The organism is Profundibacter sp., from assembly GCF_965277155.1.
Lineage (GTDB): Bacteria > Pseudomonadota > Alphaproteobacteria > Rhodobacterales > Rhodobacteraceae > Profundibacter.
This window is the reverse complement of the sequence record NZ_CBDIBV010000004.1, coordinates 340726-397478: the sequence shown is the minus strand read 5'-3', so window position 1 is coordinate 397478 and position 56753 is coordinate 340726. Positions and strand designations below refer to the sequence as shown.

The window sequence follows — 56753 nt, the reverse complement described above, 5'->3', positions numbered from 1 at the left end:
CCAACCGCCAACGCCTGAATAAACCGCGACGTATTGCTTGCCGCCATGCTCGAACGTCATCACGTTGCCGATGATGCCGGACGGGGTTTTGAATTTGTACAGTTCTTCGCCCGTGTTGGCATCAACCGCTTTCAGATAACCTTCAAGCGTGCCATAGAACACCACATCGCCTGCTGTTGCCAGCGCACCGGACCAGACCGAGAACTGCTCGGGCAGGGACCATTTGATGGTGCCGGTTTTACCGTCCCATGCGATGAAATTGCCCATGTTGGTTTCGCCTTCGGGCGGGTACATCGACAGGGTCGCGCCGACATAGGGCTGACCTGCTGTATAGGCGACATGGAAAGGCTCATAATCCATGCAGACGTGGTTTGTCGGCACATAGAACAGCTCGGTCTTGGGCGAATAGGCCGCTGGTTGCTGGTCTTTTGATCCCAGCGCCGCCGGACAAATCCCGACCGAGTTCACATCCTCGCCATTGGTTTCCGTTGACATCGCAGGCACCACAGCCGGACGGCCATATGTGTCCGAGTTCGGATCCATATCAACACCGGTTGTCCAGTTGACCGCAGGGTCAAACAGTTCGGCCACCAACAGCTCACCTGTGACACGGTCCAGCGTATAGCCGAAACCGTTGCGATCAAAGTGGGTCAGCACCTTGCGCATTTCACCGCCGATTTCCTGATCCGTCAGGATCATTTCGTTGATGCCGTCATAATCCCACTGGTCATGCGGGGTCATTTGATAGAACCACTTGGCAATGCCGGTATCGGCATCCCGCGCCATGATGGTCATCGACCAGCGGTTATCGCCTGGACGTTGCCCCGGATTCCATGTCGACGGATTACCCGAGCCATAATAGATCAGGTTCAATTCGGGATCATAGGAATACCAGCCCCAGGTTGCCCCGCCACCGATTTTCCATTGATCACCTTCCCATGTGTTCAGGCCAGAATCCGTGCCGATTGGTTTGCCCAGATGGGTGGTTTTTTCGGGATCAACCAGAATATCCTCGTCTGGTCCCATCGAATAGGCACGCCAGATGCGTGAGCCATCTGCAATGCTATAGGCGGTCACAGACCCGCGCACACCAAATTCACCACCCGATATGCCGACAATCAGCTTATCCTTGACCGGCATAACTGTGGCCGTGTTGGTTTCGCCTTTGCTGGGATCACCGTTTTTCACAGACCATACAACTTCGCCGCTGTTGGCATCCAGTGCCACAACGGTGGTATCCGCCTGATGCAGGAAGATTTTCCCATCGGCATAGGCTAGGCCGCGATTAACCGTATCACAACACATCACCGGAATGACGTTGGGGTCCTGCTTGGGTTCGTATTTCCAAAGGATTTTACCATCGTTGTTCAGGTCTAGCGCATAAACGATATTGGGGAATGGCGAATGCACATACATCACATCGCCAATCACCAAAGGCGAGCCTTCGTGCCCGCGCAGAACGCCGGTCGAGAACGTCCATGCCACCTGCATGTCACCCACGTTACCAGCATTGATCTGATCCAGTTGCGAATAGCGCGTGTTGGCATAGTCGCCGGTTTGGATCGCCCATTGCGCCGGGTTTCCGGTGGCCTCCAATACAGATTCATTGGCGCTTGCCGTCAGGCTGCCGGATAGCAGCAATAACGCAGCGCCCGTAAGAAATCGTTTCATTCTTTCCTCCTTGTTCATCCAGATCCGGTTCCCGCTGCTGTCGTTTGATGCTGGATTACACCCCGGTTTCCCTATTGTCCGCGAACGTATGAACACGCCCGTTCAGCAGCCGGATTTTCTATTCAGACCCTTATTAAGAAGGAGGCTCCGCTTTTGGGCAACTGGGCCTTAGTCGTAATTATGCAAGATTTTGAATGTATTTTTTGCTGTAAAAACAACAAAACAGGGCGCGTGCCCTGTCCTGTTTTTCTAACCTGCCCAGAATGTGAACAGCGGTTATCTACCCCGCCCGATCCGCGTGCCAGTCGACATGATCCGCTGCGAAGGTCGAGACGAAGTAATAGCTGTGATCATAACCCGGCTGCATCCGCATAACAGACGTGGTGCGGGTTTCGGCCAGTGCTGCCGCAAGACTTTCGGGTTTAAGCAGTTCCAGAAACTGGTCACTGTCGCCCTGATCTATCAGGATGTCCCTCTCCCACCCTTTGGAACGCAGCAGAACCGTTGCATCATGCGCCTGCCATTGCGCTTCATCATCCCCCAGATAGGCCGCCAGTTGCACCCTGCCCCAATCGGACGCCGTGGGGTTGGCGATGGGTGCAAAAGCCGAAACCGAGGTGAATTTATCGGGGTTGTTCAGCGCCAGAGTCAGCGCACCATGGCCGCCCATCGAATGGCCGGTAATGCCGTGACTGTCGGTCATCGGAAACTCTGCCATCACCAGGTTGCGCAATTCTGTCAGCACATAATCATACATCTGGAAATGCGCGGCCCAAGGCGCCTGTGTCGCGTTCACATAGAACCCGGCGCCCTGCCCCAGCGCGTAATCCTCGTCATCCGCAACACCTTCGCCACGCGGGCTGGTATCGGGATAGATCACCGCCATCCCCCGCCGCGCCGCATGTTCCTGCAGTGCTGCCTTGGTCATCGCGTTTTCGTGGGTGCAGGTCAGGCCGGACAGATACCACAGCACCGGCACGGGGCCGGATTTGGCTTGCGGGGGCAGATAGACGGCAAAGGTCATATCGCAGTTACAGACCTTGGACGTGTGGCTATAGACGCCTTGGGTGCCGCCGAAACAGGCGTTTTCCGAGATGGTTTCCATTAGTAAATCACCACGCCACGGATGCTTTCGCCCGAATGCATCAGGTCGAACCCCTTGTTGATGTCCTCAAGTCCCATCGTGTGGGTGATCATCGGGTCGATCTCGATCTTGCCGTCCATGTACCAGTCCACGATTTTTGGCACATCCGTGCGCCCGCGCGCGCCACCAAAGGCCGTGCCGCGCCATGAACGACCCGTAACCAGTTGGAAGGGCCGCGTTGAAATCTCGGCGCCCGCTGGCGCAACGCCGATGATGATGCTTTCGCCCCACCCCTTGTGCGCAGCTTCCAGTGCTGTGCGCATCACGCCGACATTGCCGGTGGCATCAAAGGTGTAATCCGCCCCGCCGCCTGTCAGTTCGACCAGATGCTCCACAAGATCGCCTTTCACATCGGATGGGTTGACGAAATCGGTCATACCGAAATGCCGCCCCATTTGTGATTTGCTGTCGTTCTGGTCCACACCCACGATTTGATCGGCACCGGCCAGCCGCAAGCCCTGCAATACATTCAAACCGATACCGCCCAGACCGAACACAATCGCCTTGCTGCCGATTTCCACCTTGGCGGTGTTGATCACTGCGCCGATGCCTGTGGTCACGCCGCAGCCGATGTAACAAACCTTGTCAAACGGCGCGTCCTTGCGGATTTTGGCCAGTGCAATTTCCGGCAAAACCGTGTGATTGGCAAAGGTGGAGCAGCCCATGTAATGCAGGATCGGTGTGCCATCCAGCATGGAAAACCGGCTGGTCCCGTCGGGCATCAATCCCTGCCCCTGCGTGCTGCGGATTGACTGGCACAGGTTGGTCTTGGGGTTCAGACAGTATTCGCACTCGCGACATTCGGGCGTATAAAGCGGGATCACATGGTCACCGGGCGCAACACTTGTCACCCCTTCGCCGACTTCCAGCACGACGCCAGCGCCCTCATGTCCCAGAATGGCCGGAAACAGCCCCTCGGGATCGGCTCCCGAGCGGGTGAATTCATCGGTATGGCACAGGCCGGTTGCCTTGATTTCCACCAGAACCTCGCCAGCCTTTGGCCCTTCAAGGTTCACTTCCATCACTTCCAGCGGTTTGCCCGCCTCAAGTGCCACAGCTGCGCGTGTCCGCATGATCAATACTCCCGTTATATTGTGTTACCCTAATCAAAATGCAGCCCCCTTGGCCACTGTTTTCAGGGTGGCCTTCAGAAATCTGTATAGCGCCGCAGGGCAGTGTATTTGGATTAGACCTTAGTCCCGATGCTACAGTTTTCGATAGGTGAAATCCGGCGCTTGCTCGGCCATTTCCGCCGCCAGAATATCGGTGATCCGCCCATGGTCCGGCGAGCGGGTGCAAACCGGATCAACCGCACCGGCATCCCCTGCCAGCAACAGCGCCTGACAGCGGCACCCACCAAAATCAATCTCTTTACGCTCGCAACTGGTGCAAGGTTCGGGCATCCAGTCGGTGCCGCGATAGGCGTTGAAGGCGACACTGTCATACCAGATGTCGCGCAAAGGGGTTTGGCGGATATTGTCAAACTGCAGATGCGGGATGGATTGGGCCACATGACAGGGCAAAACCGTACCATCAGGCGTGATGTTCAACCCCGTGCTGCCCCAGCCACCCATGCAGGCCTTGGGGAAATCGGCATAGTAGTCCGGCGGCACGAAATCAAACGCCAGCACGCCGCGCAAACGCGCCTGCGCCTCGGCTACCTGCTGTTTCACCTTTTCGGTCTGCTGTCGTGTCGGCATCAGGGCCGCTCGGTTTTTCAAGGCCCAGCCGTGAAATTGCACGCAAGCGACCTCGAGCCGTCGCGCGCCCAGTTCCAGCGCCATTTCAATCGTGCGTTCCAGATCGTCCATATTGTGCCGGTGCATCACCGCGTTCAGGGTCAGCGGGATGCCACGTTTGGCAATCTCGGCGGCCACCTGCATCTTGCGATCAAACCCGCCCTTGTAGCCACCAATCCGGTCAGCCAGATCAGCATTGGTGCCTTGCAGCGACAGCTGGATGTGTTCCAGCCCCACCTGTTCCAGTTCATCCATCCGGCGCGGTGTCAGGCCGATGCCCGAGGTTACCAGATTGGTATACAGCCCCGCCTTTACGGCCCCTTCAACCAGTTCCACCAGATCGCGGCGCGAAGCCGGTTCGCCACCCGAGATATGCAACTGCAACACCCCGATATCAGCAGCCTGCCGGAATACGTCGATCCATTCACCTGTGTTCAACTCACCCTCTTTGCCCGACAAGGCCAAGGGGTTGGAACAATAGGGGCAGGACAATGGGCAGCGGTGGGTTAGTTCGGCCAGCATGGCCAGTGGTGGCGACACCATGCCGGTGCTTTGCACCGGTTCGGGCTGTTCGATGGGTGATGGTTTATTCATGGTGTAACCCCCAGATACATCCGCGCCCGCAAGCCCCCCAGAAACTGCTGAACATCGGTTTCGATCTGTTCTGCCGGTGCTTTAAAAGTCTTGGCCAGATCGGCAATGATTTCGCCAAACCGTCGCTTGCCATCAATCCGCGACAGGATCGCAACCCCGATGTCATCCAGCAGGATCGCCTTTTCCGGTGCCAGCAGGACCACCCCGCCGCGCACGCGGTCCTTGTGCATCCGCACTCCGCGCGGCAGGTAGGGGCGATCTGTGTCGCTCAACTCCAGCCTCATGCCGCCCCCTCGCCCCGTTTCCAGCCGCCCGGCGGTATCCGGCCCGGTTCGACATAGGCCGAATGCAGCGCGTCCAGTTGTGCCCACAGAAGATCGGTTTTGAACATCAGCGCCTCGGCGGCCATGTTCTCTTTTTCCGGCGTGTCCGCATGGTCCAGCACCCAGGCCAGCCCATAGGCCACATCCTTTGGTGCCTCTTTCAGGCGATGGCGGAAATAGGACAACGCGCGATCATCGGCAAAATCATAATGCGCCAACAGCCCTTCGATGCGTTCGGCATGGATTTTCGGGGCAAACAGTTCGGTCAGGGACGAGGCCACGGCCTGTAACAACGGCTTGTCCCGCACATAGCGAACATAGGCATCCACGGCGAACCGTGTGGCAGGCAGAACCCCTTTGCACGAGGCCACATAATCGGGGTCCAGCCCCACCGCCTCGGCCAGTTTCAACCAGCGGCGCAGACCACCGCCATCATTGACGCCGCCATCATGATCCTCGATCCGTGAACGCCAGTTGCGGCGCATGTCAGGATCATCACAGCGCGACATAAAGGCCGCGTCCTTTAGCGGAATACTGCATTGATAATAATAGCGGTTGATCACCCAGGCCTGCACCTGATCCTGCGTGCAGCCGCCGGAATGCAGCAGATGGTGAAACGGGTGTTTATCGTGATAGCGCTCAACGCCGATGGCCCGCAAGCGGGCCTCAAGCGCGTCACGGCGGCTTATCGTTTTATTCATAGGTCTACCTCCATCCCGTCACGGGTGATTTCCCAACCCGCCGCGAGGGCCTCGGCCCGTTCCGGACTGGCCGGATCAAGCACCGGATTGGTGTTGTTGATATGGATAAACAGCTTGCGCGGGCGAGCCAGACCCGAAAGGCGCGCAATCGTGCCCTCCGGTCCGCTGATCGACATATGCCCCATGCGCTGACCGGTTTTCTGGCCGGTGCCGCTGCGGATCATTTCATCATCACGCCAAAGCGTGCCGTCAAAGAACAGAAAATCGGCATCCGCCAAACGCCCCAGCAACGCGTCATCCACCACGGCGCAACCGGGAATGTAATAGGCCACCTTTCGCCCGTCGTTCAGACGCACACCGACGGTCTGTTCCCCCACCAGATCGGTCTGCACGCTGTCACCTTCCAGAAACAACGGCACCTTGCCCGGCACCGCAAACAGACAGGCTTGCAGCCCGTCATGCAGTTCGAAACCGGCCTCGAGCGCCACGATCTGGCGTTTGACCAGTTCGGACGAAACCGCATCAAACACGGGGTTCTGCGCCAGAATGTCCAACAGCTCGCGGGTGGCAAATATCGTAAAAGGGGTTTGTTCGCGCAGGCTTAACAATCCGGTGATATGGTCGATATCACCATTGGTCAGCAAAACCGACCGCAAGGGGCTACCGCGCAAACCTTGCGGATGCAGGGCCACGCTGGCCTGCATCTGGGCGCGGATATCGGGCGAGGCATTCAGGATACTCCACTGCCCATCCGCCCCCGATACCGCCAGCGAGGATTGGGTGGCAGCAGGGATTTCACCCGCCCGTGCGGCACGGCAATTGGGGCAGCCGCAGTTCCACTGGGGCAGCCCACCACCGGCAGCCGAACCAAGAACAAGAAACTTCATGTCACGATCCGCCTGCGGGAATTATTTGCATCAGTTGATGCTCAAAACAGGTCGGGTTCGCCTCCGCGATCCCCGTCCTCGGATGGGGAATACATATTGATCTCCATGCCGCAGTTCACTTCTTTCAGTACAGGTGCAGTCCAGGCCATGTCGTCCTCCATTTGGCAAATAGCAGTGCGTCACAGTCTAGCGACAGTGCCTTGCCACCCATATTGCCCATTGGTCGTAAGGCAGGAACGGGCCTGCAATGCTAAACATACGGCTATGCACCCGTTGGGTGACCGTAGGAAATAGTATGTTCAAAAAGGCAGCCATGTTCAAATCCCTGTTTGCTCTGACTCTTTGCACCACCCTGCCCTATGCAGCGATGGCAGCAACGTTTGATGATCCGGATTGGCCCTGTATACAGCGAAAAGTGCCGGATATTTCGGTGGCGCAGATGTGGGCAGGCCCCGAGATTACAGATGCGGTTCTGGAGCTTGAGAAAGACAGCCAGATCACACAGCTTGCGGCGCGATTGGCCTTGCGACGTGTGTCATTGGATGAAGCCGAACAGCTGATCACGGATTATGCAGCAGGCCTTGAAGAAAAGCGCAACGATATGCTGACCGCGCTATTTGCCAAAACCTTTGCCCATATTTCGGCCGAGCGTAAATCCGTAATGTCTGGGATTAGTCGTTATGCCCACAAACAGGCAGGGTTATCCGGCCAGATTGAACAAAGGCGCGAAACACTTGCCGCACTACAGGCCAAAACACCCCCCGATTTAGACAGGCAGGAAGAATTGCAAGACAATCTGGCATGGGATGAGCGCATCTTTAATGAACGCCGGCAATCGTTAACCTATGTTTGTGAAACGCCAACCATTCTGGAACAACGTATCTTTGCCATTGCCCGCGCGATCCAGTCGCATCTGGTTCCTTGATCTATTCCCACTCCAGTTCAGTATAAGCGGCCGTGGCATTGCGGGCGTTGAATTCGTCGAACAACAGCCATTTGTCGCGCTGGCTTTCGCCAACATGGGTGATGGCCACGCTCAGGCTTTCACCCCGTTTGATTGCAGCGCGGGTTTCTTGCGCGACGGCGGATAAATAGCCGTAAACAGCATCCATGCCTTCGGGCCACGGCAGGCTGACCGGTCCATGGCCGGGCACCATGCGCGCCGCTTTGAAATCCCGCATTTCATCCAGAACGGCCAGCCATCCGGTGATTGATCCATCCAGTGCCGGTGTGTGTTCAGCAAACACCAAATCCCCCATCCACAGGGTGCCCGTCAGATCATCGAACAGGCGTAAATCATTGTCGGTATGGGCCGTGGGCGTCTGGGTTAGATGCAGGATGCGTCCGCCCAGATCAATTTCCATGAGGCCGGTTTTGATACTATCCGCTGCGATTACGTTTGAAAGGATCATCCGTTGTGCCCCGATCAAGCTGCCGTAATTCGCATCATAGGTCATGGCGCGACTGGCCAAGGCGGCGGGCAGGTTTTCATGCGCCACGATATGTGCCCCCATATCCAGAAACAGCGACGCCCCTGTCGTGTGGTCCGGATGCATATGCGTTAACACCAGATATTTCACCGGCAGATTGCTAACCTGACGAATTGCCGCCAACAACCGTTCTGCCACATCGCGCGATCCGCCCGCGTCGATCACCGCAATCGCATCCTGCCCCACCACAAAGCCGATGTTCGCCAGATCACCAGCATTTTGCGGCGTTGGTATTTCATTCAAACCCTTATGCATCCAGATTCCATCGGCAATTTCAATCACAGGCAGCGGAGCAATATCAGGGGATTTGCAATCACGATTTACGATCGTCAAATCGTGGTGTTGCTTCTGCCAAACCTCTATCCGCACACCTGCCGTAGCCTCGCATTCAATCTGATTGACCACAGCCACCTGTGGCAACAAATGAGTTGCACAAATCGCCGGATCAGTGGTTAGACATACCGTCAAAACAAGCTCGATCATTGCGCATCACCTTTTGCCATATATCCGCTGTCTCGAAGTATAGGTGCAGCCGCAATTCAGCGGTTTCACCATATCGTGACCATTTTTCAGGGGTAAACGCAGCAATTTCCCCTGAAAAGCGGACCAATGTCCAATTTACAGACCCGTCAATATGTGCCTGCATTGAATCAACGCGACAGAAATTCCGACCCACCAAGGAGACGCAGATGAAAAGATTGCTGTTAGGCGCAACTATGGCCGCGCTAATGTCCACGGGCGCAATTGCGGGCGAGGCGGTGAAAAATCCGCTGGTCAACGGTGAAACATGGACTGATCTGAAATATGATGTGGTCGAGGACATGCCGCTGATCCAGAGTGACGAGTTGTTCACACTGGACGCCCCGTTTCGCGCTTTTGACGCGGCAACAGTGCCAGTGCACATTACCCAGTCCGAAGGGTCAGAGGCGCGGATTGAAAAACTGATCCTTGTAGTGGATGAAAACCCATCGCCCGTCGTAGCGGAATTCATCTTTGGTGAAAACATGGGCGCGCTGGATTTCGAAACCCGGCTGCGGGTCAATTCCTATTCCAACGTGCGGGCCATCGGCATTACAGAAGGCGGTGATGCTTATATGACGGGACGTTATGTCAAGGCATCAGGCGGCTGTTCGGCGCCTGCCAGCAAGGATGCCGCCGCCGCGCTGGCCTCGCTTGGGAAAATGAAAATTCGCCAGTTCGACAATATGGACCAGCCCGCGCAATCCAGCGCCGATCAGACCGGCCAGCGCCGCATAGCGCAGATCATGATCAAACACCCCAACTATTCCGGCCTGTCGCGCGACCAGATCACCCATCTGTTTGTGATGGCGCGCTTCATTGATGTGCTCGAGGTCTATCAGGGCGATGATCTGTTGTTCAAAATGGAAGCCGGTATCTCGATCAGTGAAGATCCCTCGTTCCGCTTTACCTATACCGACAACGGTTCGGACACCTTGCGCATCTATGCCGAGGATACCGAAGGTGAAGTGTTTGAGCAGACCTTCCCAAAAAACAAAATCGCGATGTAACCTAGAAACAGCGCATTTCGGCTTCGGCCTGTGCGCGGCGCAAATCCCGAACGGCGCCCTTTGATATTTCGGTGCTGCGAAACAGCGTGGTTTTCTCGCCGCTAGTTTGCAGCATCCGCAACACGGTTTCGGCGCTGACGTAATCGTCATAGGGCAGGATCGAGGCGATAACGTCTATGGAGCAGGAACAGCGCCGCAGAACATCGCGGGTTTCGCCATTCACCGCCATGCAGGCGAACACATAGTCGGCCCGGGCCTCGGTCGGGTAATCGTTCAGCAACAACAGATTGTCCGCCTGTGCGCCCCCCGCAAGCATTGCCCATATCCAGACTGCATACCGCACCCGTCTATTCCTGATCCATTAGGGATGAATAGCGCATGGTTTCCCGATAGAGGCTTTTGCCGTCAATCATCGGTGTGGATGCCGAAAACAGCGCAAATCCCCCCGGCACATCATCAGACACAACGAACGTCAGGGTCAGCATGGCGAAATCCCCCATTTTGGCTGCATTTTTATCGTGCTGGAACGGCTGAAAGGCAATTTGCGTTGCTGGCATTGTTTCACCACCGATGGAAATTGTTGTTGGCATTACCTGCCCGCCCGAACGCAAGGATTCCTTGATCCGGTTGCGCAGATAGAACGGACTGCCACCTGTAATCTGTGCCATCGAGCGCAGGAAGGATTCCAGAAACGCCATCACCAGCGGATTGCCCCCATCCACCGGAAACGGTGTTCGGTTTCGCAAGATACCGTTATCGCGCATTTCCAGAATGGCCTCGTTCCCGCCGGTATCTGCCGCCACAACAGTTAGCGAAACCGAACCGTTTACAATCAGGTGCAGCCCGCTGTCCTTGGGGCCAAGGCGCATATGATCATAGGTGACGATTTTTTGCTGCGGGATGTTGTCCAGCACACCGGTTGAAAACACCAGATCTGTGGCGCTGTCCGCCCGCCCCTGAATTGGCAACATTAATAACAGGGAAAAGACAAGCGCCAGAAATGGATAGCGAACAATCATATGGACCCTTTCAACAGCATATCCCCTATCGTCCTACCGTAATGATGTGCGTGGCGGTATCGGCAAAAGGTCTACCCTGCCCTTTACTGAATACCCCAGCGCACAAGCGAGCGAAGCGCTTGCAATTCAACAGGTTTGGTCAATATCTCGGTTCCCATCTTGCGGGCGTTCTGTTTCAGTTTATTGCTGCGGTCAGCCGTAACCAGTATGCTGGGAATGTTCTGCCCAACGGATTGCCGCAGACTTCTGATGGCGGTTAAACCGGTATCTTTGCCGTCAAGGTGGTAATCCGCGATGATGATATCCGGCGGCACCCCCAGTTCATCAACCAGAAACAACAATTCCTGCGTGGATTTGGCCGGAATAACGCTGATCCCCCATCGCTCCAGCGTGCCTGTCATGGCATGTAAAACATTCAGATGGGAACCTCTAAAAATCCCCCAAAATCCGGCCTGACGGGGTAGAATCGTCATCAGGATGAAAATGATTCGACCGACGGGGTTTTGTCATGGGTCAGATGGGATTTTTTGATCTTTCCAGCCGATACGCGGGACTGGACAAATCTGGTGATCCGCTGGTGTTGCTCAACGACATGGTGCCGTTCGAGGATTACCGGGACGAGCTGAAGGCCATATGGCGCACGCCGCCCGAACAGCGCAAATCCAACGCTGGCCGCCCGCCTTGGGATGAGGTGCTGATATTCAAGACGATGGTTTTGCAGCAGCTCTACAACCTCTCTGACGATCAGATCGAGTATCAGATCCGCGACCGCCTGTCGTTCATGCGGTTTCTCGGCCTTGGCATTGAAGACAGCGTACCTGACGCCAAGACCATCTGGGCCTACCGTGAAAGGCTGGCCGGGGCCGGGAAGATGAAGGAGCTGTTTGACAAGTTCGATGCCTTTCTGCGCGAAAAGGGCTATCTGGCGATGGGCGGGCAGATTGTTGATGCGAGCATCGTTCCGGCGCCGCGCCAGCACAACAAAAGGGACGAGAACGAGAAAATCAAGGCGGGCGAAACGCCTGAAGAGTGGGAGGAAAAACCCCACAAGAAGCGCCAGAAGGACGTGGATGCGCGCTGGACGAAGAAGCACGGCAAGAGCTATTACGGCTACAAGAACCACATCAATGTCGACCGGCGGCACAAATTCATCCGCGCTTATGATGTCACCGATGCCGCCGTGCATGACAGCCAGGCGCTTGCCGGTCTGATTGATGCGAGCAACACCTCATCGGACCTGTGGGCCGACAGCGCCTATCGCTCGCAAAAGATCGAAAGCGAGCTGGAAGAGCGGGGGCTTCACAGCCATATCCATCACAAGGGCAGGCGCGGCAAGCCGCTTGGCGAGCGCCAGCAAAAGGCCAACCGGAGGCGCTCGAAAGTGCGGGTCCGGGTCGAGCATGTATTCGCTTTTCAGGAGCGCTCCATGGGCGGCAAGCTGATCCGCTCCATCGGCCTGAAGCGGGCGCGATTTCGCATCGGGATGATGAACCTGGTCTACAACATGAAGCGCTTCGTCCAGTTCGAATGCGGCCTGGCGGCGCCGGGATAAGGGTTCATGGGGTGAGGTGTGCCTGAAATACCCAAAACCGGCTTGAAACCGGTGAAAATGGGTTTATGATCCGAAGCAATCAGGCGGGACAGGCGAAAAACCGTCCACCCCGCCGCGAAGAAGGCGAAAACGGGAATTTACAGAGGTTCCCAGATCATTTTCGACCAGCACGGCCAGAACATTTGCTTCCAGCCCCTCAACAACCTTGGGTTCGCTCTTATAAGAGCTGACTTGCGCTACGGCCTGTTGCGAGCATTCCACCTTGACCGAAAACAAAGACCCCTGACCGGGTTTTGAGTCCAGCAGCAAATTATGGTTCAGTTGGCGACATGCCCTTTCCACAAATGACAATCCAAGTCCCATACCCTGATCCGCGCCATCATTGGCCAACCGCAGGAATTCCTCGAAAACCCTGTTTTGATCCTTTTGGGCAATCCCGATGCCGGTGTCGATAACCTGAATTTCCACATGATCACCACGTCTTCGACACCCAAGAAGGACCTTGCCGGTGGTGGTGTATTTCACCGCATTGGACAAAAGGTTCTGGATTATTCGATGCAGATACCTTTGATCACTGATCACCGTAATAGTGGACGCAACAACATGCAGTTCCAGACCTTTCTTGGCCGCGATTTGTTCGTATTCGGCCTGTAACGGCTCCAGCACTGCGCTGATCGGAAACCGGGTAATGGTAAATTCGGCGCCCTTGGCGTCCAGCCGCGACAGATCAAGAAGCGCGTCCAGAATAGATTCGACCGAGTTGAAGGACTGGCTCAGGTGCTCGGCAATATCGATTTGCGCGCCTTCAAGGGCCGTTTCTGTCAGACTGGCCAAAAACAATTTAGCTGCATTCAAGGGTTGCAACAAGTCGTGGCTGGCCGCCGCCAGAAAACGGGTTTTGGACAGGTTTGCGGCTTCTGCTTCTTCCTTGGCTTCGCGCAATTCCTGCTCGGTTTGCTTTTGAACACGCGTTTTTCGCAACAGCTCTTTGTTGGCCTCCATTAGTTCTGATGTGCGTTCCCTGACGTTTTGCTCCAGGGTTTCCTTGGCCTCGGACAGGGCTTTTGTGGCATGGCGTTCGGTTGTTACGTCGGTAAAACTGACCACAAAACCACCATCCGGCAGTTTGCGAAAACTTGCATCAATGATCGTTCCATCAAAGCGGTGTAATTCAAGTTGTAATTTCCCATCGGTGATTTTGTCCCCCATCCATGGCAAAAACTCCTGCCTTAACAGATGGTTATTCATGATTTTGTTCTTCTCAAGATAATCAAGAATTGTTTTTAAGGGGGTTCCGTTTTGGCTCATGTGGAACGGTAACGACAACAAATCGCCAAAGCCGCTGTTGCTAGCTACCAACAAGTGTTTTGCATCAAAGGTGCACACGCCCTGACTCATGTGATCAATCGTGGCACGGGCAAGGCGGGCCTGTTCATCCAGCACCTTCTTGCCCTGACTGCGTTGTTCGTGAACCATTTTGGTGATGTCGGTATGCAGGATTGCGACCCGGTTTTTTGGCATTTTACGGTCAGAAACCTGTATCCACTGATCATCGGGCAGCCTTAGAATAAATGTCGCTTGCTGGCGTCCGTGCTGGGCCAGGCGAAACCGTAGCCAGTCTTCGCTGCTCTGGTCTTCGGCGCGGTACAGGAAAACACTTTTGGAAACGATCCGGGCGTAATCTTCGAATATCATTTCATCCACAATCTGGTCGGACACATCTGGCAAAAGATTCTTGAAACGGTCATTACAGATCACCAGCCTGTCATCCGCAAACAGGGCAAATCCCTCGTTCATAACCTCCAGGGCATCCAGCAGAATTTGACGGGACCGCTCGGCCTCTTTTAGGGCGGCCGCCAGATCGCCGTGTGTCAACTCAAGTTGTTCAAGTGTTTCTTGCAGGGCAACCGTGCGGGCCTGAACTTCGGTTTCCAGATTGATTGCAGTCTGGAACATCGTATAGGGCGTGCCGCCTTTTTCGTTGTTTTGCTCAACACGCCACATCAAGGCCTTTACAACTTTTTGCAGCTTTTCAACCTGGATATCGGGGGGATCATTCGGGTTAATCATACGCTTTCCCCGGAACCGGGCGGGAAAAAGGCGACCCCGACAAAGGTCTGGTTCACATGCATTCCGTTATGCTGTTCGCCATAGGTGCTAAAGCCGATGACATTGTTTTTAGCCAGCAACCGCGAGATTTCGTCCTTCTTTCCGCTTGTCACGATTTCGATTTTTCGCAAGATGCAATCAAAGCCCAGGATCAGCGCCGGCTTGCCCATTTCTTGCTCCAGGCTATTGAATTCTTTCTCCATCTCGCCAACGATATCCAAAGCCTCGCCAATGGTCATGACAATGCCAATATCAATGGCAGACAGAAATTTCAGACTGTTTTCGTCCACAACCGATTGTATCGCCCGAACATGATAGCGCCCGCCGGCCTTGACCAATGTGGGATGCGCGGCGAACAGAAACGGGCCGAGTTTTTCTTTTGGGGCCCCTATAATACGGGCGTATTCCTCTGCCGCCTTTTCACCGTTTATCTCGATGACAATCCTTTCGGCGGGAATGGCCTTTGTGACCACCATCTGTTCGGCCGAAGGAACAAAATGGTCAAAGCTAATTTCCCTGAATTGGTAATCCGTATGAATAAGCATCAACAACGCCGCATTGCTGCTGAATGCCCCGTCCTGATATACAAATGTTTCCTTGAAACACATTCCGTCGCCCGCAGAACCCCCAAATAACGGTATCGGGGCCAACCCCGCATCCAGCCCCGCAACTAGCACATCTTCTTGCAGGGACATACCGTCAGCGATCAGCAACGCAAGCGTGTTCCACCCGTTGGGGCACGGGGTTTCATCAACAAGTGTGGTCGCGATTTCCGAGCATTTGGAAACACCGTTCCCTGGCACATTCGCAATCAACCGGCTTTGCATCCTGAAGTGTTTTGCCGAAAAGGAAACAGCCGTGATCGAGCCTTCGGCATAGCCGCTTGGCGTCAACTCGCCAGCTGTTGTGCAACCGACAATGGCCGTATTCGGGAAAGCGCAGGAAAAGGCTTGGGTCAGCTTGGTCTGGTCATACTCGGGCGAGGTGTAAAAGATCACAAATGCGGTGTCCGGTTGCCAGATCAGACTCTGGATTTCCTCGATAGCCCGCATCGGGTCGGATATCGAACTGGCTCCAAATCTGATTGCATCACCGGCTAGGTCGCGCGCCTTATTTTGTCGAACAGAACCTTCCAATCGCCCCCCTAGGTTAAAGATTCTTCCGCCAAATCAATTATGGCGACCATTGTGTTATTTAATCAAGGTGGAAAAATCCGCCTCTTTTGCAAGCAAAGCAGCCTGTGTTCGGCTATGAACCCCGAGCTTTCGCAGAATTGCGGTTATATGTGCCTTTACAGTGGTTTCCGCGATCGAGAGATCATAGGCGATCTGCTTATTAAGCTTGCCTTCACAGATCAGTTTCAGAATTGTTACCTGCTGTGGCGTCAGGCTCGCCAGTTTTTCGACCGTGCGCTCCACCTCTTCGGTGACACTCGGTTCACCGACAGAACGGTTATAATCTTCGGGTAAATATGTCTCGCCATTCCAGATTTTTCGAAACGCATCTGCCAGATCGTTACGCGGGGCATCTTTGCGGATAAACCCGGCAGCTCCGGCGGTAATGACGGCGGTGATCACTCGGGAATCACCCAATGCCGATACGATAACAATCGGGATTTTCGGCACCATTGCCCGCAATTTCAGCAAGCCTTCTACACCGGACACATCTGGCAGGTTCAAATCCAGAACAATTGCATCGGCACGGAACCCTGTCTTAAGAAAATCCAGGCCTTTGGTTATTGAATTGGCAGTTTCTATTCGTTTCAGTTCCAGCACATCCCGAAGGGTCATGGCCAATGCTTCGCAAAACAAAGGGTGGTCATCAATTACAAGGACCGAATGTATATTCAGCGGTTTTTGCCCGGTTTCACTTTGATCTGCCATACCCTTTTCAGGCTCCTGTTCATTACGCATCCACCCAAAACCAAGCTGGTAACATGAGCAGGGAACTTGCGATTCCCTCCATGGTTTTTTGCGCATTGCAAAGGCGGATTTCCCGACATTAGCACGCAAAATCCCATAATGCCTATGCAGACCTTAGAACTAGGGCCCTCCTAACAGTAAGGCACCAATCATGCCCCCAACTTCATTAGTAGATTGCCTACGCAGGTAGCGCACCAGTCGCTTTGGCGATATGGGTGGCAATCGCATCCATCAATGGCGGCGAGAGCGCATCATACGGCTCGATCCCCAACGCGCGAATCCGTGCGCGGATCCCGTCCATCCGGGACGGATCAACCCCGCCTTCGATGACCGACGAAACAAAAGCCGCAAATTCGGGGGCTGACCATCCACGATCATCCGACAATTCGGTATGGATGAAATCCAGACCATAGAACGGATGGTCCTTGTTCTCGATCCGCCCGTACATATGCACCCCGCATTCCTTGCAGGCATGCCGCTGGATCGCCGCACTTTCGTCAATAATCTCAAGCTTGTCGGCATTTTCGATAACCTCGACCGCGTTCCGGTCGACCACTGCCACCTGCGAAAAGATCGCCCCTTCAGGTTTCCAGCATTTGGTGCAGCCACAGGCATGATTGTGGGCCGTTTGGGCAGAAACTCTCACCTTCACCGGGTTGCTGGTGCAATGACAGGTCAGCACCCCGCCGTTAAAATCCGATGCCCCCGCCTGTATACCATGATCTAGTGCCGGGTGGATTTTTACTTCGCCCCCCGAGCCCGAACCTTCAGTTGGTGGCGCATAGGTCGCCCCTGAACCTCCTGAAAATATCTCAAACAGTTTCATATCATACTCCTCTGATTGACAGATGCGCTCATCCGCATTTTGCGCATGGAGTAACTATAAGAAAATTGTTCAACCCTCACAGAGAGACAAAAGAACTACACCGAAGCCGGTGATAATATCTGTCACACAATATAACATGACACGGACTTTGCCTCCTGAATTCCGACTAAACATCTGATATTAAATAATGGGGCTGACCCAGATAACTACTTCAAGTAACGCTTAACCCATTGTCTTAGCTGCAATAACTGAGCTGAAGGGTCACTGTTGTTGAAACGCCACTCGCATTCCTTCAAATATAGCCCAAATTGGGCCTTGGGGACACCGTTAAATCGGCGCATGTGGCGCTTGGCTTGGTTCCAGAAATTCTCGATGCCATTGATGTGGTTGTGACGGTCTGCAAAGAGCTTGGAATGGTTGATGCGAAAGTGGTGGAAGTCTGACACATCCAGCACATTATAACCGCGCCAACAATCGGAATAGACGATGGAATCCGGCACGACTTTGCGCTCTATGATCGGGATCAGAGTGGCGGATTTGGCGTCCGGGATGATCTTGGTGTAAACCTTCCCACCCCTTTTTAATATACCAAAAACGGGAATTTTACCTGCCGCACCACGCCCGCGTTTACCTTTGCGTTTGCCGCCAAAGTAGCTTTCGTCCACTTCTATTTCTCCGCCGAACATAGCTTGGCTTTCCGCCTCCAGCTCATAGGCGATTATCTCGCGCAGGCGTAGAAAATAAAACGCTGCGGTCTTGCGGTTTACACCACACAAACTGGCTGCTGTTCGTGCTGTCGATCCCGAAACAAAATGCTCCGTAAGACGGTCTTGCTTGTAGTGGCTCAGGCGACTCTTTCTCATGCTTCCCATCATAACCTCTTTTTAGGTTATCTGGGTCAGCCCCTAAATAATACATAACTCAAATTTCGACACCAAGTTGGCGCTTTTCGACAACCAATTTGTCGCTTTTCCGAGTGTACTTTATTCAGATTGCTAAAGGTGCAGCAGTGCCATGCCCCATAACGGATCAAACTAACGAAATGAAAAATTTGGGTTGTGTCTCGAAAGTGGTGGAAATTGATTTCAGGCACCTCCGAGCGGGTTGAGTTATGCGCCGGTCAGGCGGCTTGGTCAAGGGTTGCGTCGGCGACGGGCTGAGCGAGCGTTTCCCAGCCATCGACCTTTCGCATGACGATCTGCCCCGAGGCCATCAGAGCCCAAAGCAGCATCGGCACGGTCTCGGCGCCTGGCAGCACGGTCTGGGTCTTGATGCGGCGGCGGAATTCCTCGTTCAGGCGTTCGATCGCATTTGTCGTTCTGGCCGATTTCCACTGGCTGTGAATCGGCGTGCAAAACTGACCCACTTGGGTGGGTTATGAGCGAGTAAAATTGACCCACCTGTTTCGTTAACATCCGCGCAAAATTGTGCGGAGGAAAGAGCAGGTGATATTGATGGAAAGCGTATCGAAGATCCGGCGCTGGGTGCTGGTTGAAGGGCGCAGCATCCGGTCTGTGGCGCGGGCGACGGGACTGTCGCGGAACACGATCAAGAAGTATTTGAAGGACGAGAATCCGCCGAGCTACCAGCGCCATGCGCCGCCAGTTCGGCACAAACTGTGCAATGGGTTTGATCTTCGGCTGCAGGAACTGTTTGATCAGGACTCGAGGCGACCACGCCGGGAGCGGCGGACGGCCCAGAAGCTATACGAGCAGCTTGTGGCAGAGGGCTATACCGGGTCCTATTCGCCGGTTCAGCGTTTTGTTCGTGAGTTGAAGCGCGCCGGGGCCTGTTCGGGAGATGCGTTTATCCCGCTGCATTTTGCGGCGGGTGACGCGCTGCAATTTGACTGGAGCGAAGAACGGGTCGTACTGGGTGGTGTCGAGCAGAAGGTGAAGGTCGCTCATTTCCGCCTGTGTCACAGCCGCAAGCCTTTCGTGATTGCCTATCCCGGTGAAGCCCAGGAGATGGTGCTGGATGCTTTCGTGCAGGCGCTGTCCTTTTACGGAGGCGTTCCGCGCAGGGTGATCATCGACAACCCCAAGACCATGGTGACCTACGTTTCGCGCTCGAAGGAGCGGATATTCCATCCCCGGTTCCTGGCCTTGATGAACCACTATGTGATGGAGCCGGTGGCCTGCACGCCCGCTGCGGGCTGGGAGAAGGGACAGGTCGAGAACCAGGTCCAGTTCTTGCGGGGCCGGTTGTTCGTTCCCGAACCGGCCTTTGATGATCTCGAGGCGCTGAACGCGTGGCTGCGTCTGCGTTGCGAAGATCTGGCAGAGCGTCCCCATCCCGAGCAGCAGGATCGCACGATTACCGAAGTGTTCGAAGACGAGCGCGCCGAACTGCGCCCCCTGGGTCGGGCCTTCGACGGCTACGTGGAAAAGACCGTCCGTGTCCGCTCCACCTGCCTGGTTCAATATGCCAGCAATCGCTACAGCGTGCCCTCCCGCTTTGCCGGGCATCATGTGTCGCTACGCGCCTATGCCGGCCGGATCGTGGTGGTCTCCGGTCAGGATGTGATTGCCGAGCACAGGCGTCATTTTACCCGCAATATCAGCTATTTCGAGCCCTGGCATTACGTTCCCCTGCTGGACCGCAAGCCTGGTGCCCTGCGCAATGGCGCCCCCTTTGTGGGCTGGGAACTGCCCGAGGCCATGCATCGGATCAGGGAACATTACATGGCTGGTAAAGGCGGGGATCGGGAGTTCGTCGACCTGCTCCTGCTGGCACAGGATCACGGGATCGAGGTGGTCGAGACGGCCTGCAATCTGGCGGTGGCACAAAACACCCTGCGGCTGCCCGCCATCATCAATCTGATCAACCAGTTGGTGGAACCGGTCATCACACCGCTCAGCGATGCCTGCGCTTATCCGCAGCTGACCTTGCGGCCCGAAGCCGATTGCAAACGCTATGAGACCCTGTGCTCGGCTGAGGAGGTTGCCGTATGAATGCCTTGATCGACCAACTGACAGCCCTCAGGTTGCATGGAATGGCAGCTTGCGCCCATGATCTGCTGTCCGCGCGCAAGCCGCCAAGTCTGACCACAGCGATAAGGCAACTGATCGACGCCGAGACTGTAGAGCGCCGGGTGCGCTCCATCCAGTATCAAATGAGGGTTGCGAAGTTCCCCCATCACAAGGACTTCGCCACCTTCGATTACAGCGCCGCCGCCCTCACCCAGGCCCAGATCGAACCATTCTGCACCGGCCAGTTCACAGAGGAGGCCCATAACCTCATCCTGGTGGGCGGAACCGGCACGGGCAAAACCCACATCGCCATCGCGCTGGGAACGACGCTGATCAACAACGGCAAGAAGGCGCGCTTCTTCAACGCCGTCGATCTGATCAACGCCCTGATCAAGGAACAGGCCGACGGCAATGCAGGGAAGATCATCCGGCAGCTCTCGGCTTTGGACTGCGTCATCATCGACGAGCTGGGCTACATCCCGTTTCCCAAATCCGGTGGCGCGTTGCTCTTCCATCTGATCAGCAAGCTCTACGAGAAGACCAGCATCATCATCACAACCAACCTTGAGTTCGGTGAATGGGTCTCGGTCTTCGGGGATGCCAAGATGACAACCGCCCTTCTGGATCGCGTCACTCATCACTGCAACATCATCGAAACCGGCAATACCTCATACCGGTTCGCCCAGAGTAAACGCCGTAGAAAAAACTAGCCGTTCCGCAAGCAAAGCCCCCAGACGGACTCGCTACATGAAGGCGGCCCGACTGGGGGCTTTGCGCCACAAAGGGGGGGGCAAATTTAAATGCCGAAACCGGGTCAGTTTTAAATGCTCATTGACAGCGCTGGCGGGGATTATTGTGCGAAACTCGATCCTGCTGGTCGATTTCATAAGGAACGAAGGTGAAGGCCGCGTTGATCTGGACATCCTGATTGCCGCCGGGGCCACCCGTTTCAAACCGATCCTGTTAACGGCACTGGCCGCCATGATTGGTGCGGGCGTAATCCTGTCTGACCCGATTTTCCAAGGGCTGGCAATTTCGCTGCTGTTCGGGCTGGCCACATCAACCCTGCTGACCGTACTGGTCATTCCGGCCATTTACCGTGTGTTCAAAATGTAAGCAAAATAAAAGGGGAGCGTTGTTGGCCCACCGCTCCCCTTCTGCTATCCGGTTTTGCCGAAACAGAACCGGATAATTCTGATAGCGCTATCATAGACAATACATCAACCTTGGACAAGACGAAATTTTGTCTGTAACAAGTGTGTAAACGCCATAACAGGAAATTCATTCGTGTCATCGCCGTCCACACCGCCCAAACGCCCGCTCACCCTGCGCGACGTCTCCGAGGCCTCGGGCGTGAGCGAAATGACCGTCAGCCGAGTTTTGCGCAATCGCGGCGATGTGTCGGATGCCACCCGCCTGAAAGTCACCGCAGCTGCCAAACGGCTGGGTTATGTCCCCAACAAGATCGCCGGAGCATTGGCCAGCCAGCGGGTCAATCTGGTGGCGGTGATCATTCCGTCCCTTTCAAACATGGTGTTCCCCGAAGTCCTGACCAGCATTAACGAAGTGCTGGACGAAACCCCGTTGCAGCCGGTGTTCGGCGTGACCAACTACCTGCCGGAAAAAGAAGAATCCGTGCTATTTGAAATGCTGTCGTGGCGCCCCTCGGGTGTGATCATCGCCGGTCTGGAACACACTAATGCCGCCCGTGCCATGATGCGCAATGCCGATGTGCCGATTGTGGAAATCATGGATCTGGATGGTGACCCGATAGATGCCATCGTCGGTGTGTCACAACGCCGCGCGGGTCGGGAAATGGCCGAGGCGATTATTGCAGAAGGATATCGCAACATCGGCTTTATGGGCACCAACATGCCGCTGGACCATCGCGCCCGCAAACGGTTCGAAGGATTTAGCGAAGCCTTGACCGATGCCGGAATCGAGATTGCGGATCAGGAATTCTATTCCGGCGGCTCGGCACTGGTAAAGGGGCGCGAGATGACCGAGGCAATTCTGAAACGCTCGCCCGATCTGGATTTTCTATATTATTCCAATGACATGATCGGCGCTGGCGGGTTATTATATTGTCTGGCCAACGGTATTGACGTGCCCGGACAGGTCGGGCTGGCGGGGTTCAACGGGGTTGAATTGTTGAATGGCCTGCCCAAACAACTGGCTACAATGGATGCCGAACGTCATCAAATCGGCCGCGCCGCCGCCGAAATTATTGCGGCGCGAACTTTGGGCAACGATGCCCCGCAGCGGATAGAGCTTACCCCCCGCTTGCAATATGGCGAAACATTGAAACGCCCTTGACCCTCCACTAACTGGAAGGCCTATCTCTGCTGTGAAACAATGATTCCACAGGTGACGTTATGAGCGATCTTAAAACCCTTTCCCTACAAGTTACCGGTCTTAACTGTGCCTCGTGTTCGGGTCGTGCCGAAAAGGCATTAAACGCTGTTGAAGGCGTAGATAGGGCCACCGTCAATCTAGCCGCCGAAACAGCGCAGATCACCTACTCCGATCCGGCCACGACAGAAGCTCTTGTTACGGCGCTTTCTGACACTGGCTATCCCGCCGCAACCCAAGAGGTAACGCTGGAAATCGAAGGCATGTCCTGTGCCTCCTGCGTTGGCCGCGTTGACCGGGCGCTGGCCAAAAGCGACGGGGTGCTGGACGTATCGGTCAATCTGGCTACCGAAACCGCCACTATCCGCTATGCCACCAAGGCCACCGATGTGGCCACACTGATCAAAATCGCCACGGATTCGGGATACCCCGCCAAGGTAAAATCGGGTGAACAGTCCGATGTTGACGACAAGGCCGAGCGCAAGGCCGAAGAAATCAGCCACCTTGGGCGACTAACCATTATCGCGGCAATTCTTGCCTTTCCGGTGTTTGCCATCGAAATGGGCGGCCATTTCATCCCCGGTGTGCGCGACTGGGTGAACGCCACCATTGGCGATCAAAACAGCCGCTACATGCAATTCGCCCTAACCACACTGGTGCTGTTCGGCCCCGGCTTGCGGTTTTACAAACTGGGCATCCCCGCTCTGCTGAAAGGCGCGCCGGAAATGAATTCACTAGTCGCGCTTGGCACGGCCGCCGCCTACAGCTTTTCGGTGGTGGCAACCTTCCTGCCGAACCTGCTGCCCAAAGGCACCGCCAACGTCTATTTCGAGGCCGCCGCGGTGATCGTCGTGCTGATCCTGCTGGGCCGGTATCTGGAGGCCCGCGCCAAGGGGCGCACCGGCGAGGCCATCCGCAAACTGGTTGGCTTGCAGGCCAAAACCGCGCGGGTTGAACGGGGCGGCGAGATGGTGGAACTGCCGCTGGACCAGATCGTGCAGGGCGACATCATCCATGTGCGTCCCGGAGAAAAGATCGCGGTGGATGGCGAGGTAATCAGCGGTCATTCCTACGTCGAGGAAAGCATGATCACAGGCGAGCCGGTTCCGGTTGAAAAATCCGAAGGTGCCGAAGTGATCGGCAGCACCATCAATGGTGAAGGCGCGCTGGTGTTTCGCGCCACCAATGTCGGGGCCGATACGGTGCTGGCACAGATCATCCAGATGGTTGAACAGGCCCAGGGGGCCAAGCTGCCAATTCAGGGGCTGGTCGATAAAATCACCGCCATCTTTGTGCCGATCGTGCTGGTGCTGGCGACGTTAACCGTGCTGGTCTGGCTGATCTTTGGCCCCGATCCCGCCTTGGGCTTTGCGCTGGTTGCGGGGGTGTCCGTGCTGATCATCGCCTGTCCCTGCGCGATGGGTCTGGCCACACCGACCTCGATCATGGTGGGCACCGGACGGGCCGCCGAGATGGGCGTTCTGTTTCGCAAAGGCGACGCGCTGCAAATGCTGCAAGAGGCGCGCATCGTGGCGCTGGACAAAACCGGCACCTTGACCGAAGGCCACCCGGAACTGACGGATTATTCGGTTGCCAAAGGGTTTGTATATGACGATGTGCTGCGCATTGCGGCAGCGGTCGAAGGCACCTCGGAACACCCGATTGCCAAAGCAATTGTGCGCGCCGCCAAATCCAAAAACATGACCTTGCCGATGGTGGATGATTTCACCTCGATCACCGGATACGGGGTGCAGGCCACGGTAGACGGCAAAAAGGTTCTGATCGGCGCCGACCGGTTGATGACCCGCGAAAACATCCCGCTTGAAGGGTTTCAGGCGCAGGGCGATGCCTTGGGAAAAGACGGGAAAACCCCGCTCTATATCGCGATTGACGGTGTGGCAGCGGCGGTCATCGCCGTGTCGGACCCGATCAAAGCAACCACACCGGCCGCCATCAAGGCGCTGCACGATCTGGGGCTGAAAGTGGCAATGATCACCGGCGACAACCAGGACACCGCCAATGCAATAGCCGCCGAACTGGGCATTGACCATGTGGTGGCCGAGGTTCTGCCCGACGGTAAAGTCGCGGCATTGGAAGAGTTGCGCAAAGATGGCACCAAGCTGGCCTATGTCGGCGACGGCATCAACGACGCCCCCGCGCTGGCCACAGCGGATGTGGGCATCGCGATTGGCACCGGCACGGATGTCGCGATCGAGGCCGCGGATGTTGTGCTGATGTCGGGCGATCTGAACGGGGTGGTGAATGCATTTGATATCAGCCAGCGCACCATGCGCAACATCAAGCAGAACCTGTTCTGGGCGTTCGGCTATAACGTGGTGCTGGTGCCTGTGGCGGCGGGTGTTCTGTATCCGCTTTACGGCATCCTGCTATCGCCGATGCTGGCGGCGGGGGCGATGTCGCTGTCCAGTGTCTTTGTGCTGACCAATGCGCTGCGTTTGCGCTGGGTGAAACCGGCGCAAGCAAACGCAGAGGTAATGCCTGACAATTCTTTATCGCCAAGCTTACAACCCTCGCCAGCCGAATAGCATTGAGAGATTACAGGATTTTATTTGCGCATGGCGGCAAGCTGTGCGCAAATTGCGGATATATCCAAGCAGGAATTCCCGATGTCCGACAACAATCTGTACCACCTGTTCCGCAGCCGTTTCCCCTCTGACCCGAACGCACCTTTTCTGGAACACGCCCGCGGCAACACATCCTTTGCCGACCTCGACAACCAATCCGCCCGCCTGTGCCAAACCCTGAAGGCAAACGGCGTCACAAAAGGTGACCGCGTGATTGTACAGGTCGCCAAGTCGCCCGAAGCGGTGATACTATACCTTGCCTGCCTGCGGGCAGGTGCCATATTCATCCCGCTAAACACCGCCTATACCACCCGCGAAGTGGCCTATTTCGTGCAGGACGCAAACCCACGCGTGGTGATTTGCGATCCGCAGGCCAAAGCGGGCGTCACCACCATCTGCGACAGCAAAACCGCAATTCTGACACTGGATGCAAACGGCGACGGCACCCTGATTGACCAGATGAAATCGGCCGCTCCAAACCCTGAAATTGCGCCCTGCAGGCCCAATGATCTGGCGGCAATCCTCTATACTTCCGGCACCACGGGACGTTCAAAGGGGGCGATGCTGACCCATGACAATCTGGCCTCGAACGCGCGAGTGCTGCATGAATACTGGCAATGGCAACCGGATGATGTGCTGCTGCACGCCCTGCCGATTTTCCATGTGCACGGATTATTTGTGGCGCTGCATTGTGCGTTGCTGAACGGCTCCAAGGTGATCTTTCACAGCGGGTTCGATGTAGATGCAATAATTCGCGATCTGCCGCGCTCAACCGTGCTGATGGGGGTGCCAACTTTTTACACCCGCCTGCTGGATGCGCCCGCATTTAACGCAGAAACTTGCCGCAATATGCGCCTGTTCATCTCAGGGTCCGCCCAGCTGCTGCCTGAAACCTTTGCCGAATTTGAAACCCTGTCCGGCCACACCATTCTGGAGCGTTACGGCATGACCGAAGCAGGGATGATCACCTCGAACCCCTATGATGGTGCTCGGATTGCCGGCACCGTCGGCTATGCCCTGCCCGGCGTAACCGCGCGTGTGGCGGATGAAAACGGGCATGAAATACCACGTGGCGAGGTCGGGATACTGGAAATCACCGGCCCGAATGTGTTTGCCGGTTATTGGCAGATGCCGGAAAAAACCGCCGAGGAATTTCGCGATGACGGGTTTTTCATCACCGGCGATATGGCCACGATGGAGCCTGACGGGCGCATCAGCATCGTTGGCCGCGCCAAGGATCTGATCATCACCGGCGGGTATAATGTTTACCCCAAAGAAGTGGAAATCGAGATCGACAACCTGCCCGGCGTAAAGGAATCCGCTGTGATCGGTTTGCCCCATGCCGATCTGGGTGAAGCCGTTACGGCTGTTGTAGTCGTAAATGAAACTGCCGGTTTGAAACAGGACGATATAAGCGGGGTTCTGGCCGATAAACTGGCACGCTTCAAACAGCCGCAGAAGATCCTGTTCGTTTCGGAATTACCAAGGAACACCATGGGGAAAGTGCAGAAAAAAGCACTGCGGGAACAGTACCAGGATTTATATGCTTAGGGTCCTGACCCTTGCGTCTGGCCAAACTGTCCTTAACTTACACGGGATATATTTGCCCGCGTGGTTGCCTGTTCCATATCGCGGCTTAGCTGCAACAAAAGAAGCGTCGTTGTTTCCAGCGGCTCTTCGCCGGTTTCAAGTTGCATAAGAAACAGCTGATCCAACGCCTCCTGAAACTGGGTAGTGACCCATTCAATTTCCGGGGTTTGCGGATCAATCAGAGTCAGCGTATCCGTCATCTCCATCACAATATCGCAGCTGGATTGAATAAGCTTGCTAACATCTGGATCGTCAGATTTTTCTATGGTGGCAATTAGATCCCGTGTTTTACTGTTCCACTCCGCCAAAAGCGGGGGTTCCGGAACCTCTGTTTGCGCCTTTGCGTCAACTGCCTTTAATTCCAGCGGCTGTTTTGACATCTTACTTGCGGAAACAGGAGTATGCTCCACGCCGGACATTTCCTTGCCTTTGCTGGAAACTACTGGTGCAGCTTTGCTGTTACCCTCAGCCCCATCCGCACTATCTCGATGCTTCAACCCCTCGAAAAATGGAACAAGCTGGCTCTCGATTATTGCGGTTGCATCTGCCAGTTTCTTTTCACGAATTGGTTCTGCAATTTCCCTGATCGCTGTGAATATTGCCTCGCCGCCATACTCGGCCCAGGCCTCTTTATCCTGTATAACCCCATCCGGCGCCGCCCTTGACGCCTTGGGCGCAGCTACGGGTACAATGGTCTTAAAAAACTCTCCGGCCTCTTTTTGAACACGCGCCATAACCCTGTCTATGCCACGTTTGACTGCTGGCAGATCAGTATGGGTGACAGCAAGAATACTGTTCTTACGGTTAATCGCAGGCAGGCTGGACCAGGTATAGCGTTCACTCTCGCGCCAGGCCTGAACTGCATTCGTGCACCAGATCGTCGCCTCGGAGCTTTTGACAAGATGTTGCATCTTGCTGTCATCACTAAGAGGATCACTTGTCCCCGGGCTATCAAAGATATTGATATCCTTCAGGAATGGATTGGGTGTCGTCACCAAAATAAAATCCGGGTCCATCTTTACTGCTGCATCGAAATCTACACCCTTAACCGGTATAAGTTTTTTCTGGTCCCACCAGCCGGCGGCAATTTGCGTTGTGGCACCATAGCGAAACAACAACGGTGGTAATTCACTGGCTAAAACACTGGTCGGGATTAAATTCTTGCCCACCAGCATATTTGTAAGCGTCGATTTCCCCGCACTGAATTCCCCGGCAACAATGAACCTAACTGGTGTGCGCAACCGGTTGAACAGCTTTCGGGCAAGCTGCCGTAGAGGACCCGCTTCTTTTGGAATTGAACCAAGGTCGGGGTCTGTCTTGTTAATAAAATCTTGCAGGAACGAAAGCTGCTTTTGCTCGATTTCTGAATGTTTCATTTGTCACCGCCCGGCGCTTCTAGCATTGATCTGATTTCGACTAATGTTTCCACCAGCATCTCGGCAGTTTCCAAATCATTCGAGGATTGCTGCATTGTCCGTTTACGGGTGCGGTTTTCCTGATTGGTATGTACCTTGCCGTCTTTACCCTGCTCGGAAAATACATCCAGATGTTGCGACACATCCTCGATATATTCCCCCATCAAGCGCTCAATCGCTGTTTCGATATCCGAACGTCCTTTGCCAACCATTTCCGAACATATATCCCTGAACTGCTTACTCGCAGTGTCAACTGCCTGACGGATTTTACCCCGCGGGAAGCCTAACAGCCCGTTTAACCAACTGGCGGTCAAATCCAGCGAGACGGTTCTATACAAAGCATCGGTTTTCGGCAGCAATGTCCCCAGAAACCAGGTGTTTGCCCGAACGGCCTTCATATGGTCACGTATCTCTTCGCAAAATTCCGCACCCAAAGATTGATTAAGGACGACAATCTCGTCAACCAGACTGTTGCGGATTGCTTCAAACGCCAACGTGTAATGTTCCCTTAGGGTTTCCCGCAATGGGTCAAGGTCACACTGGTATGTTTCACCACGTTTCAGGTCGGCGATCTCGGCAAGGATGGTCTCGTAATAGTTGTCTGAATACCCGTTAATCGTGAATGCCAGATCCGCCTGCAGTTCTTCCCAGCCCTCGGCTGCGCTCACTTTCAGAGATTTGAACACAGATTTGATCTGGGCGCGCGCCAATGTCACCAACTGATCTTTTTCTTCGCGGGTAAGTATCGGGGCCGCGTTGGCATCTTCCCGGATCAGATTATCAATCCGGACGCGCGTTTGCTCAATAGTTTGGCGGGACAGATTTTCAAGGTCGGTCACGGCCTCGATCAAATCAGTCGAGGCGGCCTTGTGATAGATCATATCCGAGATCGCCTCTTCCAGTTTTGGCAAACCGGAAGCCACATAGGCCGAAGCACGCATTTCAGCATTCACCAGATCTTCTGGTGTACTTTTTTCAACCTGCTCCTCCAGGCCGCAAACCTGAACGAAATCCTGCAATACATCTGGATCAAGGTATTCATCATTCTCGGTCAGCGCATAGTCAGCCCATGCAGCACTCCCCAGAACGACTGGCACCTCTTTACCGTTCAGCTCTCTCCTTAGCTGCCCGATAACCCGTTTACGCAGTTTTTCCAATTCGGCAGCCGAGGCAGTAACCTCGTCCACCCGATTTACAAAAACGACAATCTGGTCCTGATTTAGCGCCTTAAGCAAGCGGATCAGCCGCAGATCAACATTTGTCAGGGATTGGTGTGCAGACAGGACAACCACAAAGAAATCGGTTGTGTCTCGAAAGTGGTGAAAATTGATTTCAGGCACCTCCGAGCGGGTTGAGTTATGCGCCGGTCAGGCGGCTTGGTCAAGGGTTGCGTCGGCGACGGGCTGAGCGAGCGTTTCCCAGCCATCGACCTTTCGCATGACGATCTGCCCCGAGGCCATCAGAGCCCAAAGCAGCATCGGCACGGTCTCGGCGCATGGCAGCACGGTCTGGGTCTTGATGCGGCGGCGGAATTCCTCGTTCAGGCGTTCGATCGCATTTGTCGTTCTGGCCGATTTCCACTGGCCTTGTGGCAGACGCGTGAAGGTGAAAAGCTTATCTCCTGCTTCTTCCAAGCTGTCAGCGACGGCCTTGCATTTCAGCCGCCATTTTCGCAGAAATGCCTTGCGGCGGGTGGCGATTTCCTCGGGTGTTTTGGCGTAGATCATGTCGCGGTAATCTTCTGTCAACTCATCATGCATACGCTTGGGTGCCTTGGCCAGAAGGTTGCGGTGCTTGTGCACCGTGCACCTCTGGATCGGCAGATCTTCACCCCAGAGGGCAATGAGAGCGACCTCAAGTCCCGGTGCCCCGTCCACGATGACAAATTCGGGCCGTTTCAACCCGCGCGCATCCAGATCGTTGATGAACTGACGCCAGGCGGAGGTGCTTTCGCCGCCCATGTTCATCAGTGATAACAAGACCTTCTGCCCATCCCGGCGCACGCCAATCGCGGCCAGAACCGAGATATTGGTGGCCTTCCTGTCAATCCGCGTTTTGATCACGGTGCCGTCCAGGATCAGCCGCACGATGTCTTCATCCGCAAGGCTGCGGGCGCACCACGCCTGCCAGTCCACCTTCACCTTGCGCCAGGCGCGGCTCACCACATCCTTGCTGACCGCCCCCTGAAACAGGCCGAACAGGGCGCGTTTTACCCGCCGTGTGTTGGTGCCCGAAAGGTAGACAGCAGCGATCAGCGCCTCGGCCTTCTTCGTCAGCCGCTGGTAGCGGGGCAATGCCTTCGAGCGCCATTCTCTGGCCTTGCCGGCCTCGCCTGTGATCCGCGCACGCGGCACGCGCACCGTTTCGGTTCCAAATGTTCCGACCAGTTGCCGCTCGCGATGCCCGTGGCGGTATCCGGCCTTTGCCCCGCCGCTGCGGCCATACCGGCAACGGCCCAGAAACTGCTCCAGCTCCTCTTCGAAAACCGCCTCGATCGTCGCGCGGATGTTCTGGCGCAGCCGGTCTTCAATCGGGTCATAGCCTGCTTCATTGGCCAGTAGCGCGGATGTCGATGTTGCTGTATTCTTTGTCATGGCGTGATCTCCTTGGCGGTTCCAGCCGCCGGTTGGGTGGCTTCGATGCACCCGGAGATTACGCCGTCCTCGAATTTCCACCAAACTCGCGACACTACCCGGTATCCGAGGGTAATCTGGTGATCGTTGAAGGATATGACGAATAACCGCGCCGCTTTGTGATTGGCATTTCCGGTTTGCCTGCCTATATCTACCCGCATGTTTGGCGAATTTCTAAAACGGCTTACAGCCCCCGCTCCTGTTCCGCTTACGAACACCGATGCCCGCCTTGCGCTAGGGGCGCTTTTGGTGCGCGTGGCCCGTTCGGATAATAATTACGATGCATCAGAAGTGGCCAAGATCGACCAGATCCTGTCCAATCGTTATGATTTGACACCGGCAGAAGCCGCCGAATTGCGCCAGCAATGCGAGGTTCTTGAAACAGAAGCCCCTGATACGGTGCGTTTCACCCGCGCGATCAAGGATGCGGTGCCTTACGAAAGCCGGATTGCGGTTATCGAATCCCTTTGGGAAGTGGCGCTAACAGACGGGGCGCGTGATGAAAACGAAGATGCCGTATTGCGGCTGGTGTCGGATTTGCTGGGTGTGAATGATATGGACAGGGCCAAAGCACGGCAACGTGTGGACACGCGCTGAATCACCACCACCAGGGCGTGAAAACAGCGTAACATCACAAACAGACGTCACGAAAATGCAACCAACCACTACTTTACCGTTGCATTTACACCCGTTTCCCGCCCTATTGCTTTGACGGGAAATAACAAACGGCTTTGAACGTGTCAGAAACCAATCCACCGGTAATCGAAATCCGCGGCCTTCACAAAAGCTATGGCGATCTGGAAGTCATCAAAGGTGTCGATATCACCGCCAAAGCCGGTGATGTTGTGTCGTTGATCGGCTCATCCGGTTCCGGGAAATCCACCATCCTGCGCTGCGCCAATCTGCTTGAGGACAGCCAGCAGGGCGACATCCTGTTCAAAGGCGAACCTGTGACATGGCGTGGCAAGGGGCTGCATCGCCATCCCGCCGAAAAGCACCAAATCATCCGGATGCGCACCAATCTGTCGATGGTGTTTCAACAGTTCAACCTGTGGTCCCATATGTCCATTCTGCAAAACGTGATGGAGGCCCCCGTCACCGTTCTGGGCCGGGACAAGACCGAAGCCGAAGCTTCGGCCCGCAAATATCTGGACAAGGTGGGCATCGGCGACAAATGCGATGCCTGGCCCGCACAATTGTCCGGTGGCCAGCAACAACGCGCCGCCATCGCCCGCGCATTGGCGATGGAACCGGAAGCGTTGTTATTTGACGAACCTACATCGGCACTGGACCCCGAACTGGAACAGGAAGTGGTCAAGGTGATCAAGGATCTGGCCAACGAAGGGCGCACGATGCTGCTGGTCACCCATGACATGCGCCTTGCGGCGGATGTATCGGATCACGTGATTTTCCTGCATCTGGGCAAGATCGAGGAACAGGGGTCACCCGCCGAATTGTTCGGCAATCCGAAATCCGAACGCCTGCAACAATTTCTTAGCGCCACCGTGTCGGACTAAACGGCGTTTTACATCCGACCGCTTTGGCGGTTACAACTAGAACCATCAAGATAACCTAGGGAGATACCAATATGAAGAAACTAATTCTAGCAACGGCCGCTCTGGCCTTTTCCGCCAGCTTTGCGATGGCCGACACTGTGCGCATGGGCACCGAGGGCGCCTACCCTCCGTATAACTTCATCAACGACGCTGGCGAAGTTGACGGGTTCGAGCGTGAATTGGGCGACGAGCTGTGCAAGCGCGCCGAACTGACCTGTGAGTGGGTGACGAACGATTGGGACAGCATCATCCCGAACCTTGTGTCAGGCAACTACGATACCATCATCGCAGGCATGTCGATCACACCGGAACGCGACGAAGTCATTGACTTTACTCAAGAATACATTCCAGGATCGCCTTCAGCCTATGTTGCAATGGCTGACGGTGTTGATCTGAAGGGTGGCGTAATTGCCGCACAAACAGCCACCATTCAGGCCGGTTATGTCGCCAACTCGGGCGCGACACTGGTTGAATTTGCCACGGCTGACGAAACCATCGCCGCTGTGCGTAACGGCGAAGCCGATGCGGTTCTGGCCGACAAGGATTTCCTTGCGCCGATCGTTGCCGAAAGCAATGGCGATCTGAAATTCGTTGGCGAAGACGTGATCATTGGTGCCGGTGTCGGCATGGGCGTGCGCGAATCCGATGCCGAGCTGAAAGGCAAAATGGATGCGGCCATCGCTTCGATGAAGGCTGATGGCACCCTGAACGCCATGATCAAAAAATGGTTCGGTGAAGACGCCGCCGTTTTTGAATAAGACCTGACCATTATGGACAAGGGCGGGGCCGGTTTTGGCCCTGCCCGTTTTGAAATATGTTTTCCTTCTGCGCAGAACCAAAAACCCTTGAGGGGCTGGAATGGCTTGCCTGTTATCTGACAACAGGCAAACAGATGGCGTTCTATGGCTCGTTCGGGTTGGTGATGGCGCTGTTGCTGGTCACTGCCCCTGTCGCGCTGATGTTCGGCTTTGGCGGGGCTATGGCGGCGCGTTCGCATTTCTTGCCGCTGCGCTGGTTTGGCAAAGGCTATACCGCGATTGTACGCGGGGTGCCGGACATTGCGTTTTTCCTGTTCTTCGTGATCGCACTGGATCAGGGCATCGAATATATCCGCCATAAAATCAAATGCCCCGACTGGGACATGCCGATCCGTCAGGGCAATGATTTCGTAGTCTGTCCACAGGCCAAAATGCCGCTTTCCTCGGCGGCTGCATGGGTGCATGAAACCTATTCCTTCAGTTTGGCTGTTGTCACCTTTGCCATTATCTTTGGCGCCTTTGCCGCCAACGTCCTGTATGGCGCCATGCGCGCCGTTCCCCACGGTCAGCTGGAAACAGCCGAAGCCTACGGCATGTCCCGCCGCCAGACATTCTGGCGCATACTGGTGCCGCAAATGTGGGTATATGCCCTGCCCGGCCTGTCGAACCTGTGGATGATCCTGATCAAGGCAACACCGCTGCTGTTCCTGCTGGGTCTGAAAGACATCGTTTACTGGGCACGCGAACTGGGTGGCTCGAAAACCCAGATCTTTGCCTATCCGCATCCCGACTGGCGGCTTTACTATTTCCTTGGCCTGCTGGTGTTCTATCTGCTTCTGACCCGTATTAGCGAAATCATACTGGGTCGCCTGATGCACCGCCTGACCCGGGGTCAGGCCACGATGGGGGGCATGTCATGAACAGTTGTCTGCAGACCATTCAGGATTACGGGTTGCGGTCCATCGGTATCGGCGAACGCCTGTTGCCAAAATCCGATTTTACCCTGTGCGAACAGTTTACCCTGATTGGTTCGGGCTTGCTTTGGAACATCTATTTCGCGGTGCTGGCCCTGTTGTTCGGGTTTTTCCTGTCAACGGTTGTCGGGGTGGCCAAAAGCAGCCGTGTCTGGTTCATCCGCAAACCGGCGGAATGGTTCATCTTTATCTTTCGCGGATCACCCCTGTTCATCCAGTTTTTCCTGTTTTACGAGGCCTTCGTTCTGCTGCCGAAAATGGGCTGGGACATCAACCTTGGCTTTACCGAAATCACCGTTGAAACCCGCTGGCTGACCCGCGCATGGATGGGCGCGCTGATTGTGCTGATCCTGAACACATCCGCCTATGCTGGCGAGATTTTCTACGGCGCACTGAAATCAATCCCCAAGGGCGATATCGAGGCCGCCGATGCCTATGGTCTGTCTGGCTGGACCCGTTTTAGGCGGGTGATCTGGCCCACCATGCTGCGGCTGGCCTGGCCCGCCTACACCAACGAGGCGATCTTTATGTTCCACGCCACCACGCTGGTTTATTTTGCCAGCTTTCCGGCCTGGGGGCAAAAGGGCGATGCGCTCTATTACGCCAGCTATTTCGCGGATAAAACCTTCAATCCGTTTATCCCCTATCCCATTCTGGCGATGTATTTCATCATGCTGACCATGACGGTGATCTTCTTTTACGGCATGGTTAACAAACATCTAAACCGCCATTTACCACAGGAAAAACGCCGCAAATTGCGGATACGCCCACAAATGATCCGATAAGGTGCAACCATGTCCAAACATCCCGAAACCATCCGCGTCGCCGCTGTTGATCTGAACGGGGTGATGCGTGGCAAACGCGTGCCGGCCTCTTATGCCAGAAAGCTGGACAAGGGCGCGGTACGACTGCCGTTTTCGGTACTGAACGTCGACATCTGGGGAGAGGATATTGCCGATAGCCCGCTGGTTTTTGAATCGGGCGATGCCGATGGCATCCTGCACCCAACCGGCCGTGGGCCTGTGCCGATGCCGTGGCTGGCCACACCCAGCGAATTACATCCGATGGTGCTGCACCATGACGATGGCACCCCGTTTCTGGGCGATCCGCGCCACGCCCTGCAAGAGGTCCTGAACCGATATGCTGCCCGCGGCTGGCAGGTGATTGCCGCAACCGAGCTGGAATTCTATCTGGTGGACGACAGCGGCGAAACCATTGCGCCGGCCCATTCGCCCCTGACCGGCAAACCGATGCACAAGGCCGATATCCTGTCGCTGGACGCACTGGATGCCTTTGATGCGTTCTTTACCGATCTTTATGCCGCCGCCGAGGCAATGGACATTCCCGCACAGGCTGCCATTTCGGAATCCGGCGCGGGGCAGTTTGAAATCAACCTGAACCATGGCGATGCGATGAAGGCCGCCGATGATGCGTGGCTGTTCAAAACACTGGTGCGCGGTATGGCCCGTAAACACGGGATGGCGGCGACGTTTATGGCCAAACCCTTTGCCGCGGATGCGGGCAACGGGATGCATGTGCATTTCTCGGTGGTCGATGATGCGGGGCGCAATATCTTTGACGATGGCGGACCAAACGGCACCCCCGAATTGCACCACGCGGTTGCGGGCTGCCTTGAGGCGATGGCCGACAGCACCCTGATCTTTGCCCCGCACGCCAATTCCTATGCCCGCATGGTGCCCGGCGCCCATGCCCCCACCGGCATTTCATGGGCACATGAAAATCGCACCGCCGCCATCCGCATCCCCGGGGGCGCCCCTGCGGCCCGTCGCATTGAACACCGCGTGACAGGGGGCGACATCAACCCCTATCTGATGCTGGCCGTGGTGCTGGGCGCCGCATTGGTCGGGATCGAGGACGGCCACATGCCCCCCGCCCCGATCACCGGCAATGCCTATGAACTGGACCTGCCGCAACTGCCGACGGACTGGCACACAGCGATCGAGATGTTCGGCACATCCGACATGATCCGGCGGATTTTTCCGGACGAGTTGATCCGCAATATGGTGCTGACCAAGCATCAGGAGCGGGCCAAAATCACCGACCTGAGCCAGACACAACAAACCGCGCTTTATCTGGAAACGGTCTAGCCATATCCTGCCAGCCTTCCAGCAACTTGGTATTGATCGCCGGAAACACCCTTGCCCGAATGCAATCCCTCGGCTAGCAATGGGGCAAACAATCACTGGTGATTAATGAAAATCGGACTTCTGATATGCGGCCATGCTTTAGAGCAGGTTGCAGATACCCACGGGGATTATGCCCAGTGGTTTAAAACCCTGCTGGATGGCTATGGCTTTACCTTCGACACCTATTATGTGGTCGACATGGATTTCCCCAAGGATGTGCATGACGCCGATGGCTGGTTGCTGTCCGGTTCCCCCCACGGTGCCTACGAGGATCACCCCTTTATCCCTCCGCTCGAGGATTTCATACGCAAGGCGTATGCCGAACACATCCCGATGGTGGGCATCTGTTTTGGCCACCAGCTGATCGCGCAGGCATTGGGTGGCAAGGTTGAAAAGTTCGACAAGGGCTGGGCGGTTGGCCGCCACGAATACAAGTTTGATGATCATGGCGATATTGCCCTGAATGCGTGGCATCAGGATCAGGTAATGCAGGTGCCAAAGGATGCCAAAGTCATCGCCAGCAGCGATTTTTGTAAGTACGCCGGTCTGGTTTACGACGACCGCGCCTACACCATCCAGCCGCACCCCGAATTTACCAATCCGGTAATTTCCGAATATATCACCCTGCGCCGCAACCCTGAAATCAATGACGACGCAATGATGGATCAGGCGCTGGAACATGCCAAGACTGACAATGATTCCGCCAAGCTGGCCGATGAAATCGCCACTTTTTTCAAACAACCGCGAAAGGCAAAGTGATGGCCGACTGGAAAGACAAACTGCCCGAAGCGGCGCGCGCCTATCTGGAGGGGCACCGTCTGGACGAGGTAGAGTGCATTATATCGGACCTGCCCGGCATCGCCCGCGGCAAGGCCATGCCCGCAACCAAATTCGCCAAGACCAAGCATTCCTACCTGCCCAACTCGATCTTTTATCAAACAATCACCGGCGGCTATGCGGACGAGGCCGAGAACGAGGAAAAGGGCTATACCGAACCCGATATGATCCTGAAGCCAGATTTTTCCACTGCCGCCGCCGCGCCGTGGACCGGCGACTGGACCCTTCAGATCATCCATGATTTGACCAACCGTGAAGGCAAACCCATTCAGGTTTCCCCGCGCAACGTTCTGAAACGGGTGGTGGAACTTTACCGCAAAAAGGGCTGGACGCCGGTCGTGGCCCCGGAACTGGAATTCTATCTGGTCGCCCGCAACACCGACCCGACCAAACCGATTGAACCGCCGATGGGCCGCACCGGTCGCCGCGCGGCTGGCCGTCAGGCCTATTCCATGTCCGCCGTGGACGAATACGGCCCAGTGATCGACGACATCTATGATTTCGCCGAAGCGCAGGGACTGGAAATCGACGGCATCACCCAGGAAGGCGGCGCCGGTCAGGTGGAAATCAACCTGCAACACGGCGACCCAGTGAAATTGGCCGACGAGGTCTTCTACTTCAAACGCCTGATCCGCGAGGCCGCCCTGCGCCATGACTGTTTTGCCACCTTCATGGCTAAACCGATCGAAGGCGAACCGGGATCAGCCATGCACATCCACCATTCGGTGCTGGATCAGGACGGCAACAACATCTTTTCCGGCCCTCAGGGCGGCGAAACCGATGCGTTCTTCCACTTCATCGCCGGAATGCAGGACCACCTGCCATCTGTCATCCCGCTGCTGGCCCCCTATGTGAACAGCTTCCGGCGCTATGTGAAGGACCAGTCCGCGCCGATCAATCTGGAATGGGCGCGCGACAACCGCACCGCTGGTATCCGTATCCCGCTGGGCGGCCCTAAAAGCCGTCGCGTGGAAAACCGGCTGGCGGGAATGGATTGCAACCCTTATCTGGGTATCGCAGCCTCGCTGGCCTGCGGCTATCTGGGCCTGATCGAGGGCAAGCGCCCGGATGCTTCTGTCAAAGGCGACGCCTCCGAGCGTGAAGAGGCAATCCCGCGCGATCTGCATTCGGCGCTAGAAGTGTTCGAAGCGGCCACGGATATGCACGAGGTTCTTGGCCCGCGTTTCTGCCGCGTCTACCGGATCGTGAAACGGGCCGAGATCAACGAATTCCTGCAAGTCATCTCACCATGGGAGCGGGAACACCTCCTGTTGAACGTATGAACCTGATCTACTCAAACGATAAACGCGGTAAGTATCCCGAAAGCTGGTATGCTGCCACCGCCACGCCGCTTGATCCTTTTCCGGACCTGAAAGGCGAAGTTACCGCCGATGTCTGCGTGGTTGGTGGCGGTTATACCGGCCTGTCCACCGCCTTGCATCTGGCCGAAGAAGGCTACTCCGTTGTGCTGCTCGAAGCGCAGCGTGTTGGTTTTGGCGCCTCGGGGCGCAATGGCGGTCAGGTCGGCTCGGGTCACAACATGGAGCAGGAGTGGCTCGAGAAGAAGCTGGGGAAAGAGGATGCGCGCAATCTTTGGGACATTGCCGATGCCTCGATCGACATCACTCGCAAGCTGGTCGCCAAACATGCCCCCGAAGCCAATTATCGTCCTGGTCATGTCGAAGCCTACTACACTGCAAAAGAGGCCGAATACGCCGCCCGCAAACGTGATTATCTTATAAAACATTATGATCATGACCGCACAGAGCTGTTAAGCAGTGCTGATATGGAAGCCCTGATCGGCAACCCCGCCTATGCCGGTGGCATACTGGATAAGACTGCAGGGCACCTGCACCCCTTGCGCTACGCCATTGGACTAGCCCGCGCCGCCGTGGCCGCCAGTGCACAGATTTACGAGGGCGCTTACGTCCACAGCATCCGCGAGGGCGCGAAAACAACGGTGCAAACCGAACGCGGCCGCGTTATCGCCGAACATGTTGTGCTGGCCTGCAACGGTTATTCCAACAATCTGGCCCGTAAAACCGCTGCCCGTGTGATGCCGATCAACAATTACATGGTCGCCACCGAACCGCTGGGGGATCGGGCAAAACAGGTGCTTTCGCGCGATGTCTGTGTCTACGACAGCAAATTCGTTCTGAACTATTACCGCATGTCCGAAGATGGCCGCCTGCTGTTTGGCGGCGGCGAAAGCTATGGCGTGAAATTCCCCGCCAATATCGAAGCCAAGGTGCGCAAACCGCTGGAAACGCTGTATCCGCAACTGAAGGGAACCTCTAAAAATCCCCCAAAATCCGGCCTGACGGGGTAGAATCGTCATCAGGATGAAAATGATTCGACCGACGGGGTTTTGTCATGGGTCAGATGGGATTTTTTGATCTTTCCAGCCGATACGCGGGACTGGACAAATCTGGTGATCCGCTGGTGTTGCTCAACGACATGGTGCCGTTCGAGGATTACCGGGACGAGCTGAAGGCCATATGGCGCACGCCGCCCGAACAGCGCAAATCCAACGCTGGCCGCCCGCCTTGGGATGAGGTGCTGATATTCAAGACGATGGTTTTGCAGCAGCTCTACAACCTCTCTGACGATCAGATCGAGTATCAGATCCGCGACCGCCTGTCGTTCATGCGGTTTCTCGGCCTTGGCATTGAAGACAGCGTACCTGACGCCAAGACCATCTGGGCCTACCGTGAAAGGCTGGCCGGGGCCGGGAAGATGAAGGAGCTGTTTGACAAGTTCGATGCCTTTCTGCGCGAAAAGGGCTATCTGGCGATGGGCGGGCAGATTGTTGATGCGAGCATCGTTCCGGCGCCGCGCCAGCACAACAAAAGGGACGAGAACGAGAAAATCAAGGCGGGCGAAACGCCTGAAGAGTGGGAGGAAAAACCCCACAAGAAGCGCCAGAAGGACGTGGATGCGCGCTGGACGAAGAAGCACGGCAAGAGCTATTACGGCTACAAGAACCACATCAATGTCGACCGGCGGCACAAATTCATCCGCGCTTATGATGTCACCGATGCCGCCGTGCATGACAGCCAGGCGCTTGCCGGTCTGATTGATGCGAGCAACACCTCATCGGACCTGTGGGCCGACAGCGCCTATCGCTCGCAAAAGATCGAAAGCGAGCTGGAAGAGCGGGGGCTTCACAGCCATATCCATCACAAGGGCAGGCGCGGCAAGCCGCTTGGCGAGCGCCAGCAAAAGGCCAACCGGAGGCGCTCGAAAGTGCGGGTCCGGGTCGAGCATGTATTCGCTTTTCAGGAGCGCTCCATGGGCGGCAAGCTGATCCGCTCCATCGGCCTGAAGCGGGCGCGATTTCGCATCGGGATGATGAACCTGGTCTACAACATGAAGCGCTTCGTCCAGTTCGAATGCGGCCTGGCGGCGCCGGGATAAGGGTTCATGGGGTGAGGTGTGCCTGAAATACCCAAAACCGGCTTGAAACCGGTGAAAATGGGTTTATGATCCGAAGCAATCAGGCGGGACAGGCGAAAAACCGTCCACCCCGCCGCGAAGAAGGCGAAAACGGGAATTTACAGAGGTTCCCTCAAGACTCATCCTTAGGGAACCTCTAAAAATCCCCCAAAATCCGGCCTGACGGGGTAGAATCGTCATCAGGATGAAAATGATTCGACCGACGGGGTTTTGTCATGGGTCAGATGGGATTTTTTGATCTTTCCAGCCGATACGCGGGACTGGACAAATCTGGTGATCCGCTGGTGTTGCTCAACGACATGGTGCCGTTCGAGGATTACCGGGACGAGCTGAAGGCCATATGGCGCACGCCGCCCGAACAGCGCAAATCCAACGCTGGCCGCCCGCCTTGGGATGAGGTGCTGATATTCAAGACGATGGTTTTGCAGCAGCTCTACAACCTCTCTGACGATCAGATCGAGTATCAGATCCGCGACCGCCTGTCGTTCATGCGGTTTCTCGGCCTTGGCATTGAAGACAGCGTACCTGACGCCAAGACCATCTGGGCCTACCGTGAAAGGCTGGCCGGGGCCGGGAAGATGAAGGAGCTGTTTGACAAGTTCGATGCCTTTCTGCGCGAAAAGGGCTATCTGGCGATGGGCGGGCAGATTGTTGATGCGAGCATCGTTCCGGCGCCGCGCCAGCACAACAAAAGGGACGAGAACGAGAAAATCAAGGCGGGCGAAACGCCTGAAGAGTGGGAGGAAAAACCCCACAAGAAGCGCCAGAAGGACGTGGATGCGCGCTGGACGAAGAAGCACGGCAAGAGCTATTACGGCTACAAGAACCACATCAATGTCGACCGGCGGCACAAATTCATCCGCGCTTATGATGTCACCGATGCCGCCGTGCATGACAGCCAGGCGCTTGCCGGTCTGATTGATGCGAGCAACACCTCATCGGACCTGTGGGCCGACAGCGCCTATCGCTCGCAAAAGATCGAAAGCGAGCTGGAAGAGCGGGGGCTTCACAGCCATATCCATCACAAGGGCAGGCGCGGCAAGCCGCTTGGCGAGCGCCAGCAAAAGGCCAACCGGAGGCGCTCGAAAGTGCGGGTCCGGGTCGAGCATGTATTCGCTTTTCAGGAGCGCTCCATGGGCGGCAAGCTGATCCGCTCCATCGGCCTGAAGCGGGCGCGATTTCGCATCGGGATGATGAACCTGGTCTACAACATGAAGCGCTTCGTCCAGTTCGAATGCGGCCTGGCGGCGCCGGGATAAGGGTTCATGGGGTGAGGTGTGCCTGAAATACCCAAAACCGGCTTGAAACCGGTGAAAATGGGTTTATGATCCGAAGCAATCAGGCGGGACAGGCGAAAAACCGTCCACCCCGCCGCGAAGAAGGCGAAAACGGGAATTTACAGAGGTTCCCCTTAGTATCTAAATGATCAAACACGGGGGTTCCGCAGAAAGTATGGAAAACATAAAACTTTGCATCAGATCCAAACAGGGAATTGAAGCAACAATAAGCAGTGACGGGAGTCAAAGCGGGGCAGAAGACTATTACTCCATTGTCACTATTAAAGGTTATATCACCGAAAAGAAGATATATGGTATCGACCCGGTGCAAGCTTTTTCACTTGGTTTAAGGCTAATTGAGCAACTTACAGAAAAGAAACGGCTAGAAGGTCAAGATGGTCAACCCGGTTGTGTCTCGAAAGTGGTGGAAATTGATTTCAGGCACCTCCGAGCGGGTTGAGTTATGCGCCGGTCAGGCGGCTTGGTCAAGGGTTGCGTCGGCGACGGGCTGAGCGAGCGTTTCCCAGCCATCGACCTTTCGCATGACGATCTGCCCCGAGGCCATCAGAGCCCAAAGCAGCATCGGCACGGTCTCGGCGCATGGCAGCACGGTCTGGGTCTTGATGCGGCGGCGGAATTCCTCGTTCAGGCGTTCGATCGCATTTGTCGTTCTGGCCGATTTCCACTGGCCTTGTGGCAGACGCGTGAAGGTGAAAAGCTTATCTCCTGCTTCTTCCAAGCTGTCAGCGACGGCCTTGCATTTCAGCCGCCATTTTCGCAGAAATGCCTTGCGGCGGGTGGCGATTTCCTCGGGTGTTTTGGCGTAGATCATGTCGCGGTAATCTTCTGTCAACTCATCATGCATACGCTTGGGTGCCTTGGCCAGAAGGTTGCGGTGCTTGTGCACCGTGCACCTCTGGATCGGCAGATCTTCACCCCAGAGGGCAATGAGAGCGACCTCAAGTCCCGGTGCCCCGTCCACGATGACAAATTCGGGCCGTTTCAACCCGCGCGCATCCAGATCGTTGATGAACTGACGCCAGGCGGAGGTGCTTTCGCCGCCCATGTTCATCAGTGATAACAAGACCTTCTGCCCATCCCGGCGCACGCCAATCGCGGCCAGAACCGAGATATTGGTGGCCTTCCTGTCAATCCGCGTTTTGATCACGGTGCCGTCCAGGATCAGCCGCACGATGTCTTCATCCGCAAGGCTGCGGGCGCACCACGCCTGCCAGTCCACCTTCACCTTGCGCCAGGCGCGGCTCACCACATCCTTGCTGACCGCCCCCTGAAACAGGCCGAACAGGGCGCGTTTTACCCGCCGTGTGTTGGTGCCCGAAAGGTAGACAGCAGCGATCAGCGCCTCGGCCTTCTTCGTCAGCCGCTGGTAGCGGGGCAATGCCTTCGAGCGCCATTCTCTGGCCTTGCCGGCCTCGCCTGTGATCCGCGCACGCGGCACGCGCACCGTTTCGGTTCCAAATGTTCCGACCAGTTGCCGCTCGCGATGCCCGTGGCGGTATCCGGCCTTTGCCCCGCCGCTGCGGCCATACCGGCAACGGCCCAGAAACTGCTCCAGCTCCTCTTCGAAAACCGCCTCGATCGTCGCGCGGATGTTCTGGCGCAGCCGGTCTTCAATCGGGTCATAGCCTGCTTCATTGGCCAGTAGCGCGGATGTCGATGTTGCTGTATTCTTTGTCATGGCGTGATCTCCTTGGCGGTTCCAGCCGCCGGTTGGGTGGCTTCGATGCACCCGGAGATTACGCCGTCCTCGAATTTCCACCAAACTCGCGACACTACCGTCAACCCTTAGACGGTTCCTCTTGGACTGTAGATGTGGAATGCTAACTGTTTAACCCAGTTGCCCTCCCTCCTTTCCGGTCGTAAAACACTTCTGACCTTCCAAAAGGGACCACACCCATGACCACACCCAAACCCGTTGTTCTGTGCATCCTTGATGGCTGGGGTATCCGCGAAGCGGACGATGCCAACGCCCCCGCCCTTGCCGATACGCCGAATTTTGACCGTATCCTGCGCGACTGCCCGTCATCGCAACTGATCACCCACGGCCCCGATGTGGGCCTGCCCAGCGGGCAAATGGGAAATTCCGAAGTGGGGCATACCAATATCGGCGCTGGCCGTGTGGTGCCGATGGATCTGGGAATGATTGATCTGGCGATCGAGGATGGCAGCTTTTTCAATAACCCCGCTTTGCTGGATTTCATTGACAAGCTGAAGGCATCGGGCGGTACTGCACATCTGTCCACTCTGGTGTCGGACGGCGGGGTGCATGGCCATATCAACCACATTATCGCCGCCGCGCAGGTAATTGCCGCTGCGGATGTGCCCGTTCTGGTTCATGCCCTAACAGACGGGCGCGATGTGCCGCCGCAATCGGCTGCGGATTTCATCAATGATCTGGAAAACCGTCTGCCGGATGGGGCGAAAGTGGCCACCGTGATTGGCCGCTATTACGCGATGGATCGCGACAACCGTTGGGAACGCGTGCAACTGGCCTATGAGGCGATGGTTCACGGCAAGGGACTGAAGGCCGATACCGCAGCGGATGCCGTTGCCCAATCCTATGCCCGCGATGAAACCGACGAATTTATCAAACCCACGGTGATTGCCGGCTACAAAGGGATGCAGGATGGTGATGGACTATTCTTCCTCAGCTTTCGCGCCGACCGCGCCCGTGAAATACTGGCGGCCATCGGTCAGCCGGATTTCGATGCGTTTGATCCCGCACCACGCCCCAAACTGGTGGCGATGCTGGGAATGGTCGAATATTCCGACAAACACAACGCCTATATGACCACCGTTTTCCCCAAACGGAATCTGGTGAACACGCTGGGCGAATGGGTGGCCAAACAGGGCCTGCGCCAGTTCCGGCTGGCGGAAACCGAAAAATATCCGCATGTCACCTTCTTTCTGAATGGTGGCAAGGAAGAGCCGGAAAAGGGCGAGGACCGCTATATGGCCCAAAGCCCCAAGGTGGCCACATATGACCTGCAACCGGAAATGTCGGCCGCCGAATTGACCGACCATCTGGTGCAGGCAATCGAGGATCGTTATGACCTGATCGTCGTCAATTACGCCAACCCAGATATGGTGGGTCACACCGGCAGCATTCCCGCCGCGATCAAAGCTTGTGAAGCCGTGGATCAGGGACTGGGCCGTGTATTGACTGCGCTTAAAAAAGCCGGTGGCGCAATGATCGTTACTGCGGATCATGGCAATTGTGAAACCATGATTGACCCCGAAACCGGCGGACCGCACACAGCGCACACCACCAACCCCGTGCCGGTGATCATGGTGGGCGGGCCAAAGGGGGCAACCCTGCATCAAGGGCGCTTGTCGGACCTTGCGCCGACCTTGCTGGAGCTGATGCACCTACCCAAGCCACCGGAAATGACCGGCCACAGCCTGATCGACAAACCGGCCTGATGCGTCATCTATTCCTAACGTTTACGCTGCTTATGTTGGCTCCGGTTGCATGGGCTGAACCCGATGCAGCGTTTCTGGCTAAACGGGCAGCATCACAGTTAAACGCGGCATCATTGGCGCTGAGGCAGGCGGACAAGGCCAGCGACCGGATTGCTGCGCTGACCCAAACCGTTCAGGCCTATGAAACCGGTTTGGTCGCAATGCGCAAAGGTATGCGCCACGCCGCCATTCGCGAACAGTCGCTGCAACTGGAATTCGATGCCAAACGTGATGAAATAGCGCAATTGCTGGGCGTTCTGATGAGTATGGAATCCACATCCCCCCCGCTGTTAATGTTGCATCCCGCCGGACCCATCGGCACAGCGCGTTCCGGCATGATCCTGTCCGATGTCACCCCGGCCCTACAGGCACAGGCCGAAGAATTGCGCGGCCAGTTGGAAGAAGTGGCGCTACTGCACAGCCTTCAGCAAAGCTCGTCCGAAGTGTTGGCAAACGGGCTGAAAGAGGTGCAGACCGCCCGCACCAAACTATCGCAAGCAATTTCCAACCGCACCGATCTGCCCCGAAAATTTACCGAAGATCCGGTGAAAACCGCGATCCTGCTGAACAGCAGCGAAACACTGCAGGGGTTTGCAAGCGGGTTGTCGCACCTTGCCGATGATGGCGAGCGGGAAATCGACCTGCCCGTGTTTGCCGACGCCAAAGGCACCCTGCCGCTGCCCGTCAATGGCACAATCCTGCGCCACTATAACGAAGCCGACGCCGCCGGAATCCGCCGCCCCGGCCTGTTGTTTGCAACCCGCCCGCTATCCATCGTCACCACCCCATGGCCTGCTACGATCCGCTATCGCGGCCCGCTGCTGGACTACGGAAACGTGATGATTCTGGAACCATCAGACGGTTACCTTCTGGTGCTGGCTGGTCTAAAACAGGTCTACGGCGAAATCGGCGAAGTCCTGCAAGCGGGGGCGCCGGTGGGGCTGATGGGCGGAAATGCACCGAATAATAGCGATTTTTTGTCACTTTCCGGTGATAGCGCTGGTTCAACACGCACAGAAACGCTCTATATAGAGTTGAGACACGGGAAAGAGACATTGGACCCCGAACCATGGTTCATACAAAAACCGGACTAAGCAAGGATTAGGAAACTATGAAGAAATTCGTCATGGCCGCTCTGGGCGGCACTTTGGCCGGCGTCATCGCCACAACGCAGATTGCCGGTCCGCTGATCGCTCAGGAAACCGCAAGCAAAGCGACTGTGTATGAACAGCTGGACCTGTTTGGCGATGTATTCGAGCGCATTCGCGCGCAATATGTCACCGAAGTAGACGAGGGCGATCTGATCGAAGCTGCGATCAAAGGGATGATGGCATCGCTCGATCCACACTCCAGCTATCTGCCGCCAAAAGATTTCGACGACATGCAAGTGCAAACCCATGGCGAATTCGGCGGTCTGGGCATCGAGGTGACGCAGGAAGACGGCTTTGTAAAAGTGGTTTCGCCGATGGACGGCACCCCGGCCGATGCCGCTGGTGTCGAAGCTGGCGATTTCATCACCCATGTGGATGGCGAAAGCCTGCTGGGTCTGGACCTGAACGAAGCGGTTGATCTGATGCGCGGGCCAATCGGGTCCGAGATTATCATCACAGTGGTGCGTAAAGGCAAGGACGAGCCGTTCGACATTTCAATCATCCGCGACACTATCAAACTGACTGCTGTGCGTTCGCGTACAGAAGGGCAAACCGTGGTGCTGCGGGTTACCACCTTCAATGATCAGACCTATGCCAACCTGAAAAGCAATCTGGAAAAATCGGTCGAAGAAGTTGGCGGCATGGACAAGGTGAACGGCTTTGTTATCGACCTGCGCAACAACCCGGGCGGGCTGCTGACACAGGCCATCAAGGTATCCGACGCCTTCCTCGAAAGCGGCGAGATCGTATCGACCCGTGGGCGCACACCACAGGACGGCGACCGTTTCAACGCCACCCCCGGCGATCTGGCACAGGGTAAACCTGTTGTTGTCCTGATCAATGGCGGTTCGGCCTCGGCCTCGGAAATCGTTGCTGGCGCGCTTAAGGACCATCGCCGCGCGGTTGTGGTTGGCACCAAAAGTTTCGGCAAAGGTTCGGTCCAGACCATTATGCCTGTGAAAGGCGGCGGCGCGATGCGCCTGACCACGGCGCGGTATTACACCCCGTCGGGCCGCTCGATCCAGGGTCTGGGTGTATCGCCCGACATTATTGTCGAACAGCCACAGCAAAATCCGGACAAGGACGCAATCGACGGTCAACGCCCGACATTCCGGTCCGAAGCCGACCTGCGTGATGCGCTAAACAACGACAGCTACACCGAAGAGGAGCGCCGCCAAATCGAGGAAGAGCGCGCCAAGGCCGAAGAGGCCGCCAAACTGCGCGAAGAGGATGCGCAATTGGCCTATGCGGTTGATCTGCTAAAGGGTTTGTCGGCCCTTGCACCAAAAGACCAGTAATAAGGACGGGCCGGCCACATGCGCCGGCCCATTTTACATGATGGCACCGAAAGATATTGAAAAGCTCCCTTACCGCTCGAACGCGGGCATTGTGCTGGTAAACGGCGACGGACGGGTTTTCGCCGGCCAACGGATCGATGCGCTGAACGATGCCTGGCAAATGCCACAGGGCGGGATCGACAAAGGCGAAACCCCGCGCGATGCGGCCTTGCGCGAACTGACCGAAGAAACCGGCGTCACCCCCGATCTGGTGACAATCGAGGCCGAAACAGATGGCTGGGTTACCTACGACCTGCCGCCGGAACTACTACACAAACTGTGGAAAGGGCGCTATCGCGGCCAGCAACAGAAATGGTTTCTGATGCGGTTTCACGGCAGCGACGATCAGGTCAATATCGCGCTGAAACATCCTGAATTTTCGCAATGGACATGGATGGAACCGGATGAATTGATGACCCGGATCGTGCCCTTCAAACAGCATGTCTATGCGGCGGTGTTCGATCAATTCAAAGGGCGGCTGTGAAACGCCTGCTGGCAATACCCTGCCTGCTGGCCCTAACTGCGGGGCCTGCCTTTGCCCTGTCATGTGCACGCCCCACTATTGAAGGCAGCTATCTTGAACATAGTCAGGCCAAAGAGCACTATATCCTTGTATTTGGCTATTTAACCAACAAGCGCAATGTAGTTATTGGACCGGAACGTGAGGGTTTTGTCGGTACTGGTGGGCGATCCGAAAACTTCACCGCAACCTTTATTGGTCATCAAGGAACCCGCGCCGGATTCGATCGGCCTATCAAAGCCACTGTAGCGATAAGCACAACATGTGCGGATGCATGGTGTGGGTCTGTGGCGATGGATGCAATGTTAATGACCTTTCTTGAAACCACCCCCTATGGGCACAGAATGACGATTGGCCCATGTAGCGGGTCCGAATTTTATACACCAACCAATGATGAAAAACGCAGTATGTTGCGATGCCTGCGTGGCGGTGTTTGCAACCCGGATCGCAGATAGGCCTTTTCATATCCCGCGCCATTCGCTAACCCCTTTTCCCATGAGAGAAAAAATAGATACCCGCGCAATCGGCCTTGATGTCGGCCTGTCGTTCATCAAATGGCTGACCGGTGCAGAAAACCTGCATTATGGCCTGTGGGACGGGCTGGAAGTGACGGCGGGAAATCTGCGCGCTGCACAGGATGCCTACACCACCAAATTGTTCAAAATGCTGCCCGACAGTCCCTTGCGGATTCTCGATATCGGCGGCGGTGCCGGTGAAACCGCCCGCAAGCTGCTGGAACTGGGGCACAGTGTCGACATCGTCGTACCCAGCGCCTTTCTGGCCCGGCGTTGCCGCGAAAACGCGCCGGCGGCCACGGTGCATGAATGTATGTTCGAGGATCTGCAGGTGGACAAGAAATTTGATGTTTGCCTGTTTTCCGAAAGCTTTCAGTATATCCCCGTCGACATCGCCCTGCAAAAAGCGGCCGATCATCTGGATGAAGGCGGCGAAATCATCGTCTCGGACTGTTTTCGCTCTGAAGGGTTTCAGCGGCAAAAGGTTGGCTCGACCGTTGGTGGCGGCCACCGTATTGGCACCTATCGCGAAACCCTTGCCGCAATGCCACTAACCACTGTGTCAGAAGAGGACATCACCGCCTCGGTCGCCCCTTCGGTCGATCTGGAACAGGCCCTGTTCAACGTCTTTGGCCACGCCATCACACGGATTGATACCGAACTGGGCCAGAAAAAACGCAAAACCCGCTGGTTCATCAAACGCGCTCTGGCCACCGTGATGAGCAAACGCAAACGGTTCCGCCTGCACCAGCGCCTGATGGAAAAGACCCGAACGGCAGAGCATTTTATTGCCAACAACGTCTATCTGATGATCAAGCTGAAACCGGTATAAGGCGGGGTGAACCCCGCCCTACCGCTAATCACCGCCGTTTCAGCAGTTTCAGCAAATCCTGCGAAGGGTAGCCATCCGGCGTTACACCGACCGATTGCTGAAATGCCCTGATCGCATTGATCGTATTCGGCCCAATGATCCCGTCCACTTTCTCCAGTTCAAACCCCTTGCGGATCAACCGGCGCTGCATTTCCTTCTTTTGCCGGAATGACAAGGGCGCATAGCCACGGGGCCAGCTGGCCTTGATTGGCGGCCCGCCTGCCAGACGGTCGGACAAATGCCCAACCCCGATCACATAGGCATCGGCCTTGTTGTATTTCTCGATCACCGCAAAATTGTTGAAAATCATAAACGCCGCCCCCGCCGATCCGGCGGGCAACAGGATCGAGGCACGGCCGTAATTCGGCACCGGCTTGCCACTGGCAGCCCGAACCCCCAAGGCACCCCATTCCGACGGTGTTTTTAATATCTTGCGGTTCGCCAGCCCAAAGTTGAACCCTTTGGGCAGAAACACCTCTACCCCCCAGGGCTGCCCTTTTTGCCAGCCGAATTTCGCCAGATAGGATGCGGTCGAGGCCAGCGCATCGGTCGGGTCATTCGACCAGATATCGCGTTTGCCGTCGCCGTTGAAATCCTGTGCATAGGCCAGATAGCTGGTGGGAATGAACTGCGTATGCCCCATCGCACCGGCCCATGACCCTTTCATGGCGCGCGGACGCACATCGCCGGACTGGATAATTTTCAGCGCCGCAATCAACTGCGCCTCAAAGAATTTCCCGCGCCGCCCGTCAAAGGCCAGTGTCGCTAGCGCCTGAATGATGTCCACATCCCCGCGCTGCGCCCCATAGGCGCTTTCCACGCCCCAGATGGCTGCGACGACCTCTTTATCAACGCCATAACGCGCCTCGATCTGTTCCAGAGTCCGGCGGTATTTACGCAAAGCCGCCTGCCCGTTCTTGACCCGGACAGGGGACGCGGCGCTGTCCAAATAATCCCAAATCTGTTTGGTGAATTCCGACTGGTGCCGATCCTTTGCGATAATAGCAGGATCATATTTCACACCACGAAACGCGCGATCAAATATGTTGCCGTTGATCCCCCGCGCCAATGCGCGGCCGCGGAATGATTTGATCCATTGCTGGAAACGGGCACTGGACGCGGCCACCTGGATTTGCGGCATAGGGGCCTCTTGCGGGCGGGCTGCCGGTCGTATTTGTGTTAACGGAACGGTTGGGCGTACCACCGGTCTGGTTGCGCCATCTACCGGAGTTCCTGTTGCCAGAACCGGTCCTGCAACTGTTCCCGCAATCAGCCCGAGGGCCATAATAATCTTACGCACTTTTACACCTGCTCTTTTTTATGCATTTGTGGCAAATGTAACCTGAATATCACCTTACGAAAAGATGTGATTACTCGAATGGGCATATCATGGCCAAACAGGCTCTAATGCGCGGAAAAATGCTGTTTTGCATCGCGCAACAGCACCACGCGGTGCGGGCGGAAGGATTGTTCAGTCACCTGTAATTCGGTCATCCGGTCCAGCCGGAAAGCACGGAAGTCTTGCCGCAGCAGTCAATAGGCCAACAGGCAGTTCGAGCGATCCATAAAGGTAATCCCCAACGGCTTTACCCGCCGCCATGTTTGCGCCCCCTTGGCATCGCAATAGGCAAAGGTCACCTCGCGCTCGTCCCAACAGGCGCGGCGCAAGGCCGGTACGTCCACCGTTGGTGCGGGGATTTCGGCAAACCGTTTCGCCGACAAAACCGCATGTTTCAACCGGTGCCCTTGACCCTCGGGCAGACGCGCTTGCAACTTGGTCAGGGCGGTATCTGCTGCCTGTGCCAGCTCCGGGTCACCAATCTGCGCCACCTCGCGCAGGCCCAGCACCAGTGCCTCGATTTCCTCGTTGGAAAAAGACAGCGGCGGCAGGGCGGCGTCTTCGGTCAGCACATAACCAAACCCCGCCGTGCCATCAATTATCGCCCCCACCCCGCGCAGGGTTTCGATATCACGATAGATGGTGCGTTCCGACACGCCGGTTTCATCAGCCAACCGCGCGGCGGTCACCGGGGCGGGCAAATTGCGCAAGGCTTGCAGCAGGCGGAATAAACGATCGGTGCGGGACATTGGGAAAGATTACACCATGCTGACAGAAATTGACAGGGGACTGATGTAAAAGAGAAGAAACACTCAGGAGAAACGCAATGCTAACCCTTCTAACTTTCCCCGATCATTTTGGCGAACCGGGCAGCAGCCCTTTTGTTGTCAAATCCATTTGCTTACTGAACATGTCTGGACAACCTTGGAAGCGGCAAATGGCCGATGTGCGCAAGATGCCCAAACAAAAGCTGCCAGTTCTGAAGGTGGGCGAGCGGCTGATCCCCGACAGTGAAAACATCCGCAGCTATCTGGAAGAACAGGGTGCAGAGTTTGACAAGGGGCTGTCAGACACCGAACTTGCCGCATCCCGCGCCTTTATCCGCATGGCCGAAGAGCATCTCTATTTCCATCAGGTCGCCGACCGCTGGCTGCGCGATGATGTCTGGGCCGTAACCCGCGATGTGATTTTCGAAGCAATCCCCAAACCTATCCGTGGATTCATCAGTGGCAAAATCCGCAAGAAATTGCGGGCGGGTTTATATACTCAAGGCATCGCGCGTTTCACCGAAGCAGAGCGCGCCGAACGGGTGGCCAAAGACCTGCACGCCATCAAATTGCAACTGGGCGATAAACCCTATCTGTTTGGCGGCACCCCCACGGCTACGGACGCCAGCGTTTGCCCAATGCTGTCCGGCCTTACCTCGATTCCACTGCCGACCGAGGTCAGCAATCTGGTGAAAAACGATACCGTGCTGACAGATTACATCGCCCGCATGCGGGATGCGCTTTACCGCATCCCGTGATCATTTGCGATTGCGGGTAACCTTGCGTTTGGTTTTTGCGGCTTTCTTACGCGATTTACTCGCCTTGCGCCGCACCGGCCCCTTGCCACGCCGCCCGCCGCTGCCTTTTGGCAGGGCCTTGTCATCCACCGTCAGCAATTCCAGCGTCAGCCCGCCGGTCACCGGCACCGCTTCGGCCAGCCGCACGGTAACCGGCACGCCAAGGCCCAGCGTCAGGCCGGTTTCCTCGCCGGTCAGGGTCTGACTGTCGGGGTCAAAGCGGAAATATTCGCGCCCGATGGTGCGGATCGGGATCAACCCGTCGGCCCCGGTTTCATCCAGCCGCGCAAAAACGCCGAATTTGGCAATACCGGAGATCCGCGCCTTGAATTCCGCGCCAACCCGTTCCGACAGATAGGACGCCAGATAACGATCGGTGGTGTCGCGTTCCGCCATCATCGAGCGGCGCTCGGTCTCGGAAATATGCTTGGCGGTTTCTTCCAGCCGCTCGATCTCGGCCTCACTCAACCCGTCCTTGCCCCATTTATTCGCCGAAATCAGCGCCCGATGCACGATCAGGTCAGAGTAGCGCCGGATGGGCGATGTAAAATGCGCGTAGTTCTTTAGCGCGAGGCCAAAATGTCCGAAATTCTCCTGCCCGTAATAGGCCTGCGTCATCGAGCGCAGGGTCGACAGGTTGATCTGTTCGTCAAACTCGGTGCCCTCGGCCTGCGCCAGCAGATTATTCAGATGCCGCGTTTGCAACACCTGACCCTTGGCCAGCACCAGCCCTGCCGATTGCGCCACCTCGCGCAGACTCTCCAGCTTCTCGGGGCTGGGTTCTTCGTGCACGCGAAACAGAAGCGGGGTACGTTTGGCAACAAGTTCTTCGGCGGCGGCGACATTGGCCAGCACCATGAATTCCTCGATCATCTTGTGCGCATCCAGCCGGTCGCGGAAATCGACCGTTACGACCTTGCCCTCATCCGACAGGATAATCTTGCGTTCTGGCAGATCCAGGTCCAGCGGCTGGCGATGGTTGCGGGCGGTTTTCAGGGCGTGATAGGCGGCATAAAGCGGCTCTAACACAGGGGAAAGCAGCGGTTTTGTTTTGTCGTTGGGTCGCCCGTCAACGGCGGTCTGCACTTCCTCGTTATTCAGCGAGGCGGCGGATTTCATCATAGCACGGGTAAAGCGGTGGCTGATCTTTTGCCCATGCGCATCCAGCACCATCCGCACGGCGATACAGGCGCGCGGAACACCTTCGTGCAAGGAACACAGATCACCCGACAAACGGTCCGGCAGCATCGGCACCACGCGGTCGGGGAAATAGGTGGAATTGCCGCGTTTCCATGCCTCGCGGTCCAGTGCCGAGCCGGGTGTGACGTAATGCGCTACATCGGCAATCGCCACCCAAACCACATGGCCACCCTTGTTCTTGGGGTCGTCATCGGGGTGGGCATAACAGGCATCGTCATGGTCGCGCGCATCGGCCGGATCAATGGTGATCAGCGGCAAATCCCGCAGGTCTTCGCGTTTGCCCAGCGGGGCGGGTTTGGCTGCATCCGCTTCGGCGATCACCTCGTCAGGGAAGGCATCGGGAATGCCATGCTGGTGGATCGCAATCAGCGAAATCGCCTTGGGCTGGCTGGGATCACCCAACCGCGCTCTGACCCGCTCGTTGGGCAGGCCCATGCGGTTTTTCGGGCCGGCGCGCTCGGCCTCGACCAGCTCGCCGTCCTTGGCGCCGTTCACGTCGCGCTCGGACACCTGCCATTCCTTGTCGCTGCCCTTGTCGATCGGAATGATCCGCCCGCCTTCGGCATACTTGCGGAAAATCCCCAGCAAACGGATTGGATTAGAGCCTATGCGCCGGATTAATCGCCCCTCGTAACGGTAATCCTCGCCCTTGACCTCGGTCAGGCGGGCAAGGATGCGGTCGTTCGCGCCCAGCGCGGGATCGGATGATTTCAACATTAGCAGGATACGCGGCTCCTCGGCCTCGCCATGCCACTCCATCGGACGGGCAAACAGATCGCCGTGGCTGTCGGGTTCCATCACCTGCAGCACCGAAACCGGCGGCAGGCTGTCCGGATCGCGATAGGTCTTGCGGCGCTTTTGCAGATGGCCTTCGGTCTCCAGCTCTTTCAGGATGCGTTTCAGGTCAATCCGCGCGGCACCCTTGATGCCAAAGGCACGGGCGATATCGCGTTTGCTGGTCAGGGTCGGGTTATCGGAAATCCATGTCAGGATTTCCCCTTTGGTGGGAATGCGTTTCATAAATGTGCCCTATCATGCCAAGGCCGAAAGGTCACGCTCCTCAAGCCTGACGGCTTTCCTCGCTGCGCAGAAAGCCGTCAGGCTTGATAAGCGGCCAGATCGGCAGCGGTATTGACATCCTGCAATGTGGCCGCATAGGCAGGAGCGTAGCCCGGCATGGTGGCCAGCGTATCGGCCAGCGCATGTTCGGTGGACCAGCGCACGCTTTTGAACATTTGACGCGGCGGCGGGGTGGTGCGTTTCAGGCCAACCAGCCAGTAACCGCCATCGGTGGCGGGGCCGAATACGGCTCTATTGCTGCCCAGTTTGGCAAAAGCATCGGCGATATGATGCCGCCGCACCCCCGGAATATCACCGCCGATAATCACAACCGGCCCTTTTTGCGGCAGGGCCAAAAGGTGTGCCATGCGTTGCCCCAGATCGCCGCGCCTTTGCGGGATGCGTTGCAGGTGTTCGGGCCAGACGCGGCTGCGCAACCCTTCCGCATCCGGTGAAACCGCCAGCAAAAGATCCCAGCGCGGATCACTCACATTGCGCAACAAGCGGTCTACAGAATGGCGAAACCACCATGCGGCGGACACCATGCCGATGTCGCGTCCCAGCCGTGTTTTCACCCGTCCGGCACGGGGCTCTTTCACCATCACCACAAGGGTTTGCCGCCTCACAACGCGCGCTCCATATCGAAATGCGGGATTCCGGCGTCCATGTATTCGTCGCCAAAGGCGGCAAATCCCAGCCGTTCATAAAACCCCAGAGCATGGGTTTGCGCGCCCAGTCTGGCGATGGTTACATCAGGCAAGTCCCGCATCTGCTCCAGCGCGGCATTGATCAGGTCCGCACCCAACCCCGTGCCGCGATATTCCTTCAACACACAAACACGGCCGATTTTGCCAACCTCACCCTGCACCACGATTCGTGCGGTGCCGACTGGTATATCCCCCTCGAACGCCAGCAGGTGAATGGCGGTTTCGTCATAGGTGTCGATCTCTTCATCCTCGGGAACGTTTTGCTCATCTATGAACACATTGCGCCGCAACATCAGGCAGATTTCCAGATCACAGGTTTTGGCGATCCAGCGGGTCATGCGAAATAGTCACGCAATATCCGTGTGTAGATGGATTTCAGCTGTTCGATCTGCGCCACCTCGACCCGTTCATCCACCTGATGCATGGTTTTGCCGACCAGCCCGAATTCGACCACCGGACAGTGATTTTTGACAAATCGCGCATCCGACGTGCCACCCGAAGTGGACAGCTCTGGCTTAACGCCGGTTTCGGCCTGCACGGCACCCGCCACCAGATCGGACAAATCGCCGGGCGGGGTGATGAAGCTTTCACCCGACACTTTGGTTTCCAGCGCGATCTCTACCCCAAATTCCGCCGCTACTTTATCAGCTTCGGCCCGCAACCAATCGGTCAGGCTGTCCGAGCTGTGTGAATCATTGAACCGGATGTTCACCGTTGCACGGGTTTCCGCAGGGATCACGTTATTGGCCGGATTACCCGTATCAATCGTAGTGATTGCCAAGGTCGAAGCGTCAAAATGATCCGTCCCCTGATCCAGTTCATGCCCTGCCAGCCGGTCAATCAGCCGCGCCATTGCAGGCAGCGGGTTGTTGGCGCGGTGGGGATAGGCGGAATGGCCCTGTTTGCCGCGCACCGTGAAATAGGCGGTCATCGAGCCACGCCGCCCGAT

The 56753-nt window shown here is 56.3% G+C and carries 55 protein-coding genes and 1 pseudogene (2 of these 56 only partly in view); 28 read left to right on the top strand and 28 right to left on the bottom strand.

The window, feature by feature from the left end; all coding sequences use genetic code 11:
• From xoxF5 to pqqA, 8 genes are all read right to left on the bottom strand, one after another.
• A protein-coding gene (xoxF5, locus tag ACQY4M_RS03915) for a lanthanide-dependent methanol dehydrogenase XoxF5 (RefSeq protein WP_428541067.1) crosses the window boundary here: on the bottom strand, positions 1–1671 show its 5' portion. 129 nt of this gene lie to the left of the window's left edge; the window shows 1671 of its 1800 coding nt (coding positions 1–1671); the start codon lies at positions 1669–1671; its stop codon lies off the left edge, out of view.
• Positions 1672–1951: 280 nt separating this feature from the next.
• On the bottom strand, positions 1952–2776 hold the full coding sequence (fghA, locus tag ACQY4M_RS03910; protein WP_428541064.1) for an S-formylglutathione hydrolase: 825 nt from the start codon (positions 2774–2776) through the stop codon (positions 1952–1954).
• A complete protein-coding gene (locus tag ACQY4M_RS03905) occupies positions 2776–3888 on the bottom strand; it encodes an S-(hydroxymethyl)glutathione dehydrogenase/class III alcohol dehydrogenase (protein ID WP_428541061.1) in 1113 nt (370 codons plus the stop codon). The genes fghA and ACQY4M_RS03905 overlap by 1 nt, the downstream gene beginning before the upstream one ends.
• A 132-nt stretch (positions 3889–4020) precedes the next feature.
• Positions 4021–5097 (bottom strand): pyrroloquinoline quinone biosynthesis protein PqqE, encoded by a 1077-nt coding sequence (gene pqqE, locus ACQY4M_RS03900; protein WP_428541134.1) that lies wholly within the window; start codon positions 5095–5097, stop codon positions 4021–4023.
• A gap of 47 nt (positions 5098–5144) precedes the next feature.
• Positions 5145–5432 (bottom strand): pyrroloquinoline quinone biosynthesis peptide chaperone PqqD, encoded by a 288-nt coding sequence (pqqD, locus tag ACQY4M_RS03895; protein WP_428541058.1) that lies wholly within the window; start codon positions 5430–5432, stop codon positions 5145–5147.
• Positions 5429–6172, bottom strand: coding sequence for a pyrroloquinoline-quinone synthase PqqC (gene pqqC, locus ACQY4M_RS03890; RefSeq protein ID WP_428541055.1), 744 nt, complete (start codon positions 6170–6172; stop codon positions 5429–5431). The genes pqqD and pqqC overlap by 4 nt, the downstream gene beginning before the upstream one ends.
• Positions 6169–7059, bottom strand: a complete 891-nt coding sequence (pqqB, locus tag ACQY4M_RS03885; RefSeq protein WP_428541052.1) for a pyrroloquinoline quinone biosynthesis protein PqqB — start codon at positions 7057–7059, stop codon at positions 6169–6171. The genes pqqC and pqqB overlap by 4 nt, the downstream gene beginning before the upstream one ends.
• A 41-nt stretch (positions 7060–7100) precedes the next feature.
• Positions 7101–7208, bottom strand: coding sequence for a pyrroloquinoline quinone precursor peptide PqqA (gene pqqA, locus ACQY4M_RS03880; RefSeq protein WP_118941335.1), 108 nt, complete (start codon positions 7206–7208; stop codon positions 7101–7103).
• Between the two features lie 164 nt (positions 7209–7372).
• Here pqqA and ACQY4M_RS03875 point away from each other — a divergent pair, with 164 nt between their 5' ends.
• Positions 7373–7984, top strand: coding sequence for a hypothetical protein (locus ACQY4M_RS03875; RefSeq protein ID WP_428541048.1), 612 nt, complete (start codon positions 7373–7375; stop codon positions 7982–7984).
• 1 nt (position 7985) lies between these two features.
• Here the strand turns inward: ACQY4M_RS03875 and ACQY4M_RS03870 are convergent, their stop codons facing one another.
• A complete protein-coding gene (locus tag ACQY4M_RS03870; protein WP_428541046.1) occupies positions 7986–9032 on the bottom strand; it encodes a quinoprotein relay system zinc metallohydrolase 2 in 1047 nt (348 codons plus the stop codon).
• Positions 9033–9238: 206 nt separating this feature from the next.
• Here ACQY4M_RS03870 and ACQY4M_RS03865 point away from each other — a divergent pair, with 206 nt between their 5' ends.
• Positions 9239–10078: a quinoprotein dehydrogenase-associated SoxYZ-like carrier gene (locus ACQY4M_RS03865; protein WP_428541043.1), complete on the top strand. Its 840-nt coding sequence runs from the start codon at positions 9239–9241 to the stop codon at positions 10076–10078.
• Position 10079: 1 nt separating this feature from the next.
• Here the strand turns inward: ACQY4M_RS03865 and ACQY4M_RS03860 are convergent, their stop codons facing one another.
• From ACQY4M_RS03860 to ACQY4M_RS03850, 3 genes are all read right to left on the bottom strand, one after another.
• Complete coding sequence (locus ACQY4M_RS03860; protein ID WP_428541040.1) at positions 10080–10394, bottom strand: hypothetical protein; 315 nt, start codon at positions 10392–10394, stop codon at positions 10080–10082.
• Positions 10395–10425: 31 nt separating this feature from the next.
• On the bottom strand, positions 10426–11097 hold the full coding sequence (locus ACQY4M_RS03855; protein ID WP_428541037.1) for a hypothetical protein: 672 nt from the start codon (positions 11095–11097) through the stop codon (positions 10426–10428).
• 83 nt (positions 11098–11180) lie between these two features.
• Entirely contained in the window at positions 11181–11570 is a 390-nt protein-coding gene (locus tag ACQY4M_RS03850; protein ID WP_428541034.1) for a response regulator, read from the bottom strand.
• A gap of 35 nt (positions 11571–11605) precedes the next feature.
• Here ACQY4M_RS03850 and ACQY4M_RS03845 point away from each other — a divergent pair, with 35 nt between their 5' ends.
• A complete protein-coding gene (locus tag ACQY4M_RS03845; RefSeq protein WP_428539227.1) occupies positions 11606–12649 on the top strand; it encodes an IS5 family transposase in 1044 nt (347 codons plus the stop codon).
• A 63-nt stretch (positions 12650–12712) separates the two neighbouring features.
• Here the strand turns inward: ACQY4M_RS03845 and ACQY4M_RS03840 are convergent, their stop codons facing one another.
• The 6 genes from ACQY4M_RS03840 to ACQY4M_RS03815 form a co-directional block, all read right to left on the bottom strand.
• Positions 12713–14719, bottom strand: a complete 2007-nt coding sequence (locus ACQY4M_RS03840; protein ID WP_428541031.1) for a PAS-domain containing protein — start codon at positions 14717–14719, stop codon at positions 12713–12715.
• Entirely contained in the window at positions 14716–15894 is a 1179-nt protein-coding gene (locus tag ACQY4M_RS03835; protein ID WP_428541028.1) for an FIST N-terminal domain-containing protein, read from the bottom strand. The genes ACQY4M_RS03840 and ACQY4M_RS03835 overlap by 4 nt, the downstream gene beginning before the upstream one ends.
• 54 nt (positions 15895–15948) lie before the next feature.
• On the bottom strand, positions 15949–16641 hold the full coding sequence (locus tag ACQY4M_RS03830) for a LuxR C-terminal-related transcriptional regulator (protein WP_428541131.1): 693 nt from the start codon (positions 16639–16641) through the stop codon (positions 15949–15951).
• Between the two features lie 217 nt (positions 16642–16858).
• Positions 16859–17506, bottom strand: a complete 648-nt coding sequence (gene gfa, locus ACQY4M_RS03825) for an S-(hydroxymethyl)glutathione synthase (RefSeq protein ID WP_428541025.1) — start codon at positions 17504–17506, stop codon at positions 16859–16861.
• Positions 17507–17712: 206 nt separating this feature from the next.
• Positions 17713–18369, bottom strand: coding sequence for an IS1595 family transposase (locus ACQY4M_RS03820; protein ID WP_428539609.1), 657 nt, complete (start codon positions 18367–18369; stop codon positions 17713–17715).
• A gap of 257 nt (positions 18370–18626) precedes the next feature.
• A complete protein-coding gene (locus ACQY4M_RS03815) occupies positions 18627–18872 on the bottom strand; it encodes a transposase (protein WP_428541022.1) in 246 nt (81 codons plus the stop codon).
• A gap of 88 nt (positions 18873–18960) precedes the next feature.
• Between ACQY4M_RS03815 and istA the strand changes: the two genes are divergently transcribed.
• The 6 genes from istA to ACQY4M_RS03785 all read left to right on the top strand — a co-directional run bounded on the left by istA (position 18961) and on the right by ACQY4M_RS03785 (position 26966).
• Positions 18961–20460, top strand: coding sequence for an IS21 family transposase (gene istA / locus ACQY4M_RS03810; protein ID WP_428539289.1), 1500 nt, complete (start codon positions 18961–18963; stop codon positions 20458–20460).
• Positions 20457–21188: an IS21-like element helper ATPase IstB gene (gene istB / locus ACQY4M_RS03805; protein WP_428539322.1), complete on the top strand. Its 732-nt coding sequence runs from the start codon at positions 20457–20459 to the stop codon at positions 21186–21188. Before istA ends, istB begins: the two co-directional genes overlap by 4 nt.
• A 37-nt stretch (positions 21189–21225) precedes the next feature.
• Positions 21226–21594: an efflux RND transporter permease subunit gene (locus ACQY4M_RS03800; RefSeq protein ID WP_428541019.1), complete on the top strand. Its 369-nt coding sequence runs from the start codon at positions 21226–21228 to the stop codon at positions 21592–21594.
• A gap of 171 nt (positions 21595–21765) precedes the next feature.
• Complete coding sequence (locus ACQY4M_RS03795; RefSeq protein ID WP_428541016.1) at positions 21766–22794, top strand: LacI family DNA-binding transcriptional regulator; 1029 nt, start codon at positions 21766–21768, stop codon at positions 22792–22794.
• A gap of 59 nt (positions 22795–22853) precedes the next feature.
• On the top strand, positions 22854–25376 hold the full coding sequence (locus ACQY4M_RS03790) for a heavy metal translocating P-type ATPase (RefSeq protein WP_428541013.1): 2523 nt from the start codon (positions 22854–22856) through the stop codon (positions 25374–25376).
• An 81-nt stretch (positions 25377–25457) separates the two neighbouring features.
• The gene (locus tag ACQY4M_RS03785) at positions 25458–26966 is read left to right on the top strand and encodes a malonate--CoA ligase (RefSeq protein WP_428541010.1); all 1509 of its coding nucleotides are present in this window, start codon (positions 25458–25460) and stop codon (positions 26964–26966) included.
• Positions 26967–26998: 32 nt separating this feature from the next.
• On the opposite strand, the gene ACQY4M_RS03780 is transcribed toward ACQY4M_RS03785, so the two are convergent.
• Genes ACQY4M_RS03780 through ACQY4M_RS03770 form a run of 3 tightly spaced genes read right to left on the bottom strand, consistent with a single transcriptional unit; the run spans position 26999 to position 31014 of the window.
• Positions 26999–28381: a dynamin family protein gene (locus tag ACQY4M_RS03780; protein WP_428541007.1), complete on the bottom strand. Its 1383-nt coding sequence runs from the start codon at positions 28379–28381 to the stop codon at positions 26999–27001.
• Entirely contained in the window at positions 28378–29760 is a 1383-nt protein-coding gene (locus ACQY4M_RS03775; RefSeq protein ID WP_428541004.1) for a GTP-binding protein, read from the bottom strand. Before ACQY4M_RS03775 ends, ACQY4M_RS03780 begins: the two co-directional genes overlap by 4 nt.
• 27 nt (positions 29761–29787) lie before the next feature.
• A complete protein-coding gene (locus ACQY4M_RS03770) occupies positions 29788–31014 on the bottom strand; it encodes an IS256 family transposase (protein ID WP_428539582.1) in 1227 nt (408 codons plus the stop codon).
• Between the two features lie 198 nt (positions 31015–31212).
• On the opposite strand from ACQY4M_RS03770, the gene ACQY4M_RS03765 reads away from it, so the two are divergent.
• The 12 genes from ACQY4M_RS03765 to ACQY4M_RS03710 all read left to right on the top strand — a co-directional run bounded on the left by ACQY4M_RS03765 (position 31213) and on the right by ACQY4M_RS03710 (position 42518).
• A complete protein-coding gene (locus ACQY4M_RS03765; protein ID WP_428541128.1) occupies positions 31213–31650 on the top strand; it encodes a TerB family tellurite resistance protein in 438 nt (145 codons plus the stop codon).
• A gap of 140 nt (positions 31651–31790) precedes the next feature.
• Positions 31791–32570 (top strand): ABC transporter ATP-binding protein, encoded by a 780-nt coding sequence (locus ACQY4M_RS03760; protein ID WP_428541001.1) that lies wholly within the window; start codon positions 31791–31793, stop codon positions 32568–32570.
• Between the two features lie 71 nt (positions 32571–32641).
• Positions 32642–33367 (top strand): transporter substrate-binding domain-containing protein, encoded by a 726-nt coding sequence (locus tag ACQY4M_RS03755; protein ID WP_428540998.1) that lies wholly within the window; start codon positions 32642–32644, stop codon positions 33365–33367.
• Positions 33368–33423: 56 nt separating this feature from the next.
• Complete coding sequence (locus ACQY4M_RS03750) at positions 33424–34287, top strand: ABC transporter permease (protein WP_428540995.1); 864 nt, start codon at positions 33424–33426, stop codon at positions 34285–34287.
• Entirely contained in the window at positions 34284–35126 is an 843-nt protein-coding gene (locus ACQY4M_RS03745; RefSeq protein ID WP_428540991.1) for an ABC transporter permease, read from the top strand. The genes ACQY4M_RS03750 and ACQY4M_RS03745 overlap by 4 nt, the downstream gene beginning before the upstream one ends.
• 9 nt (positions 35127–35135) lie before the next feature.
• Entirely contained in the window at positions 35136–36449 is a 1314-nt protein-coding gene (locus ACQY4M_RS03740) for a glutamine synthetase family protein (RefSeq protein ID WP_428540988.1), read from the top strand.
• 105 nt (positions 36450–36554) lie between these two features.
• The gene (locus ACQY4M_RS03735) at positions 36555–37247 is read left to right on the top strand and encodes a type 1 glutamine amidotransferase (protein ID WP_428540985.1); all 693 of its coding nucleotides are present in this window, start codon (positions 36555–36557) and stop codon (positions 37245–37247) included.
• A complete protein-coding gene (locus tag ACQY4M_RS03730; protein ID WP_428540982.1) occupies positions 37247–38608 on the top strand; it encodes a glutamine synthetase family protein in 1362 nt (453 codons plus the stop codon). The genes ACQY4M_RS03735 and ACQY4M_RS03730 overlap by 1 nt, the downstream gene beginning before the upstream one ends.
• On the top strand, positions 38605–39654 hold the full coding sequence (locus tag ACQY4M_RS03725) for an NAD(P)/FAD-dependent oxidoreductase (protein WP_428540979.1): 1050 nt from the start codon (positions 38605–38607) through the stop codon (positions 39652–39654). Before ACQY4M_RS03730 ends, ACQY4M_RS03725 begins: the two co-directional genes overlap by 4 nt.
• A 44-nt stretch (positions 39655–39698) precedes the next feature.
• Complete coding sequence (locus ACQY4M_RS03720) at positions 39699–40742, top strand: IS5 family transposase (RefSeq protein ID WP_428539227.1); 1044 nt, start codon at positions 39699–39701, stop codon at positions 40740–40742.
• Between the two features lie 254 nt (positions 40743–40996).
• Positions 40997–42040, top strand: a complete 1044-nt coding sequence (locus tag ACQY4M_RS03715; protein ID WP_428539227.1) for an IS5 family transposase — start codon at positions 40997–40999, stop codon at positions 42038–42040.
• 193 nt (positions 42041–42233) lie between these two features.
• Positions 42234–42518 carry a hypothetical protein gene (locus tag ACQY4M_RS03710; protein WP_428540976.1) on the top strand — a complete coding sequence of 95 codons (285 nt, stop codon included), beginning with the start codon at positions 42234–42236 and terminating at the stop codon, positions 42516–42518.
• 12 nt (positions 42519–42530) lie between these two features.
• Here ACQY4M_RS03710 and ACQY4M_RS03705 read toward each other — a convergent pair whose 3' ends face one another.
• Positions 42531–43757, bottom strand: a complete 1227-nt coding sequence (locus ACQY4M_RS03705; protein ID WP_428539582.1) for an IS256 family transposase — start codon at positions 43755–43757, stop codon at positions 42531–42533.
• Positions 43758–43975: 218 nt separating this feature from the next.
• Here ACQY4M_RS03705 and gpmI point away from each other — a divergent pair, with 218 nt between their 5' ends.
• The 6 genes from gpmI to ACQY4M_RS03675 are packed head-to-tail and all read left to right on the top strand — an operon-like array spanning position 43976 to position 49896.
• Entirely contained in the window at positions 43976–45502 is a 1527-nt protein-coding gene (gene gpmI, locus ACQY4M_RS03700) for a 2,3-bisphosphoglycerate-independent phosphoglycerate mutase (RefSeq protein WP_428540973.1), read from the top strand.
• Positions 45502–46635 carry a murein hydrolase activator EnvC family protein gene (locus ACQY4M_RS03695; RefSeq protein WP_428540970.1) on the top strand — a complete coding sequence of 378 codons (1134 nt, stop codon included), beginning with the start codon at positions 45502–45504 and terminating at the stop codon, positions 46633–46635. Before gpmI ends, ACQY4M_RS03695 begins: the two co-directional genes overlap by 1 nt.
• 17 nt (positions 46636–46652) lie before the next feature.
• Positions 46653–47990, top strand: coding sequence for a S41 family peptidase (locus tag ACQY4M_RS03690; protein WP_428540967.1), 1338 nt, complete (start codon positions 46653–46655; stop codon positions 47988–47990).
• 40 nt (positions 47991–48030) lie between these two features.
• Complete coding sequence (locus ACQY4M_RS03685; RefSeq protein WP_428541125.1) at positions 48031–48513, top strand: RNA pyrophosphohydrolase; 483 nt, start codon at positions 48031–48033, stop codon at positions 48511–48513.
• Entirely contained in the window at positions 48510–49004 is a 495-nt protein-coding gene (locus ACQY4M_RS03680; protein ID WP_428540964.1) for a hypothetical protein, read from the top strand. Before ACQY4M_RS03685 ends, ACQY4M_RS03680 begins: the two co-directional genes overlap by 4 nt.
• Positions 49005–49044: 40 nt before the next feature.
• Complete coding sequence (locus ACQY4M_RS03675; RefSeq protein ID WP_428540961.1) at positions 49045–49896, top strand: class I SAM-dependent methyltransferase; 852 nt, start codon at positions 49045–49047, stop codon at positions 49894–49896.
• Positions 49897–49924: 28 nt separating this feature from the next.
• On the opposite strand, the gene ACQY4M_RS03670 is transcribed toward ACQY4M_RS03675, so the two are convergent.
• Entirely contained in the window at positions 49925–51220 is a 1296-nt protein-coding gene (locus tag ACQY4M_RS03670) for a lytic murein transglycosylase (protein WP_428541122.1), read from the bottom strand.
• A gap of 119 nt (positions 51221–51339) precedes the next feature.
• Positions 51340–52023 (bottom strand): annotated as a pseudogene (locus tag ACQY4M_RS03665) (helix-turn-helix transcriptional regulator).
• Between the two features lie 77 nt (positions 52024–52100).
• Here ACQY4M_RS03665 and ACQY4M_RS03660 point away from each other — a divergent pair.
• Complete coding sequence (locus tag ACQY4M_RS03660; RefSeq protein WP_428540958.1) at positions 52101–52799, top strand: glutathione S-transferase family protein; 699 nt, start codon at positions 52101–52103, stop codon at positions 52797–52799.
• Here ACQY4M_RS03660 and rnr read toward each other — a convergent pair whose 3' ends face one another.
• The 4 genes from rnr to dapE all read right to left on the bottom strand — a co-directional run.
• The gene (gene rnr / locus ACQY4M_RS03655; protein ID WP_428540955.1) at positions 52800–55058 is read right to left on the bottom strand and encodes a ribonuclease R; all 2259 of its coding nucleotides are present in this window, start codon (positions 55056–55058) and stop codon (positions 52800–52802) included.
• A 77-nt stretch (positions 55059–55135) separates the two neighbouring features.
• On the bottom strand, positions 55136–55699 hold the full coding sequence (locus tag ACQY4M_RS03650) for a TIGR04282 family arsenosugar biosynthesis glycosyltransferase (protein WP_428541119.1): 564 nt from the start codon (positions 55697–55699) through the stop codon (positions 55136–55138).
• Positions 55700–55719: 20 nt separating this feature from the next.
• A complete protein-coding gene (locus tag ACQY4M_RS03645; RefSeq protein WP_428540952.1) occupies positions 55720–56142 on the bottom strand; it encodes a GNAT family N-acetyltransferase in 423 nt (140 codons plus the stop codon).
• Positions 56139–56753 carry the 3' portion of a succinyl-diaminopimelate desuccinylase gene (dapE, locus tag ACQY4M_RS03640; protein ID WP_428540949.1) on the bottom strand. Its footprint extends 534 nt past the window's final position, so the window shows 615 of its 1149 coding nt (coding positions 535–1149); its start codon lies beyond the right edge, outside the window; its stop codon occupies positions 56139–56141. Before dapE ends, ACQY4M_RS03645 begins: the two co-directional genes overlap by 4 nt.

What these genes read in the sequence shown, in the direction of transcription:
- ACQY4M_RS03675 (WP_428540961.1), top strand. Translation starts at nt 49,045, where the DNA reads ATGAGAGAAAAAATAGATACCCGCGCAATCGGCCTTGATGTCGGCCTG.
- ACQY4M_RS03645 (WP_428540952.1), bottom strand. Translation starts at nt 56,142, where the DNA reads ATGACCCGCTGGATCGCCAAAACCTGTGATCTGGAAATCTGCCTGATG.
- ACQY4M_RS03725 (WP_428540979.1), top strand. Translation starts at nt 38,605, where the DNA reads ATGAACCTGATCTACTCAAACGATAAACGCGGTAAGTATCCCGAAAGC.
- ACQY4M_RS03850 (WP_428541034.1), bottom strand. Translation starts at nt 11,570, where the DNA reads ATGACGATTCTACCCCGTCAGGCCGGATTTTGGGGGATTTTTAGAGGT.
- ACQY4M_RS03905 (WP_428541061.1), bottom strand. Translation starts at nt 3,888, where the DNA reads ATGCGGACACGCGCAGCTGTGGCACTTGAGGCGGGCAAACCGCTGGAA.
- pqqB (WP_428541052.1), bottom strand. Translation starts at nt 7,059, where the DNA reads ATGAAGTTTCTTGTTCTTGGTTCGGCTGCCGGTGGTGGGCTGCCCCAG.
- ACQY4M_RS03875 (WP_428541048.1), top strand. Translation starts at nt 7,373, where the DNA reads ATGTTCAAATCCCTGTTTGCTCTGACTCTTTGCACCACCCTGCCCTAT.
- ACQY4M_RS03650 (WP_428541119.1), bottom strand. Translation starts at nt 55,699, where the DNA reads ATGGTGAAAGAGCCCCGTGCCGGACGGGTGAAAACACGGCTGGGACGC.
- ACQY4M_RS03855 (WP_428541037.1), bottom strand. Translation starts at nt 11,097, where the DNA reads ATGATTGTTCGCTATCCATTTCTGGCGCTTGTCTTTTCCCTGTTATTA.
- ACQY4M_RS03735 (WP_428540985.1), top strand. Translation starts at nt 36,555, where the DNA reads ATGAAAATCGGACTTCTGATATGCGGCCATGCTTTAGAGCAGGTTGCA.
- ACQY4M_RS03755 (WP_428540998.1), top strand. Translation starts at nt 32,642, where the DNA reads ATGAAGAAACTAATTCTAGCAACGGCCGCTCTGGCCTTTTCCGCCAGC.
- ACQY4M_RS03740 (WP_428540988.1), top strand. Translation starts at nt 35,136, where the DNA reads ATGTCCAAACATCCCGAAACCATCCGCGTCGCCGCTGTTGATCTGAAC.
- pqqC (WP_428541055.1), bottom strand. Translation starts at nt 6,172, where the DNA reads ATGAATAAAACGATAAGCCGCCGTGACGCGCTTGAGGCCCGCTTGCGG.
- gpmI (WP_428540973.1), top strand. Translation starts at nt 43,976, where the DNA reads ATGACCACACCCAAACCCGTTGTTCTGTGCATCCTTGATGGCTGGGGT.
- pqqD (WP_428541058.1), bottom strand. Translation starts at nt 5,432, where the DNA reads ATGAGGCTGGAGTTGAGCGACACAGATCGCCCCTACCTGCCGCGCGGA.
- istA (WP_428539289.1), top strand. Translation starts at nt 18,961, where the DNA reads ATGGAAAGCGTATCGAAGATCCGGCGCTGGGTGCTGGTTGAAGGGCGC.
- fghA (WP_428541064.1), bottom strand. Translation starts at nt 2,776, where the DNA reads ATGGAAACCATCTCGGAAAACGCCTGTTTCGGCGGCACCCAAGGCGTC.
- ACQY4M_RS03800 (WP_428541019.1), top strand. Translation starts at nt 21,226, where the DNA reads ATGAAGGCGGCCCGACTGGGGGCTTTGCGCCACAAAGGGGGGGGCAAA.
- ACQY4M_RS03860 (WP_428541040.1), bottom strand. Translation starts at nt 10,394, where the DNA reads ATGCTTGCGGGGGGCGCACAGGCGGACAATCTGTTGTTGCTGAACGAT.
- ACQY4M_RS03715 (WP_428539227.1), top strand. Translation starts at nt 40,997, where the DNA reads ATGGGTCAGATGGGATTTTTTGATCTTTCCAGCCGATACGCGGGACTG.
- ACQY4M_RS03830 (WP_428541131.1), bottom strand. Translation starts at nt 16,641, where the DNA reads ATGGCAGATCAAAGTGAAACCGGGCAAAAACCGCTGAATATACATTCG.
- ACQY4M_RS03820 (WP_428539609.1), bottom strand. Translation starts at nt 18,369, where the DNA reads ATGAGAAAGAGTCGCCTGAGCCACTACAAGCAAGACCGTCTTACGGAG.
- ACQY4M_RS03695 (WP_428540970.1), top strand. Translation starts at nt 45,502, where the DNA reads ATGCGTCATCTATTCCTAACGTTTACGCTGCTTATGTTGGCTCCGGTT.
- ACQY4M_RS03865 (WP_428541043.1), top strand. Translation starts at nt 9,239, where the DNA reads ATGAAAAGATTGCTGTTAGGCGCAACTATGGCCGCGCTAATGTCCACG.
- ACQY4M_RS03660 (WP_428540958.1), top strand. Translation starts at nt 52,101, where the DNA reads ATGCTAACCCTTCTAACTTTCCCCGATCATTTTGGCGAACCGGGCAGC.
- ACQY4M_RS03750 (WP_428540995.1), top strand. Translation starts at nt 33,424, where the DNA reads ATGTTTTCCTTCTGCGCAGAACCAAAAACCCTTGAGGGGCTGGAATGG.
- pqqE (WP_428541134.1), bottom strand. Translation starts at nt 5,097, where the DNA reads ATGGTGTCGCCACCACTGGCCATGCTGGCCGAACTAACCCACCGCTGC.
- ACQY4M_RS03705 (WP_428539582.1), bottom strand. Translation starts at nt 43,757, where the DNA reads ATGACAAAGAATACAGCAACATCGACATCCGCGCTACTGGCCAATGAA.
- istB (WP_428539322.1), top strand. Translation starts at nt 20,457, where the DNA reads ATGAATGCCTTGATCGACCAACTGACAGCCCTCAGGTTGCATGGAATG.
- ACQY4M_RS03785 (WP_428541010.1), top strand. Translation starts at nt 25,458, where the DNA reads ATGTCCGACAACAATCTGTACCACCTGTTCCGCAGCCGTTTCCCCTCT.
- ACQY4M_RS03780 (WP_428541007.1), bottom strand. Translation starts at nt 28,381, where the DNA reads ATGAAACATTCAGAAATCGAGCAAAAGCAGCTTTCGTTCCTGCAAGAT.
- ACQY4M_RS03690 (WP_428540967.1), top strand. Translation starts at nt 46,653, where the DNA reads ATGAAGAAATTCGTCATGGCCGCTCTGGGCGGCACTTTGGCCGGCGTC.
- ACQY4M_RS03770 (WP_428539582.1), bottom strand. Translation starts at nt 31,014, where the DNA reads ATGACAAAGAATACAGCAACATCGACATCCGCGCTACTGGCCAATGAA.
- ACQY4M_RS03685 (WP_428541125.1), top strand. Translation starts at nt 48,031, where the DNA reads ATGGCACCGAAAGATATTGAAAAGCTCCCTTACCGCTCGAACGCGGGC.
- gfa (WP_428541025.1), bottom strand. Translation starts at nt 17,506, where the DNA reads ATGAAACTGTTTGAGATATTTTCAGGAGGTTCAGGGGCGACCTATGCG.
- ACQY4M_RS03710 (WP_428540976.1), top strand. Translation starts at nt 42,234, where the DNA reads ATGGAAAACATAAAACTTTGCATCAGATCCAAACAGGGAATTGAAGCA.
- ACQY4M_RS03845 (WP_428539227.1), top strand. Translation starts at nt 11,606, where the DNA reads ATGGGTCAGATGGGATTTTTTGATCTTTCCAGCCGATACGCGGGACTG.
- ACQY4M_RS03730 (WP_428540982.1), top strand. Translation starts at nt 37,247, where the DNA reads ATGGCCGACTGGAAAGACAAACTGCCCGAAGCGGCGCGCGCCTATCTG.
- ACQY4M_RS03720 (WP_428539227.1), top strand. Translation starts at nt 39,699, where the DNA reads ATGGGTCAGATGGGATTTTTTGATCTTTCCAGCCGATACGCGGGACTG.
- ACQY4M_RS03745 (WP_428540991.1), top strand. Translation starts at nt 34,284, where the DNA reads ATGAACAGTTGTCTGCAGACCATTCAGGATTACGGGTTGCGGTCCATC.
- ACQY4M_RS03765 (WP_428541128.1), top strand. Translation starts at nt 31,213, where the DNA reads ATGTTTGGCGAATTTCTAAAACGGCTTACAGCCCCCGCTCCTGTTCCG.
- ACQY4M_RS03870 (WP_428541046.1), bottom strand. Translation starts at nt 9,032, where the DNA reads ATGATCGAGCTTGTTTTGACGGTATGTCTAACCACTGATCCGGCGATT.
- rnr (WP_428540955.1), bottom strand. Translation starts at nt 55,058, where the DNA reads ATGAAACGCATTCCCACCAAAGGGGAAATCCTGACATGGATTTCCGAT.
- pqqA (WP_118941335.1), bottom strand. Translation starts at nt 7,208, where the DNA reads ATGGCCTGGACTGCACCTGTACTGAAAGAAGTGAACTGCGGCATGGAG.
- ACQY4M_RS03790 (WP_428541013.1), top strand. Translation starts at nt 22,854, where the DNA reads ATGAGCGATCTTAAAACCCTTTCCCTACAAGTTACCGGTCTTAACTGT.
- ACQY4M_RS03670 (WP_428541122.1), bottom strand. Translation starts at nt 51,220, where the DNA reads ATGGCCCTCGGGCTGATTGCGGGAACAGTTGCAGGACCGGTTCTGGCA.
- ACQY4M_RS03840 (WP_428541031.1), bottom strand. Translation starts at nt 14,719, where the DNA reads ATGATTAACCCGAATGATCCCCCCGATATCCAGGTTGAAAAGCTGCAA.